General features: G+C 70.5%; 47 protein-coding genes and 1 pseudogene. 11 read left to right on the top strand and 37 right to left on the bottom strand.

Annotated features, from left to right (window positions below; all coding sequences use genetic code 11):
* Positions 1–3,284 (bottom strand): DUF7507 domain-containing protein (locus ACO1X9_RS14550; RefSeq protein ID WP_486351567.1); only part of this gene is annotated, 3,284 nt, incomplete at its 3' end.
* 72 nt (positions 3,285–3,356) lie between these two features.
* Complete coding sequence (locus ACO1X9_RS14555) at positions 3,357–5,894, bottom strand: helix-turn-helix transcriptional regulator (RefSeq protein ID WP_486351568.1); 2,538 nt, start codon at positions 5,892–5,894, stop codon at positions 3,357–3,359.
* A gap of 98 nt (positions 5,895–5,992) precedes the next feature.
* Here ACO1X9_RS14555 and ACO1X9_RS14560 point away from each other — a divergent pair, with 98 nt between their 5' ends.
* Positions 5,993–7,228: an MFS transporter gene (locus tag ACO1X9_RS14560; RefSeq protein WP_486351569.1), complete on the top strand. Its 1,236-nt coding sequence runs from the start codon at positions 5,993–5,995 to the stop codon at positions 7,226–7,228.
* Between the two features lie 132 nt (positions 7,229–7,360).
* Positions 7,361–7,696, top strand: a complete 336-nt coding sequence (locus tag ACO1X9_RS14565) for a hypothetical protein (RefSeq protein WP_486351570.1) — start codon at positions 7,361–7,363, stop codon at positions 7,694–7,696.
* A 48-nt stretch (positions 7,697–7,744) separates the two neighbouring features.
* On the opposite strand, the gene ACO1X9_RS14570 is transcribed toward ACO1X9_RS14565, so the two are convergent.
* Positions 7,745–8,500, bottom strand: a complete 756-nt coding sequence (locus ACO1X9_RS14570) for a hypothetical protein (protein ID WP_486351571.1) — start codon at positions 8,498–8,500, stop codon at positions 7,745–7,747.
* Positions 8,501–8,564: 64 nt separating this feature from the next.
* Complete coding sequence (locus tag ACO1X9_RS14575; RefSeq protein WP_486351572.1) at positions 8,565–8,930, bottom strand: MmcQ/YjbR family DNA-binding protein; 366 nt, start codon at positions 8,928–8,930, stop codon at positions 8,565–8,567.
* Between the two features lie 160 nt (positions 8,931–9,090).
* Between ACO1X9_RS14575 and ACO1X9_RS14580 the strand changes: the two genes are divergently transcribed.
* Positions 9,091–10,290, top strand: a complete 1,200-nt coding sequence (locus tag ACO1X9_RS14580) for a leucine-rich repeat domain-containing protein (protein ID WP_486351573.1) — start codon at positions 9,091–9,093, stop codon at positions 10,288–10,290.
* Between the two features lie 16 nt (positions 10,291–10,306).
* On the opposite strand, the gene ACO1X9_RS14585 is transcribed toward ACO1X9_RS14580, so the two are convergent.
* From ACO1X9_RS14585 to fabG (ACO1X9_RS14730), 30 genes are all read right to left on the bottom strand, one after another.
* A complete protein-coding gene (locus ACO1X9_RS14585) occupies positions 10,307–10,747 on the bottom strand; it encodes an SRPBCC family protein (RefSeq protein WP_486351574.1) in 441 nt (146 codons plus the stop codon).
* A gap of 3 nt (positions 10,748–10,750) precedes the next feature.
* Positions 10,751–12,205, bottom strand: a complete 1,455-nt coding sequence (locus ACO1X9_RS14590) for a phytoene desaturase family protein (protein WP_486351575.1) — start codon at positions 12,203–12,205, stop codon at positions 10,751–10,753.
* Positions 12,206–12,209: 4 nt separating this feature from the next.
* Entirely contained in the window at positions 12,210–13,403 is a 1,194-nt protein-coding gene (locus ACO1X9_RS14595; protein ID WP_486351576.1) for an NAD(P)/FAD-dependent oxidoreductase, read from the bottom strand.
* A 120-nt stretch (positions 13,404–13,523) separates the two neighbouring features.
* Positions 13,524–14,435 carry an NADP-dependent oxidoreductase gene (locus tag ACO1X9_RS14600; RefSeq protein ID WP_486351577.1) on the bottom strand — a complete coding sequence of 304 codons (912 nt, stop codon included), beginning with the start codon at positions 14,433–14,435 and terminating at the stop codon, positions 13,524–13,526.
* The gene (fabG, locus tag ACO1X9_RS14605; RefSeq protein WP_486351578.1) at positions 14,435–15,190 is read right to left on the bottom strand and encodes a 3-oxoacyl-ACP reductase FabG; all 756 of its coding nucleotides are present in this window, start codon (positions 15,188–15,190) and stop codon (positions 14,435–14,437) included. Before fabG (ACO1X9_RS14605) ends, ACO1X9_RS14600 begins: the two co-directional genes overlap by 1 nt.
* Positions 15,187–15,642: a MaoC/PaaZ C-terminal domain-containing protein gene (locus ACO1X9_RS14610; RefSeq protein ID WP_486351579.1), complete on the bottom strand. Its 456-nt coding sequence runs from the start codon at positions 15,640–15,642 to the stop codon at positions 15,187–15,189. Before ACO1X9_RS14610 ends, fabG (ACO1X9_RS14605) begins: the two co-directional genes overlap by 4 nt.
* Positions 15,639–16,670: an MBL fold metallo-hydrolase gene (locus ACO1X9_RS14615; RefSeq protein WP_486351580.1), complete on the bottom strand. Its 1,032-nt coding sequence runs from the start codon at positions 16,668–16,670 to the stop codon at positions 15,639–15,641. The genes ACO1X9_RS14610 and ACO1X9_RS14615 overlap by 4 nt, the downstream gene beginning before the upstream one ends.
* Complete coding sequence (locus ACO1X9_RS14620; protein ID WP_486351581.1) at positions 16,667–17,551, bottom strand: LysR substrate-binding domain-containing protein; 885 nt, start codon at positions 17,549–17,551, stop codon at positions 16,667–16,669. The genes ACO1X9_RS14615 and ACO1X9_RS14620 overlap by 4 nt, the downstream gene beginning before the upstream one ends.
* A 28-nt stretch (positions 17,552–17,579) precedes the next feature.
* On the bottom strand, positions 17,580–18,623 hold the full coding sequence (gene leuB / locus ACO1X9_RS14625; RefSeq protein WP_486351582.1) for a 3-isopropylmalate dehydrogenase: 1,044 nt from the start codon (positions 18,621–18,623) through the stop codon (positions 17,580–17,582).
* Positions 18,623–19,405 carry an enoyl-CoA hydratase/isomerase family protein gene (locus ACO1X9_RS14630; RefSeq protein WP_486351583.1) on the bottom strand — a complete coding sequence of 261 codons (783 nt, stop codon included), beginning with the start codon at positions 19,403–19,405 and terminating at the stop codon, positions 18,623–18,625. The genes leuB and ACO1X9_RS14630 overlap by 1 nt, the downstream gene beginning before the upstream one ends.
* A 1-nt stretch (position 19,406) precedes the next feature.
* Positions 19,407–19,874, bottom strand: a complete 468-nt coding sequence (locus ACO1X9_RS14635) for a MaoC family dehydratase (protein WP_486351584.1) — start codon at positions 19,872–19,874, stop codon at positions 19,407–19,409.
* Positions 19,871–20,320, bottom strand: a complete 450-nt coding sequence (locus ACO1X9_RS14640; protein WP_486351585.1) for a hypothetical protein — start codon at positions 20,318–20,320, stop codon at positions 19,871–19,873. Before ACO1X9_RS14640 ends, ACO1X9_RS14635 begins: the two co-directional genes overlap by 4 nt.
* A 25-nt stretch (positions 20,321–20,345) precedes the next feature.
* Positions 20,346–21,326 (bottom strand): NAD-dependent epimerase/dehydratase family protein, encoded by a 981-nt coding sequence (locus tag ACO1X9_RS14645; RefSeq protein ID WP_486351586.1) that lies wholly within the window; start codon positions 21,324–21,326, stop codon positions 20,346–20,348.
* A gap of 39 nt (positions 21,327–21,365) precedes the next feature.
* Positions 21,366–22,622 carry a CaiB/BaiF CoA transferase family protein gene (locus tag ACO1X9_RS14650; RefSeq protein ID WP_486351587.1) on the bottom strand — a complete coding sequence of 419 codons (1,257 nt, stop codon included), beginning with the start codon at positions 22,620–22,622 and terminating at the stop codon, positions 21,366–21,368.
* A 31-nt stretch (positions 22,623–22,653) separates the two neighbouring features.
* The gene (locus ACO1X9_RS14655) at positions 22,654–24,369 is read right to left on the bottom strand and encodes an ABC transporter permease (protein ID WP_486351588.1); all 1,716 of its coding nucleotides are present in this window, start codon (positions 24,367–24,369) and stop codon (positions 22,654–22,656) included.
* A 26-nt stretch (positions 24,370–24,395) separates the two neighbouring features.
* Positions 24,396–25,571 (bottom strand): ABC transporter ATP-binding protein, encoded by a 1,176-nt coding sequence (locus tag ACO1X9_RS14660; protein ID WP_486351589.1) that lies wholly within the window; start codon positions 25,569–25,571, stop codon positions 24,396–24,398.
* A gap of 70 nt (positions 25,572–25,641) precedes the next feature.
* Positions 25,642–26,682: an ABC transporter substrate-binding protein gene (locus ACO1X9_RS14665; RefSeq protein ID WP_486351590.1), complete on the bottom strand. Its 1,041-nt coding sequence runs from the start codon at positions 26,680–26,682 to the stop codon at positions 25,642–25,644.
* A 149-nt stretch (positions 26,683–26,831) separates the two neighbouring features.
* The gene (locus ACO1X9_RS14670) at positions 26,832–27,020 is read right to left on the bottom strand and encodes a tautomerase family protein (RefSeq protein ID WP_486351591.1); all 189 of its coding nucleotides are present in this window, start codon (positions 27,018–27,020) and stop codon (positions 26,832–26,834) included.
* 46 nt (positions 27,021–27,066) lie between these two features.
* Complete coding sequence (locus ACO1X9_RS14675) at positions 27,067–28,347, bottom strand: MFS transporter (RefSeq protein ID WP_486351592.1); 1,281 nt, start codon at positions 28,345–28,347, stop codon at positions 27,067–27,069.
* On the bottom strand, positions 28,344–28,760 hold the full coding sequence (locus ACO1X9_RS14680) for a MarR family winged helix-turn-helix transcriptional regulator (protein WP_486351593.1): 417 nt from the start codon (positions 28,758–28,760) through the stop codon (positions 28,344–28,346). The genes ACO1X9_RS14675 and ACO1X9_RS14680 overlap by 4 nt, the downstream gene beginning before the upstream one ends.
* A gap of 100 nt (positions 28,761–28,860) precedes the next feature.
* Entirely contained in the window at positions 28,861–29,400 is a 540-nt protein-coding gene (locus ACO1X9_RS14685) for a hypothetical protein (RefSeq protein WP_486351594.1), read from the bottom strand.
* Positions 29,397–30,314, bottom strand: coding sequence for an SRPBCC family protein (locus tag ACO1X9_RS14690; RefSeq protein WP_486351595.1), 918 nt, complete (start codon positions 30,312–30,314; stop codon positions 29,397–29,399). The genes ACO1X9_RS14685 and ACO1X9_RS14690 overlap by 4 nt, the downstream gene beginning before the upstream one ends.
* Positions 30,311–30,859 carry a dihydrofolate reductase family protein gene (locus ACO1X9_RS14695; protein WP_486351596.1) on the bottom strand — a complete coding sequence of 183 codons (549 nt, stop codon included), beginning with the start codon at positions 30,857–30,859 and terminating at the stop codon, positions 30,311–30,313. Before ACO1X9_RS14695 ends, ACO1X9_RS14690 begins: the two co-directional genes overlap by 4 nt.
* A gap of 16 nt (positions 30,860–30,875) precedes the next feature.
* Entirely contained in the window at positions 30,876–31,559 is a 684-nt protein-coding gene (locus ACO1X9_RS14700; protein WP_486351597.1) for a DUF998 domain-containing protein, read from the bottom strand.
* A gap of 79 nt (positions 31,560–31,638) precedes the next feature.
* Entirely contained in the window at positions 31,639–32,367 is a 729-nt protein-coding gene (locus ACO1X9_RS14705) for a helix-turn-helix domain-containing protein (RefSeq protein WP_486351598.1), read from the bottom strand.
* Between the two features lie 15 nt (positions 32,368–32,382).
* Positions 32,383–32,898: a peptide-methionine (S)-S-oxide reductase MsrA gene (gene msrA / locus ACO1X9_RS14710; RefSeq protein ID WP_486351599.1), complete on the bottom strand. Its 516-nt coding sequence runs from the start codon at positions 32,896–32,898 to the stop codon at positions 32,383–32,385.
* A gap of 1 nt (position 32,899) precedes the next feature.
* A complete protein-coding gene (gene msrB / locus ACO1X9_RS14715; RefSeq protein ID WP_486351600.1) occupies positions 32,900–33,358 on the bottom strand; it encodes a peptide-methionine (R)-S-oxide reductase MsrB in 459 nt (152 codons plus the stop codon).
* 97 nt (positions 33,359–33,455) lie between these two features.
* Positions 33,456–34,286, bottom strand: coding sequence for a 3-hydroxybutyryl-CoA dehydrogenase (locus ACO1X9_RS14720; protein WP_486351601.1), 831 nt, complete (start codon positions 34,284–34,286; stop codon positions 33,456–33,458).
* Complete coding sequence (locus ACO1X9_RS14725) at positions 34,283–35,443, bottom strand: acetyl-CoA C-acyltransferase (protein WP_486351602.1); 1,161 nt, start codon at positions 35,441–35,443, stop codon at positions 34,283–34,285. The genes ACO1X9_RS14720 and ACO1X9_RS14725 overlap by 4 nt, the downstream gene beginning before the upstream one ends.
* Positions 35,440–36,207, bottom strand: a complete 768-nt coding sequence (gene fabG / locus ACO1X9_RS14730; protein ID WP_486351603.1) for a 3-oxoacyl-ACP reductase FabG — start codon at positions 36,205–36,207, stop codon at positions 35,440–35,442. The genes ACO1X9_RS14725 and fabG (ACO1X9_RS14730) overlap by 4 nt, the downstream gene beginning before the upstream one ends.
* 158 nt (positions 36,208–36,365) lie before the next feature.
* Between fabG (ACO1X9_RS14730) and ACO1X9_RS14735 the strand changes: the two genes are divergently transcribed.
* From ACO1X9_RS14735 to ACO1X9_RS14770, 8 genes are all read left to right on the top strand, one after another.
* Positions 36,366–36,878, top strand: a complete 513-nt coding sequence (locus ACO1X9_RS14735; protein WP_486351604.1) for a cupin domain-containing protein — start codon at positions 36,366–36,368, stop codon at positions 36,876–36,878.
* Position 36,879: 1 nt separating this feature from the next.
* The gene (locus ACO1X9_RS14740) at positions 36,880–37,710 is read left to right on the top strand and encodes an SMP-30/gluconolactonase/LRE family protein (protein ID WP_486351605.1); all 831 of its coding nucleotides are present in this window, start codon (positions 36,880–36,882) and stop codon (positions 37,708–37,710) included.
* Positions 37,711–37,893: 183 nt separating this feature from the next.
* Entirely contained in the window at positions 37,894–39,132 is a 1,239-nt protein-coding gene (locus tag ACO1X9_RS14745; RefSeq protein WP_486351606.1) for a PucR family transcriptional regulator, read from the top strand.
* Positions 39,129–40,745 (top strand): long-chain fatty acid--CoA ligase, encoded by a 1,617-nt coding sequence (locus ACO1X9_RS14750; protein ID WP_486351607.1) that lies wholly within the window; start codon positions 39,129–39,131, stop codon positions 40,743–40,745. Before ACO1X9_RS14745 ends, ACO1X9_RS14750 begins: the two co-directional genes overlap by 4 nt.
* A 50-nt stretch (positions 40,746–40,795) precedes the next feature.
* A complete protein-coding gene (locus ACO1X9_RS14755) occupies positions 40,796–41,809 on the top strand; it encodes a sugar ABC transporter substrate-binding protein (protein WP_486351608.1) in 1,014 nt (337 codons plus the stop codon).
* A gap of 20 nt (positions 41,810–41,829) precedes the next feature.
* Entirely contained in the window at positions 41,830–43,332 is a 1,503-nt protein-coding gene (locus ACO1X9_RS14760) for a sugar ABC transporter ATP-binding protein (RefSeq protein WP_486351609.1), read from the top strand.
* A complete protein-coding gene (locus ACO1X9_RS14765) occupies positions 43,329–44,255 on the top strand; it encodes an ABC transporter permease (protein WP_486351610.1) in 927 nt (308 codons plus the stop codon). The genes ACO1X9_RS14760 and ACO1X9_RS14765 overlap by 4 nt, the downstream gene beginning before the upstream one ends.
* The gene (locus tag ACO1X9_RS14770; protein ID WP_486351611.1) at positions 44,252–45,253 is read left to right on the top strand and encodes an ABC transporter permease; all 1,002 of its coding nucleotides are present in this window, start codon (positions 44,252–44,254) and stop codon (positions 45,251–45,253) included. Before ACO1X9_RS14765 ends, ACO1X9_RS14770 begins: the two co-directional genes overlap by 4 nt.
* Here ACO1X9_RS14770 and ACO1X9_RS14775 read toward each other — a convergent pair.
* The 3 genes and pseudogenes from ACO1X9_RS14775 to ACO1X9_RS14785 form a co-directional block, all read right to left on the bottom strand.
* Positions 45,235–47,769 (bottom strand): family 78 glycoside hydrolase catalytic domain, encoded by a 2,535-nt coding sequence (locus ACO1X9_RS14775; protein WP_486351612.1) that lies wholly within the window; start codon positions 47,767–47,769, stop codon positions 45,235–45,237. The genes ACO1X9_RS14770 and ACO1X9_RS14775 overlap by 19 nt on opposite strands.
* On the bottom strand, positions 47,766–50,150 hold the full coding sequence (locus ACO1X9_RS14780) for a glycoside hydrolase family 3 N-terminal domain-containing protein (protein WP_486351613.1): 2,385 nt from the start codon (positions 50,148–50,150) through the stop codon (positions 47,766–47,768). The genes ACO1X9_RS14775 and ACO1X9_RS14780 overlap by 4 nt, the downstream gene beginning before the upstream one ends.
* Positions 50,147–50,380 (bottom strand): annotated as a pseudogene (locus ACO1X9_RS14785) (MFS transporter); the annotation flags it as partial. The pseudogene ACO1X9_RS14785 and the gene ACO1X9_RS14780, both read right to left, overlap by 4 nt.

The raw sequence follows: 50,380 nt of genomic DNA on the forward strand, positions 1-50,380 counted from the left end.
GAGATCGTCGGCAGCACCGTGCTCCCGGTGAACGACTGTTCGACGATCTCGAGCGAGCCGAGCGTCACGTTGCCCGTGTTCTCGACGGCGAAGCGGAACTCCACGACGTCGCTCGTCGCGTCGACCGTCGTCGGGTCGACGGTCTTGTCGAGCGTGATCGCGGGGTTCTGCACCGCCGTGACGGTGACCTCGTTCGACTCGCTCGTGAGCGCCGCGCCCGTGGCCGGCTGGGCGCTCACGGTCGCGATGTCGGCGAGGAGGCCGTGATCGACGTCCTCCTGACGGGTCGTGTACGTCGCCGTGAAGACCGCGACCTGACCCGCGGCGAGGGATGTCGACGACGCCGCGGTGCACGGGCCGCTCGGGCTCTCGAGCCGGTCGCACGTGACGACGGGCGGGGTCGAGCCCGACGCGGCATCGGTGAGGCGATCGGAGACCGCGACGCCCGTGAGCGGCACCGCGGTGTTGTTCGTCACCGTGTACGTGAAGTCGATCGTTTCGCCGTCGGCGTCGTAGGTCGCCACCGACGCCGACTTCGCGATCTCCGGCATGGCGTGACCCGCGGTGATCCCGACGTTGACCGACTCGACGGGTGCCTGCAGCACGCCCCCCGCGCTCGCGGTGGTCGCAGCACTGTTGAGGGCGACGTTGCCGGCGGCCACGCTCGGCGTCGAGACCGTGAAGGTCACCGCGAACGTGGCGCCGACCGCGACGCTCCCGGTGTAGACGAAGCGCAGCGCGGTCACGGTCGAGAGCGTGGCAGGTGCCGCGGAGTCCCACGTCGCGTCGCAGCCGGAGTTGGCGGCGAGCACCTCCGGTCGGCACGGGTTCGATGCCGTCGAGTACGCCACGGAGACGCTCGGCGGGAGGGAGCCGACGCCCGTCAGCGCGACCGTGAAGTCGGACCCGCGGGGGTTCGTCGATGTCGCCGCCGTGTCGCCGACACGGGGGAGGATGTCGTAGATGACCGGGTCGGTGAGGGTCGACTCCCCCGAATTCACGAACGTCAGCCGGTACGTCGCCACGCCTCCCGCGGGGCTCACGCTGCCGTCGGTGCCCGGTGGGACGGGCCCGGCGTCGAGATTGCCCTGCACGGTCTTGTCGACGGTGAATCCCGGGTTGATCGCCGCGACGTTGAGCGGCCTCGAGTAGCCGCAGAAGTTCGTCGTGCCCACGCCGTTGGCCTGCAGGTCCGTGTTGTCGGCGGGCAGGAGCGGGGGCACGCTCGCGACCCCGTTGACGGCGCAGAACGCGGCCGGCGATCCGTAGCCGATCGTCATGTCGTTCTCGAACTTGCCCTGGCATCCGGCCGGAAGGTCGACGGAGAGACTCGACGTGGCGACGACGCTGTACAGGCCGGCGGCCGTCGCCGTGTTGGCCGGAATCGTCCATCGGTAGAGCGTTCGCCCGCTGCCGTTGTAGTCGGCGATCACCGTCGCCGTGCGCGCTCCCGCGTTGTAGGTGCGACCGTTGCCGACCCCGTTGAGGTTGAACGTCAGCGTCGAGCTGGCGACTGACGCGTCCTCGGGCGCGAGGTAGTCGAGGTAGATCGGTGCGGTCTGGGCGGTCGTGAGCTCGACGCGCGGGAACCGGCCGGCGACGTACGGGTCGCTGAAACGCACCGTCTCCCGGCACGCGCCCGCGTACCCGGACCAGAGGAACGACGTGAGGATCGTGCCGCTCGCCCCGACCGGGTCGGCCACGAGGATGCTCGCAACCGACGTCTGCGCGGTGCGCAGCGGGTCACCCGACGACACGAGATGCGGAGTCGAGTACCCGGTGTTGCGCATGATGTACCCAGGCTGGGCCGTCGCGGCGGCATGGCCGGTGATGCGGAACAGGATGGCGGCCGTGTTCGACCCCTCCGCCGCGAACGGGGGGATATCGATCTGGGCCACGGTGGCGCCGACAGGCACCGTCCAGGCACCCGCGACGAGGGGCACGGACGTGCTCGTGCCATCCGTGAGTCGAAGCGTGATCGCATCGGATGCCGCAGGAGTGAACCCGGAGGCGACGATGCGCCGCGCGATGAAGGCGGGGTTGGCGCAGAGGACGTCGACGGCGTTGCTCACGTAGGTCGTGCCCGAGGGGTTGTCGAGGCACGGCAGCGGATCTTGGATGAGGTAGCTCACGCCGGCGTTCGTCGCGGCCGGCGAGGTGTTCGCTCCGATCTGGTAGTACACCGAACCGTTCGAGCCGTCCCAGTCGCCCGGGTAGGTGTAGACGTTCGGCTGGGAGGCGTCGGCGGCCGTGTGCTGGCCCGAGTTCCCCTGCGCGAGCGTCTGGGGTGTCTTGCTCACGATCGTCTGCAGGTTGACGACCGTCGGGCACGGGGTTGTCGTCGCCGTCTGCGTCTCCGGAGTCGCGCGGTCGATGTAGGTGAACGTCGCGGTCGCCGTGCTGCAGGCCTGCGTGCCGGGAGGCGCGGTGACGGTGCCGCGGATGACGATGCCGAACGAGTTGTTGACGTTGAGGGGCGGGTTGCCGCACGTCGCGCCCGTGGGGTCGTCGTAGACGAAGAGTCCGCCCGTGGAGCCGACCGGCGGCGGCGTCATCGTGCCCGGGTAGCTCGTGCCGACGACGAAGCTGGAGTAGACGAAGTTCGCGGGGAGCTGCGCCTCGAGACGGAGCGCACTGATGCCGATGTCGCCGTCGTACTGACGGTTGAGCCCGCAGTGGTAGGTGACGTTGTAGCTGTACTCGCCGCCCGAGATGATCTGGGCCGACGCGCTGTAGAACAGCTGGTTGTTGTGGCCCGCGGTGAGCGTGAGCACGGCGGGGGTGCCCGTGGTCGAGGGGAAGTTCGATCCGCTGACGGTCGGTGTGAGGGTCGCTTGGGCGCCGTCGAGGGTCGTGTATTCCGGGGCCCGCACCGTGAACGTGCAGACCTGGGTGACGTTGCCGAGGTTGCCGTAGGTGAAGACGACATCTGTCGCCGTGACGGCGCGCGAGACGAAGCCGCACGACGATCCGCTGACCCAGGTGCTCAGGTCGGTGCGGGTGCCGTTGCCTGCGACGGCGTTGCGGGGGAACGACACCTGCGTGGTGTCGCACGTGCCCGGGCCGTTGCAAGTAATCGAGAGCTGGAACGTCGTGGCGACGTTGCTCTCCGCGGTCGGGGATGCCGGGGTGAGGGTCACGACGGCGGTCGCGGCTTGGGCGGGGGCGGCGACGACCACGACCGGGACGATGGCGATCGCGAACGCCGCGAGCGCGCCGAGGAGCTTCCTCCCCCTCGATCGCGCAGAGCGCTGGGACCGTGCTTCGGGCGCGCGGTGGTTCATGCCGAGCTCTCCTCCCCCGTCGAGACGACATCGATCAGTCGACGCTGGCAGCGGAGGCGCCGTCGGAACGGACTATCCCTCGGATTTCACCCTGGATTTCATCGTGAGCAGCCCCTGGCGATGCGCGACGCGGAGCGCCTCCTCCCGCGACGAGACCCCGAGCTTGCGATAGAGCGTGCGGACCTGCGACTTGACCGTGTTCGCCGACACGTTCAGGGTCGCCGCGATCTCGCCGAAGCTCGCCGTCTCACCCAGGCGGAACAGCACCTCTGTCTCGCGGCGGGTGAGGGATGCGCGGGCGGGGACGAGGCGGAAGGGTGCCGGGATCGCCCGCAGCCGGTCGACGACGTCCGGGGTCGCGCCGACCCGTGCCGCGAGGTCCCAGAGAGCGAGACGCTGCTCCGCCGGCACGAGGAGGACGGGGCTGACCACGCCGTTCACGGCGCGCGCGGCGAGGAATCGCCGCATCGCGGCGTCGGCGAGGTCGTCGTCACCCGCCTGGACCGCGGCGCTCGCCAGGACCAGATCGGCGGCCGCCTGCAGCCGCGGCCCGACGTCCGGCATCGCCGCGGTGAGCCGCTCGATCGCGAGGTCGGGGCGCTGCTCGAGCAGCAGCACCGTGGCGTGCAGCACGATCGCGGTCAGGTCCGACCTCTCGAGTTCGCGGAGCGCGGTGTGCGCCTGCCCGAGCTGACCGCCCGCGGCGTTGAGCAGCACCCGCGCGATCGCGACGAGCCGGCCGTCCTGCGGGGAGAGGCGAGCCCGCAGCCGATCGAATCCCTCGCGCGCGTCGAGCAGCCGCAGGCCGACCTCCGGCTGCTCCCGCCAGAGCCCGAGGAGGGCCCGCAGCACCACGATGAGCATCCCGTGCTCGAGGTTGGGCATGTCGCGCAGCACGTCGAGCCCGCGCTCCGCCTCGTCGGGTGCGCCTGCTTCGAGAGCGAGCACGGCACGCGCGAGGTGAGCGAGCGCCCCGAGGTAGCCGTCGCGCTGCTCGGCGGGGTAGCCGCTCGCGTCGATCACGGCGAGCGTCTCGGCAGCGGCGGTGACGTCGCCGCGCGCGGCATCGATCACGGCGACGAGGGATGCCGCCCCGAGCGAGTGCAGAGCCCCGAGCTCGAGGGCGTGCGCCGAGGTCCCCGCTCGCTCCGCTGCACGGCGCGCTTCGGCCAGGTGTCCCGCCCGGAACAGGCTCAGCGCTCCCTGGAGGCGGTAGGAGCCCTCCTGCTCGGCGATCTCCTCGAGCTCCCCGGGCGGGGCGTCATCGAGCAGTGCCGCCATCCGCCGGGCCGACACGACCGCGTCGTCGGCACGACCCGTGATGCGCAGCACGCTCGTCTCTACGAGCGCGAGCCCGACCCGCTCCGCGACGCGCTGCCGACCGCGGAGGGCCCGGCTCGCACCGAGCGCGAGGGTGAGCAGCTCGAGCGCCTTGAGCCGCTCACCGCGGGCGTTCGCCGCGAGCCCGAGCACGACGGCGAGGAATGGCAACCTCGCGACGTGACGGAACGGGACCCGCTGGATGATCGCCGCCGCACCGCGCGCACGCAACAGGGGGAATCCGCCGTGGAGGCAGACGTCGGAGGCCCGGGTGTAATCCTCGGCGTCGACGGCGTGACGCAAGGCGGGGAGGTACTGCCGACGCGACTCCGCCTCGGCGCTCGCGAGGAGGCTCGCCCGTCGGTACTCCTCGGGATGCGCACGGCGCAGCTCGCTGCGCAGCGCGTCGCGTACGAGGGGGTGGTACCGGTAGCGCGGGAGGCCGGCCGCATCCCGTCGCATCACGAGCCCCTCGGTCTCGAGACGCGCGAGCAGCGGAGCGACTCGCTCGACCGGATGACCGCTGAGTCGGGCGGCGGCGTCGACATCGAGGTCGTCGGGCACCGCCGTGACCGATGCGAACCGGGGAGCCTCGGCCCCGAGGGTCGTCAGTAGATGGCCGAGGTGGTCCCGCAGGGTCGCTTCGGGTGAAGCCCGTACCCCGCCTCCGCCTCCGCCTCCGCCGGCGACGATCGCGCGCAGCAGGAGCGGGTTGCCCCCGGACGCCGCGAGAAGCTCCGCCGCCGCGCCCTCGACGCCCGCGAGCTGCGCGACCTCGTCGAGGCTCAGCACGAGCTCCTCGGGCTCGACGACGGCGATGTCGAGGGTCAGGGCGTGACGTGGCGCCTCGAGCTCGTCGCGGGTGCGAGTGCCGACGAGCGCGGTCACGCCCGGGCAGGCGTGGAGCAGCGCGAGCAGGTCGTCATGCACGAGCGGTTCGCTCAGCTCGTGGGCGTCGTCGATGACGAGCACGAACGCGTCGAGCCGGCGGAAGGCCGCGACGAGGTCGCGGCGCAGCACCTCGCGATCGGGGCTGTCGTCGAGCACCACCCGGAGGCCGGGCTCGACCAGGGATGTCGCGTCGAGCACGGCGTTCCAGAACGAGACGCGACCGCCGATATCGGGCTCGACCGTCACCCACGCGCCCGGAAGTTCCTGCGCGGAGGCCCACTGCGCGAGCAGCACGGTCTTGCCGCTGCCGCCGGGAGCGCGCACGACCGTGAGCGGCGCCTGCCCGAGCCGCGCGAGCAGCGCGGAGCGCGACAGCATCCCGTCCGGAAGCCTCGGCACCCCCACGATGCCCCGCATTGTCGTCCCCACCGCTCGTCACACTACAAGCGCAGCGCGTCGACCGTGAGACGGGCGCCTCTCCTGCCACGCTGAGGCGGGTGACCCTCGTCTCCGCCCCACCGGCGGCGCGCCGCCTCCGCGTGCTCGCCGGCCAGGTGACCGTCAAGTTCGCCCTGTTCATGACCTTCACCGCGGTGAACTCCGTGCTGCTACCGGCGGTCGTCGCCGACCTCGACCCGGTCGGCAAAGTCACGTCGCTCGCCACAATCCTCGCGATCGGCGCCGTCGTGAACGCCGTGTCGCAGCCGCTCGTCGGCATCCTCAGCGACCGTTCGGCGACGCGCCTCGGGCGCCGACTGCCGTGGATGCTCGCGGGCGCGATCGTTGGCGGCCTCGCGGTCGGCGGGCTCGGCGACGCCTCCACCCTCGTGCTCCTCGCGGTGCTGTGGCCGCTCGCCCAGCTCGGCATCAACGGCATCGAAGCCCCGATGGATGCCTACCTCGTCGACGAGTTCCCCGCGGAGCGGCGCGGCAACGCGGCCGGGATCGTCGGCCTGGCGCTCGTGCTCGGCACCGCCGCAGGTGCCGTCCTCGCGGGCGCCCTCGTGACCCGCCCGGGCACCACGTCGTGGATCCTCGCCGGCGTGATCGCCGTCTCGGTGGTCGTGTTCGCCGTGCTCGTGCGCGACGCGCCGTCGGTGCGGGACCCGCGCCCACGTCGCACGCTCGGCGACCTCGCGCGGGCTGTCGTCGCGACGGCGGCTGCGTACCCCGATTTCACGAAGATCCTGATCTGGCGCGCCGGCTACTCGATCGCCTACGGCGCGGTGTTCGCCTACCTGCTCTACATCCTCACCGACCACATCGGCGTGCCGACCGTCGAGGCGGGGCGCACCATCGCCCTCGCGACGATCCTGGGGAGCGTCGCCTCGGCCCTCACGGTGGTCGTGAGCGGCTGGCTGAGCGACCGGCTCGGGCGACGCCGCGTGTTCATCCTGGTCGGCAACGCCGTGCTCGTCGTCGGCAATGGGCTGCTGCTCGTCTCACCCACCGTTCCCGTCGCCCTCGTGACCGCCGTGCTGTTCGGGGTCGGCCTCGGCCTCTCCATCTCGTGCGGACGCGCACTCGCGAGCCAGGTGCTGCCCGACCAGGCGCGTGGCGCGGCGACCGGCCTCGGCATCCTCAACACCGCCGCTGCGATCGGCCAGGCTGCCGCGCCCGTGGCCGCGGGCCTCGCGATCGGGATCGGCGGCTACCCGGCCGCGTTCCTCACGAGCATCGTCGGGGCGGTCGGATGCTCGATCGCCGTCGCGCTCATCCGCACGGTGCGCTGAGCTCCGCCCCCGCCCTATCCGGCCTGCCCGGCATCCGCAAGGCCTGACCTCTCGGGTCGAGTAGCGCGTAAACCTGCTTCTGGGGCTTCTCATCCGGGTGCCCTGCTCCACCGGCGAGAGGTTGACCGACGCATGATGCAGATCGAGTACGCGGGCGGGTCGATCTTCACGAGCGAGGAGGTCGCGGATGCCGTGCTGCGGTACGCCGCCGCCCTCGCCGTCGCGGGTGGGGCGGTCGCCGTCGACGTTCCCGGCATCACGGTCGACGGGCTGCCCGGCACGTTCAAGGTGCTGTTGGGGCCGTCGAGTCAGATCCTCGCCGAACCCACCGAGCGGGCCGGCGACATCGACAGCCGTGCGTTCATCGACGAGGTCGACGACGAGATCGCGAAACTCGAGCGTCCGAACCGCGCCTTGCCGTTCCAGGGTGAGCCGCCCGTGAGCGGCGGCGGCTTCTACCTCGAGTGAGGGCTCGCTGATCGAGGACGCGAGCCCTCCACTCGCGCACGAGGTGTGTCAGCGCCCGAGGCCGGCGCGATCCACGCGACGGTGGTATCGCATCCCGGCCAGCCCGCCCAGGAGGGCGCCGATGAGGCTGACCACGACGACGACGATCACGGTCACGAGCCCCAGCGTGGTGAGAGCGCCCTCGTTGAGCGGGATGCGCGGGAAGCTGTCGAGATTCGCGAGGATGTCGAACCGGCTGCCGGCGAGCGCCGTGATGATCGCGACGATGATCGCGATGACGACCGCCCACAGCCACACGGCGAGTCCCTGCTTGGCGCCGCTGAAGCGCGCCATGCGACCGGCGACGTAGCCACCCGCGAAGTACGCGACGAAGAGCACGATCCCCAACGCGACCACGCCGATGATGCCGACGGTGCCCGGGTTCTCGGCGACGGCATCCGCGGCTTCTTCGGCGTTCGCGTCGGTGCCCAGCCCCACGGCGGCCCCGGCCGCGCTCACGAGTGCGGTGAGCAGAACGGCGGTTCCGGTGGCGGTGAGCCATCCGAAGAACGCGGAGCCGAACTTGAAACCGCCGAACTCCTCCTTCTCCCGACCGACGACGTCTTCGCGGAGCGTGCGCTCGCGGTCGTGGTCGACGGGGTCGACGGGCTCGCGATGGGCGGGAGCGTCGTCGACGGAGGCGACGGGCTCGCGGTGGGCAGGCGCCTCCTCGACGGGGTTCGGGTCGACGGGCTCGCGGTATGCAGGATCCGCGACGCGCGGGTCGTCGGAACGGGCGGGGCGGCGGGTCTCTGCGTCGGTCATACCCCCAGTAGAGAGCGCCGACGCGCCAGGAGCCACAGGGTTGCGCCAGGAAGAGCGATGTGATTCACCTCGAGCCCGGTCCCTCCGGGTGGGCCTCGTCATACGCTCGCGCCACCTTCTGCGGCACCACCATGCGCCACGCGTCGACCACGAGTTCCCGAGCCTCCGCGGCCTCGAGCGCCGCGAGGGTGGCGTGCACCCAGTTGAACCGCAGGTCGGACTCGTCCGGCAGCTGGAACTTCACCGGATCGCCGCCGACGAGCGCGCCGCGTTCCTCTTTCGGATAGGCGAACCCCATCACGGTCTCGTCGAGCGAGAACGCGACATAGACCATCTGGCCGACGCGGAACTTGAGTCGGCCGCGCACGACCACCGGGTACGAGCGTTCCAGCTCGGTGCCGAGCATCCGGATGTCGGCGAGCTCAGCCATCTCGCGCCCCGTCGGTCGGCAGGTCTCGGAATCCGTTCTGCTCTCGTGCGCGGGCCACGCCGCAACCCTACGCATCGCACCGTCCGCGGGCGTCGACACGGCCTGTCACGACCTCCGGCGGCGCTCCAGGGGAGGTGGCCCCCGGGTGCGATGATCGACCATGCCCGCCCCCCGATCCCGGCGAGGTGCGCTCGCGCTCGCGCTCGCCTCCGCGATCATCGCCGCGCCGCTCGCCGTCGCCGCACCCGCCTCCGCCGCGCCGGTGTCGACCGTCATCGACGGCGTCACCTACACGGCGGATGACGCGGCGCCGCTCGCGGGCGCGACCGCGACCTCGTACACCCCGGGTCCGACGGCTCTCGTCATCCCGTCCGCGGTCACGATCGGCGCCACGTCCTACGCCGTGACGGCGATCGGGCCCAACGCCTTCCAGGGCTCGGCGCTCACGTCGGTCGTGCTGCCCGACTCTCTCGTCACGATCGGGCAGTACGCCTTCACCAACTCGAATCAGGTGACGTCGATCGTCATCCCCGACTCGGTCACCTCCATCGGGCAGTGGGCGTTCGACTCGATGGACCTCCGCTCGCTCACGATCGGCAGCGGGCTCACCTCGATCGGCGTGCAGGTGTTCTCGAACAACAACCGTCTCGAGTCGGTCGTCATCCCGCCGGGCATCACGTCGATCGGGTTCGCCGCCTTCGCTGCCGATGACCTCCGCACCCTCGTGATCGGCTCGGGCGTCACGACGATCGGCACCTCTGCGTTCGCGTACAACGACCGGCTCACGTCGGTCGTCATCCCGGCGTCGGTGACGTCGATGGGCAACTCGGTCTTCCAGAACAACTCGACGGGTTCGCTTCTGGCCACCTTCGAGGGGGCCGAACCCGCGGTGTTCGGCACGGACGTCTTCGCGGTCTCGAACCCGCAGTTGCGCTACCGCTGGCGGTTCGGCGACCCGCAGACGCTGGGCGGCTTCACGTCGCCGACGTGGAACGGCTACCCCGCGGCCGCGATCGCGACCATCACCTTCGACACCGCCGGGCACGGCACAGCGCCGGCCGATCAGGATGTCGTGGTCGGGTCGGCCGCGACGGAACCGACCGTGCCGACGGCGTCGGGTCTCACCTTCACCGGGTGGTCGGTGGCGGGCGGCGGCGCCTTCGACTTCGCGACCCTCATCACGGGCGACCTCGACCTCGTCGCGGGGTGGACCACCGCGCCGGCCGGCGGGGGTGCCCGGTCGGGCCTCCCGCCCACCGGGCGCTCGACCGACAGCGTGCTGCCGCTCGGGCTGGCGCTGCTCCTCCTCGGCGGGGCGCTCGTGCTCGCGTCCCGACGACTCTCCCCGCGCGCGACCTGAGCCGGCCGGGGAAGGGTCAGCCCCCGGAGCGGCCTTCGGCGATGAACGCGAGCCGCCGCAGGGTCTCGGCATTGCGCACGGAGAGCGGCACGTCGAGCAGCGGCTGCGGGATCCACGACCCCGGGCCTTTCACCGCGCGCTCGGTCATCCGCACGACGCACCCGTCGCCGCGCGGCTTCACCTCGAGGACGACCTCGGCCTCGCCGACCGGCCACCCCGCGGGCCGCATGACCATGCGTCGCGGCGGGTCCCACTCCCGCGACGTCGTCCGATCGTCGATCACGGCGGGCCACACGCCGAACGAATGGTGCAGGTGCGTGCCGACCGTCGGCCACCCCTCGTCGACGGCGCGCATGCGGGAGGCGCCGACGACCCAGGTGGGAAAGACCCACCCGTCGGCGAGCACCGCGAAGACATCCTCGGGGCTGCACTTCATCACGCGCACGTTGACGGCCATGGTCTACCTCTCGGGGGTGAGCGACGGTGGGGTGAGGATGCCGAACTCGTGGCGCAGGGCGCTGCGGGCTGCGTAGTAGCCCGAGAGTCCGTGCACTCCCGGACCGGGCACCGTCGACGACGAGCAGAGGTAGACGCCGTCGGCGGGGGTGCGCCACGGGTCGGTCGAGAGCACGGGTCGGGCGAGCAGCTGCCAGAACCCCGACGCCCCGGCCGCGATGTCGCCGCCGATGTAGTTCGGGTTCTCGGCCTCCATGTCGACGGCGGTCTTCGCGCTGGAGGCGAGGATGACATCCCGGAATCCCGGAGCGAAGCGCTCGATCTGCCGCACGACCGTCTCGGTGGGGTCGAGCGTCGACCCGCTCGGCACGTGCGTGTAGGCCCACAGCACGTGTTCGCCTTCGGGCGCGCGGCTCGGGTCGACGACGGAGGGCTGGGCGACGAGCACGTAGGGGCTGTCGGGATGCCGTCCTGCGGCGACCTCCGCTTCGCCGCGGGCGATCTCGGCCCGGGTGCCGCCGACGTGCACGGTGCCGGCACGCGCGAGTTCGCCGTTCGTCCACGGGACCGGTGCGGAGAGGGCGAAGTCGACCTTCGCCGCGCCCCCGCCGTAGCGGAAACTCCGAAGACGTCGTCGGTAGCTGTCGGGCAGCCGGTTCCCGGCGAGCACCGTCAGGGCGCGCGGCGTCACGTCGGCGAGGATGGCCCGCGCCGTCGGCAGCTCGTCGAGCGACTCGACCTCGGCGTCGGTGACGATCTCGCCGCCGTGGGCGCGCAGGTCGTCGGCGAGGACATCCACGATGCGCTGGCTCCCGCCGATCGGCACCGGCCAGCCCCGCGCGTGCGCGTAGGTCGTGAGCGACAGGGCCGTTCCCGCGGTCGAGAGGCTCGGCATCGGCTGCATCGTGTGCGCCCCGACCCCGGCGAGCAGGGCCGGCGCCTCGTCGTCGAGGAAGCGCACGGTCGCGGCGGCGCTGCCCTGCTCGAGCGCGCGCAGCCCGAAGCGCGCGGCGGTGACCGGATGCCGCGGCACCTGCAGCAGCGACGACAAGACGAACTGCGCGACCCGGTCGGCGCGGTCGACGAGAGGCCTCATGAGCCGGCGGTAGGCCACGCCGTCACGTCCGAGCCCGTCGACCGTGCGGTCGAGGTCGCGCCACGCGAGCCCGGCGCGTCCGCCGTCGAGCGGATGCCCGAACGAGAGCTCGGGAACCGCGAACTCGAGTCGCTTCTCGAGACCGAAGCGGCGGAAGAACCCGCTCGCGAGCGCCAGCGGGTGCACCGCCGAGCAGACGTCGTGGTGGAACCCGGGAAGCGTGAGCTCGGCGGTGCGCGACCCGCCGCCGATCGTCGACGCCCGCTCGTACACCCGCACCGCGAGGCCCGCGCGGGCGAGGGTCACCGCGGCGGCGAGACCGTTCGGCCCCGATCCGACGACGATCGCATCGAGCTCGGCCATGCGCTCAGGCCCGACCCTTCGTGATGAGGTGCCAGTAGACCCACGGCAGGATGTGCCGGTCGAACACCCACGACAGCCGCCGCTCCCGGGCGAGGCCGATCCATCCCGGCACGGTCGGCTGCGGGCGATCGCGGTCGTCGAACTCGGCGAAGACGACGGTGTGCCGCGACACGGTGTACGGCACGACCGTGTACCCGTCGTAGCGCGATGTCGGCTTCCGCCCCGCGAGCGCGGCGACGAGGTTCTCGGCGAGCGCCTTCGTCTGCTTGCGCAGCGCCCCGCCCGACTTCGCGTTGCGGGTGGCGGCGGCATCCCCGAGCGCCCAGATGTCGGGATGCCGACGGTGGCGCAGCAGCTCGGGATCGACCTCGACGAAGCCGGAGTCGTCGGCGAGGCCCGACTCGGCGATCCACGCCGGGGCGATCTGCGGGGGCACGACGTTGAGCACGTGGTAGTCGAGCGTCTGCTCGCCGGCGGCGTTGCGCACCGTGAGGGTGCGGGCCGCGCCGTCGACGGCGACGAGCTCCGACGAGAAGTGCACCTCGATCCCGTACTCGACGACCTTGCGCTCGAGCTCGGCGTCGGCGGGGTCGACGGAGGCGAGGGTCGGGCCGGGCACGACGAGCACGACGCGGATGTTCTCGAGAACGCCCTTCGCCCGCCAGTAGTCGCACGCGAGGTACATCGGCTTCTGGGCCGCACCGCCGCAGCTCGCCGGCTCGGGCGGCTGCGTGAACACGACGGTGCCGCCGGTCACGTTCTTCAGCAGCCGGGAGGTCTTGCGGGCGAGAGCGAGCTCGTAGTGCGACGACACCTCGGGGGTCGTCAGCGCATCCTCGAGCCCGGCGACGGCGGCCCAGTCGCGGCGGATGCCCGGACACACGATCAGGTGCTCGTACTCGAGTTCGGCTCCGCTGCCCAGGGTGACCGCGTGGGCGACCGGGTCGACGCGGGTGGCGGTGTCGCGCATCCAGTCGACGCCCTTCGGCAGCACCTCCTGCTGCGGGCGTCGCGCCTGACTCGCCCGCGCCGTGCCGCCCGCGACGTGCGAGAACAGCGGCTGGTAGAGGTGGTGGCGGCGCGGTTCGACGATCACGATGTCGTCGACGCCGGCGCGGGCGAGGCGCCCGGCGACCGACATCCCGGCGTTGCCACCACCGAGCACGACGACGCGATGGGCGTTCTGCGCGGGAGTCATACCCTCACGCTAGGCACCACGCGACGCGGGTGCGCCGGGTTCCCAGACCCCGTCGCGCGTGCTACCGCCCGCCGTCAGCCGAGTGACGTCAGCAGATCGACCTTTTCGCCAGCTCGGTCGCTAGCCGAAGTCGAGGACGTACTTTCCGAGATGCGGCCCCGCAGCGAGGCTGCGATAGGCGTCGACGACCCGTTCGACCGGGTAGGTCGCTGCGAGCGGAACCACGAGCTCACCGGCGGCGATCAACTCCGCGAGCGGCCGGATCGCGTCCGTCGCGGTATCGGCGCGTCCCTTCGCCTGCGCCCCGATCCGGGCCGCACCGGCGCGGTCCGCGATGGTGTTGATACGAGCCGGGTCGACGTGAAGTCGCTGGGCGAGCTCCAGGTACTCGGTGCCGTGTCCGTCGAACACAGCGGTGATCCGGCCGGTGCCGCGCACCGCGTCCTCGAGCGTCGGCCCATACGCGAGGGGCTCCGCGCCGAGGACCGCGAGGGCGGCGTGGTTCGCCGGGCTCGCGACCGCGATCACGCGGGCGCCGACTCGCCGGGCGAGCTGGACGGCTACCACCCCGACGCCTCCCGCAGCTGCCGAGATCAAGACCGTATCCGACTCCGAGAGTCCGAGCGCAGCGATCCCCGCGAGGGCTGTGCGCCCGGCGATATCCAGGACGGCCGCGACGTCATCGCCGAGCCCGACCGGCGTCGGATTGAGCGAGCTCGGGTCGTCGACGATCACGAGGTCCGCCTGGGCGGAGAATCGACATCCGCCGTAGACGCGATCGCCCACCACCCACTCCGCACCCTCGCCGACCTGGTCGATCGTGCCGGCGAAGTCGTTGCCGTTGCCGAACGGCGGCGTCACGCCGAAGCGCCGTGCGGTCGCGCCGCCTTCGGCGATCTTCGCGTCCACCGGGTTGAGTCCGGCTGCAGCGACCCGCACGCGCACCTGACCGGGCCCGACCTCAGGCTCGGGGTGCTCCTGAACCTCGAGCACCTCCGGTCCACCGAACGCCGTGACGACGACCCGGCGCATCACATGTGCCTCCCGCCGGCGACTTCGAGCACGTTACCGGTCAGGTACGACGACTGATCTGAGGCGAGGAACAGCGCCACATCGGCGACGTCGTCGATCGTGCCGATACGACCGAGCGGAACGTCGCGCAGTCGCGCCGCGAGGGTGTCGGCATCCATGTCTGCGGTCATCGCGGTGTCGATGAGGCCGGGCTGGAGCACATTCACTCGGACCCCGAATCGCGCGCACTCCTTGGCGGCAGCCTTCGTCAGTCCGACGATGCCGGCCTTCGCGGCGCTGTAGTTGGTCTGGCCCGCGTTGCCGACCTTGCCCGAGATCGACGACATGTTGATGATCGACCCGCCTCGGCCACCGGCTCGCATCGCATCGGCCGCCGCGCGGGTGCCGAGCCACGTGCCGACGACGTGCACGTCGACCACAGCACGGAAATCGCTGAGTGACATGCGGTGCATGCTCGCATCGCGGGTGAAGCCGGCGTTGTTGACGTGGATGTCGAGCCGGCCGAAGGCACGAACGGCGGCATCGACGAAAGCCGCGACGGATTCCTCGTCGGTGACATCGCACGCGACACCGAGCCCGCGATGGCCCGCGTCGAGAAGCTCCGCGGCTGCGATGCTCGCCGCGGACGCGTTGATGTCGCCTATGACGACGGCCGCTCCGGACTCGGCCAAACGTTGCGCGATCCGGCGCCCGATCCCTGAGGCGCCGCCGGTGACCGTCGCGACGGTGCCCGCTAGTGTGCCGCCTGCGGTCACGCCGCGACCGGCCTCGTCAGCACGAGCACGGTGATGAATCCGTCCTGCACGACCTCGCCGGTCTGCTTCAGCAGCCTGAGGCGACGCCTGACGACTCCCGCGTCGCCTTTTGAGCTCAGTCGCACGGACTCGATCGACAGCTCGAGGTGGAGCGTATCGCCGATGAACATCGGAGCGAGGAACTTCCACTCGTCGATGCCCAGCATGGCGCCCATCGATCCCTTGAAGATCCCGAGGCTGTCGAGGAAGCCGGTCGCCATCGAGATGCCGAGCACACCCTGCGCGACACGTTGACCGAACATGCCGTGCCGTGTGGCCTCGACATCGAGATGTATCGGGTTGAAGTCGCCGCTCAGGCCTGCGAACGCGACGACGTCCGACTCGGTCACCGTGCGGCCGACGCTCGTCCATCGCATCCCGGGTTCGAGGTCCTCGAAGTAGAGCGTGGTCATGAAGTGTCCGATTCCTTTCGCAGGCGCCATCGTTGGGGCGCGGTGTCGACCGACTCGAGTCGGCCGTCGTGTTCGAGCTCGATCAGGTAGGCGAGCGCTTCGCCGCAGGCCGCGAGCCGCGAGTTACCATCGAGCTCACCCCACGACGCGCGACGCCTCACTCGGGGCGCGAGCTCGAACGCAGTCACCGCGTCCGATGCCTCCGCCACCAGGGCGAGCAACTCGTGCGACTTGCGGTCCCGCACCGCGGCGAGCTCCGCCAGTCGTGCGTCCAGGTGCTCGAAAGGGTGTTCGTGCCCGGGCATCACCCGCACGGGCTCGCAGGCGACGAGACGCTGCATGCCCGCCCAGTACTCGGCGAGAGGCCTCTCTGCGCCGAGTGGACGGTGCACCGCGTTGGATCGGCGCCGGGGAAACACGTGGTCGCCTACGAACATGGTGCGGGTCGTCGATTCGAAGAAGCTGACCGAGCCGGGCGTGTGTCCTGGAGTGTGCACCACGAGCAACTGCCAAGGCCCACTCGAGATGAGCTGCCCGTCCGCGAGATCGATGTCGACCGCGGGCAACTCGAAGCGCGCGCTGAAGCGCTCCTGTTGATCGACGGCGTAGTCGACGAGCTCGGCGTCGGCACCCACCCTCGCCAGCCAGCCGGTCAACCGTCGCCCGAAGGCAGGGTCGGCGAACCGGGCGCACATCGTCTCGACATCAGCCGGATGCAGTGCGACCACAGCCCCCGCGCGCTGGAGGTGCGCCGCGCATCCTGAATGATCGTCGTGGTAGTGGGTCAGCAGCACCGTGCGGATGTCGGAGAGGTCGGTGCCGGTCGCCTCGATGGCAGCGAAGAACTCCTCGCGCACGTCGTCTCTGCCCCACGGTGTGTCGATGAGCACCGCCCCGTTGGGCGACGTGAGCAGATACGAGTTGAGCCAGCCGAGGCGATGCCCAGGAAGCGCCGTCTGGAGGCGCCACATACCCGGGAGCACTTCCGTGACATGCTCGGCGATCTGCGTCGCCTCCGCGCCGGTCATCGGCGCGCTCCGCCCGCGTGCTCACGCAGCACCGCGATGAACGACTCGAGCACGGGGTTACCCGACTCCACGTACGACGCCCGGACGTCGGCTTCGGGGCCCCCCTCGATCGTGAGGTACTTCACGCCGACGAAGTGCAGCATCGTCGCCGACTCGGGAACGATGGCGATGCCGAGTCCGGAGGAGACGAGGCTGATGACCGCGTGCAGAGCCCTCGCCACCTGCACGATCCGCGGCGAGAATCCGGCCTCGCGGCAGACGTCGTCGACGACATCTCGGAGCGTGCGGCCCGTACGTTTCGGGAAGGCGACGAAGTCCTCGTCCATCAGTTGGTGAACCGCGACGGAGTCGAGCTTCGCGAGCGGATTCGCTGTGTGCACGGCGACGACGAGGCGTGAACGCGAGACGACGAACGACTCGATGTTGTCGCGCTGGTCGGCGCGAGAGATGCCGACGTCGATGCGGCCGACGCCGAGTGCCGCCATCTGATCGTCGCTGTTCATCTCGAGGAGCCGTAGCTCGACATCGGGCACCCGTCGGCGGTACTCCGGGATGACATAGGGGAATACCTCGAGCGAGGCCGACCCGACGAAACCGACCGTCAGCATCCCGATCCTGCCGTCGGCGATGAGGCGGGCGGCCTCGGCGGCCTGAGACGTAGCCTCGACAGCACGCCGCGCGTACCTGAGAAACGCCTCGCCGCCCGGCGTGAGTTTCACCGATCGTGTGGAGCGGTCGAAAAGGTCGAATCCCACCTCAGCCTCCAGTGCGCGGATTTGGCGCGTGAGCGGAGGCTGCGACATGAAGAGTTTCTCGGCCGCGCGAGTGAAGTGGAGTTGCTCGGCGAGCGTGACGAACGAGACGAGATCCCGGTACTCCATCGTTGCGCCTCCGTGTCTTCGGTGCTGATCAGACCGACGCTAGCCCGCGGAGTACGGCATCCGTGGCTCCGCCGGTGGTCGCAGTCCCGCCGAGGTCCGGGGTGCGCACTCCCGCAGCGATCGCGTCATCGACGGCACGCTCCACCTTCGTCGCGGCCTGCGGGTCTCCCAACCCGTAGCGGAGCAGCAGCGCGGCACTCAAGATCGTGGCGAACGGGTTGGCGATGCCGCGGCCGGCGATGTCCGGCGCCGAGCCGTGCACGGGCTCGAACAGCCCGGGGCCGGTCGATCCGAGGGATGCGGACGGCATCATGCCGAGGCCGCCCACGATGGCGGCGGTGGAGTCGCTCAGGATGTCGCCGAAGAGGTTCTCGGTGACGACGACGTCGAACGCCCGCGGCCGGAGCATCAGCTGCAGCGATGCGTTGTCGACGAGAAGATGCTCGATACTCGACTCGGGGAACTCGGCCGCGACCTCGCCTGCGACCTTCCGCCACAGCTGGGACGTCCGCAAGATGTTGGCCTTGTCGACCGAGGTCACGGAAGACCTCCGCTCGCGGGCGAGCTCGAAGGCGACTCGTACGACGCGCTCGATACTCGCAGCCGAGTATTCGAACGTGTCGTAGGCGGTGCCGTCCTCGCGCATCCCCTTCTCCCCGAAGTACGCGCCACCGACGAGCTCGCGCACGATGAGGATGTCGACCCCCTCGGCCAGGTCCGCGCGCACCGCGCTCCGATCCACGAGTGCTGGGATGGCCCGGATCGGGCGCAGGTTGGCGAACAGGTCGAGCCCCTGACGGAGCGCGAACAGCGCGGCCTCCGGCCGAAGGTCCCACTCGGTGTCGAGATCCTGTTCACCGCCCACGGCGCCGAGCAGCACTGCGTCGGCGGCGCGAGCGCGATCGATCAGGTCGTCGGGATACGGGCGACCGATTGCCGAGAGCGACGCCAGACCGACAGCGCACGTCGAGAACTCGATTCCCGGCCGAACCGCCTCGAGCACACGTCGTGCCGAGTCGACGACATCCGGGCCGATCCCGTCGCCGGGCAGCAGGAGCACCTGATCGGCCATCAGCCGCTGCTCTGCTTGCGCTGGAAGAAGCCGCTCGCCGCGTCGGACGCGTCCTTCGACTCCCGATATTGCGCAGTCAGCTCGGTCTCGATGCGGTAAGCCTCGTCGAGATCGAGCGTGCGTTCGCCGATGATCATCTGCTGCTTGGCGAGCCGGAGACCGACGGGGCTGTTGCGCGCGATCCGTGCCGCGACCTCGCGCGCTCGCTCGAGCGCGCCGCCGGCCGGCACGAGGTGCTGGGCGAGTCCGAGGCGGTAGGCCTCGGCGGCGTCGAACTCGTCGCCCGTGTAGATGAGCTCGCGGGCCTTCCCGATGCCGACGTGCCGCATGAGCATCTTTCCCCCGCCGAGCGCTCCGACCTTGATCTCGGGCATGGCGAAGCGCGCGGTCTCGGACACGACGCGGATGTCGGCGCGCATGGCCCATCCGAGGCCCGAGCCCATCGCGAGCTGTTCGATCGCGGCGATCGTCGGCAACGGGAAGGCGTTCATTCCCGCCATGTAGTCGCGCAGGTGCGCGGCGCGCTCGAGGCTGCTTTCCGGAGTCAACCCGACGAACTCCTTGATGTCCGATCCGGCGCCGAACGGGCGCCCCTCCTGCCACCCCGCGGCCTGCAGGATGACACACCGCACGTCGGTCTCCGCGAAAGCAGTGAACGCCTCGTGAAGCTCCCGGTGCGTCTGCAGGTTGTAGGCGTTGACGGGGGCGCGATCGACCGTGACGAGTCCGACGAGACCGTCAGCGACACCGAAGACGAACTCCCCCGTGAAGACGTCCGGCATGTCAGGCGACACCGATGACGCTGGCGGAACCTACGGTGACCTTCTGACCGGTCTCGTCCTCGCACCACACGTCGAGCTCGATTCCGACGCCGTCGGCACCGTGCTCGATCGAGCGGACGACGGCGCGAGCCGTGATCACCTGATCCTCGAAGATCGGCCGGATGAACTTGGTCTGCAGGCTTCCGCGCTCGAGGTATGCGCGGCCGAATGCCGAGATGAGGACGCTCGAGATCCAGTTGGTGGAGATCATCCCGTCCGAGATGATGCCCGTCAGCCCCTGCCCCCGCGCGAACTCGTCGTCGGTGTGCACGTTCGCCTCCGCGATCATCGCCGCGGGCTCCGGCTCGGACGTCCCGAGCAATGCATCGGCGTACCACCGCATGCGCTCGCGGGTCATCCGCCGAGTGATCGCGGGCAACTCGTCGTCGACGCCCCAGGTCGCGGCGGGCGTGTGTTCGGTCAGCGTCATGCGCGGCCGTCCTTCGGTGTGAAGCTCAGCACGGCGGTGTCCGTGTAGCTGGTGAACAGTCGCCCGTCGTCGGCGCTGCGGAGTTCGATCTCGATGCGCAGGTACTCGCGACCGCGCTTCTCGAAGCGCTCGGCGACGTGACCCGATGCGACCAGTCGCTCGCCGACGGGCACCACCTCGTGATGGCGCGCGTGATACTCGTAGTGGATCCGGGCGTGCGGGCCTCGGCCCCCGGGGCAATTGCGTTTCAGGAGTCGGATCTTGTCGATGTGCACGAGCGTCGGCACCGCGAGCTGCTCCTCCGCCGCGACATCTCCCGCGAGCTGCGGATCCAGCTCCTCCACGCTGTGCGCGTATTCACGCGCGATGAACGGCGACATCACGTACTCGACCGGCTCGAGCACATCGCCCGTCTCGAGGTCGCTCACGTATCTTCCTACGGCCATGACTGGTCTCCTTCGTTTCCGCGGATCAGGCGTAGGCCGGCATCGGACGGTCCGCCTCGGGCAGTCCCGCGCGCCAGTCGACGAAGGCTCGCATGCCGTCCTGCAGGCTCGTGTCGGGCACGTACCCGATCACGTCGCGCGTGCGGGTCATGTCCTGGAAGCGACCGTGCGCCTGCACGGTCGCTTGCTCCGGATGCCAGTCGATCTGCGCGGCGCTGCCGGCGGCTTCCATCAGCGCCCCGAAGAGCTCTCGGTTGCCCGTGAGGAAGCCCGTCCCTACGTTGAGCGAGACGTTCGCCTGAGCCGAGGTCAGGCCGCGCACGAGGCACTCGGCGGCGTCGGCGATGTAGACCAGGTCGCGCGAGTCGTCGGGGTCGAGCGGCACCCTGATCGTCGGCTGGTCCTGCTCGGCGAGCGCGGCATGCAGATAGCTGGCGACGTTGCCGTTGGGGCCGAGGCGAGGTCCGTACATGGTGCCCAGCCGGAAGGCGACGTACTCGAGTCCGCGCTCGTGCGCGTAGACCTCGGAGTAGAGCTCGGAGGCGATCTTGCTGGCGGCGTAGAAGGAGCGGCCGAGCAAGGGCGCCGACTCCTTGAGACCTCCCCCGTCGGGAGCCGCCCGGCCGTACGTCGCTCCGGACGACGCGAGCACGAAGCGCTCCATCCCCTCGTTCGCCGCGGCCTCGAGGAGGTGGTGCGTTCCGCCGACGTTGACCTCGAAGCCCCGCAGCGGATACTGCTTCACGACGCGCGTGAGCATCGCCGCGATGTGGACGATGCCACTGCAGCCCACCACGAGGTCAGCGAGTGCCGCCTGATCGAGGATGTCGACGTTCACGTCGCGCACCGCGTCGTGGGCGCGGTGCCCGAATCCGTTGCGCGGCTGGGCGATGTCGAGGGCGATCACCCCGGCGCCCAGATCCGCGAGCCGGTCGACGACGAACGAGCCGAGCATGCCCGCCGCTCCGGTGACGAGATAGGTCTTCCCTGCTACTGATCCACTCACGGTGGTTCCTTCCTAGGTGGCGTGCGGGTGTCGGTGGGTTCAGCCGATGGTCTCGGCGATGGTCTCGCGTTCGAGCGGGGCCGATCCGCCGAGCAGTTCGGTGAGCTCGTCGGCCGAGTACCCGGCATCGAGCAGCACGGATTCGGTGTGCTCGCCGAGCCGGGGCGGCGCCGCGACCTCACGCGCGGCCGAGCGGGAGAACCGGATGGGATTGCCGACCGCCGTCGTCGATCGGCCCTCGATCGTCTGCGCGGGCGACAGGATGCCCATTGCGGCGACGTGCTCGTCTTCGGCAGCGGCTCGGATGTCGTTGATCGGCCCCGAAGAGACGCCGTGCGCCGTCAGCGCGTCGAGGCACTCCCGGGTCGTGAAGCGGCGCGTGAGTGCGCTCACCGAGTCGACGAGCGCATCGCGATTGCGGTAGCGCTGCGGCAGGGAGTTGAAACGCTCGTCCTCCGCGAGTTCGGGCTGGCCGAGCGCGGCACAGCACCGACGCCACATCGCATCGCTGGTGGCCGCGATGACGACCCAGCCGTCGCCCGTCGGGAAGGCCTGGTTGGGCAGCCCGAGTCGGTTGGCGGTGCCGAGTGGCTTCGCGACGATGCCGTTGACCCAGTAGTCGGCGAAGACGAAGTTCATCATGCTCATCTGCGACCCCAGCAGTGTCGTCTCGACGAGCTGGCCGCGTCCCGAGACGCTGCGCTCGTGCAACGCGGACACGATGCCCAGCGCCGCGAACACGCCGGTCGAGAGGTCGGCGATGGCGGTGCCGGCTCGCACGGGCGCCCCACCCGGTTCACCCGTCACACTGAGCAGCCCGCTGTAGGCCTGGATGATCAGGTCGTTCGCCGCCTTGTCGCGCAACGGCCCGCGAGCTCCGAATCCGGAGATGCTGCAGTACACGAGCCTCTCGTTCGCCGCCGACAGCGTCGTGTAATCGAGCCCGAGGCGCCCCATGACCGCGGGACGGAAGTTCTCGATCACAACGTCCGCGGTCGACGCCAACCGCACGGCCGCGTCGCGTCCGCCGTCGGTCTTGAGGTCGAGGCCGACACTCCGCTTACCGCGGTTGAGGGCGACGAAGGACGAGCTCTCCGCGGTCTCGCCGTCGCCGACGCCATAGGCGCGCGCCACGTCGCCGTGCTTGGGGTGCTCGACCTTGATGACGTCGGCGCCCATCTCGGCGAGGAGCTGCCCCGCGAACGGCCCCGCGAACAGTCGGGAGAAGTCCACCACCCGGATGCCGTCCAGCGGAGGAGTGCCCCGCTGTGTCTTCGTCTCGTCGTTGCCGGTCACCGTGTGTGCACTCCTTGTCGCGTCCTGCTGGTCATGTGAACTTCCGGAACCGCTGTCGCGCGGCGAAGATGAGGGCGATGACGACCAGCCCCTTGAGGATGGTCACCACCCCGACGAAGGCGGCCATGGCACCATAGGTGCCGTACTCCCAGACGTCGACGATCACGAAGCCGATCACGGGCGTCTTCGTCGACGCGAGCAGAACCGCGGCCTCGAGGTCGCCCGAGATGAGCACGAAAGAGAGCGCCCATCCGCTCACGAGCCCCGGCCACATGAGCGGGAGGATCACGCGACGGAAGGTGCGGCCCTCGCCGGCGCCGCTCACGGACGACGCCTCGACGACATCCTGACCGACCTGGCTCAGCGCGCTCCCCGCAGCGATCGAGGCATGCGGGATGTACAGGACGAAGTAGCAGAGCACGAGGATGAGGATGGTGCCGCTCAGGTTGAACGGCGGGCCGCTGAATGCCACGACGAAGCCGAGCGCGATGACGATGTTCGAGAACGCGACCGGCAGTTTGGTGACGCCGTCGATGAATCGCCCGAGCACGCCGCCGCGCACCCCGGACTGTACCAATCGGCGCGAGACGAGCGTCATGAGCACCGCGATGGCCATCGTCGCCGCACCGACGGCCAGGCCGAGACCGAGGCTCGTGCGCAGCGCCGCTCCCGCGACGGGACTCTGCACGAGCACGCGGGTGATGTGTTCGAGCGTGAACCCGTCGGGGGTCAGATTCGGTGTCCAGAACTTCTGGAAAGCGACGAGGAACAGGGCGCTCAGGGGAAGGAGCGATGTGAAGAGCAGGTAGGCGATCATGAGCACGCGGGCCGGGACGCGCCAGCCGCCGAGCTCGATGCGCTGGGGGCGGCTGCGTCCGCTGATCGTGGCGAACCGGTTGGCGCCGAGCACACGCTGCTGCAGGATCCACGCGACCAAGATCGGCAGCGACATGATGATGCCGACGACGAGGGCCGACTCCAGCCGCGGCGGATACTCGAACGTCATCAGTCGCACGAGGCGCACCGAGAGGATGTCGATCCCCGCCCGGCCGCCGATGATGAGCGGGATCGAGTACAGGCCGAACCCCATGACCACGACGAGGAACGCCGAGCCCGCGATCGCGGGAGCCACCGAGGGCAGCGAGACCTTGACGAGCGTACGGAGGATGCTCGCGCCGCTGATGCGCGATGCCTCCTCGAGGGCGGGGTCGACATTGCGGAACGCCGCCGCGAGGAGCACGTAGGCGAAGGGGACGAGCGAGAGCGTGTATGTGAAGATCAGGCCCGGCCAGGTGAGGATATCCATCGTCAGGTCGAAGGGCAGCCAGCTCAGGACACCGTTCAGGAACCCGACCCGCGGACTCGCGAGGAAGACCCAGCCGACCGACATCGCGACCGCGGGCACGACGAGCGGCACGATCGGGATGAACGACCCGATCCAGCCCAGGCTCGCGTCGGTGCGCTCGTTGAGCCATGCGAAGATCGCGGCGACGACGATCGCCAGCGTGCCGCTCACGCCGACGACGAGCACGGTGTTGCCGACCGCGGGCCCGAACCACGGGGTCGAGACGACGTCGGCCACGAGGGCGAAAACGTCTGGGGCTTCGACGGTCGGGAACAGCGCCCGCACGAGCATCCGGCCGAGCGGATAGACGATGAGGCCGAGCACGAGCACGGCGGCGACGATCGCGATGAGCCGCACTCCGCGGTCGGCAAGCCACGCCCGCAGGCCGGGGCCCGTCGTCACCGGGGGAGGGGGAATGACCGGTGCCGTCATGACCGGCCCGGCGCTGCCGCGTCGGGGAGCACGACGACTCCGGCCGGATCGACGGCGACGATGACGCGGTCGCCCTCGACGAACGGGGCACGATCGTGCGACCACACCTGCAGGAGCCGGTCGGCCACCTCGACGTGGTACTGCCAGTGCGCGCCGAGGAACTTCGCGGTGTGGACGGTCCCGGGCCAGCGCTGCGGGCCGGCCGCGGCATCCGCTTCGAGCCGCGCGGCCTGGGGCCGGAACATCACCGTCACGCCGTCGCCGGCGGCGAACGCGCCTGCCTCGACGAGCAGCTCACCTACGGGCGTCGAGATGCGGGCGCGCGCGCCGTCGAGCGAGGCGACGGTGCCCCCGACGAAGTTCCCCGAGCCGATGAACTCGGCCACGTAGCGGGTCTTGGGGGCGCGATAGATCTCGTCCGGGGTGCCGAGCTGTTCGACGCGACCGTTGTGGAGCACGGCGATCCGATGCGCCAGATCCATCGCCTCGGTCTGGTCGTGCGTCACGTAGACGCCGGTGAAGCCGAGCCGCCGCTGCAGCTCGGTGAGCTCTAGCCGCAACTGCTCCCTCACCTTCGCGTCGACGTTCGAGAGAGGCTCGTCGAACAGCACGACATCGACGTCGCTCACGACGGCGCGGGCGAGCGCCACGCGCTGCTGCTGCCCGCCGCTTATCTGGCCCGGGTACTGCTTCTCGAGGTTGGCGAGTCCCACCATGTCGAGGGCATCCATGACCTTCGCGCGGATACCGGCTTTCGGCGAGCGGCGCGATCTGAGGGGATAGGCGATGTTCTCGAAGATGGTCATGTGCGGCCAGAGTGCGTAGGACTGGAAGATCATGCTGAGCGAGCGCTGGCTCGGCGGCGTGAAGATGCGCCGCTCGGAGGAGTAGACGTCACGGCCACCGATCATGATCTCCCCGCTGTCGGGGCGTTCGAGCCCCGCGATGCACCGCAGCAGGGTCGTCTTGCCACAACCGCTCGGACCGAGCAGCACCAGGAACTCGCCTTTGCGCACGTCGAGCGAGACATCGTCGACCGGCACGACGGTAGATCCGCCGGAGCGGCGCTGGAATCGCTTCGTGAGGTGGCGGATCGAGATCAGCGCGTCGTCGCTGGGCGGGGCGCCGGTGGTCTGCCGCGGGGCGGTCGTGGTCGAGGGGTCTGCGGTCATCGTCAGCTGCCTTCGGGGTCGAGAAGGGATCGGGGCCGCGCGGGCACGCGGCCCCGATCTGAGGAGGTGCTTACTGGAGGCCGAGCAGCGAGTAGATCTCGGCGCGATCCCCGTCGGAGATGCCCCACACCGCCGGCGTGAAGAACTCCGGGAGCGGCGGGCAGCCCGGTAGATCGCCGGCTACCGGGGAGTACACGCCCGCGCAGGTGACCTCCTGCGCGGCCCGGGTCAGGTACCAGTTGATGTAGAGAGCGGCGGCGTTCGGATGCGGCGCATCGGCCGAGATGCCTGCCGCGTGCACGAGACCCTGGGTGGGGTTGAGGTCGTCGACGAGCGCGACCGGTGCCCCCTGAGCGATGAGGTCCTTGCTGTGGGCGGCGTAGTTGCCGATCGCGAGCATGTACGCGCCAGCTGCCACCTCCTGGGCCGCCGTCGAACCGCTGTCCGTCAGCGTGAAGCCCTGAGCGCCGAGAGCCTCAAGGTACTCGTCGCCGAACTCGGTGCGCAGCACCTCGTACAGCGACAGGTACCCGTCGGACGAACGCGGGTCCATCATCATCGCCTGTCCCGCCCACTTCGGGTCGAGAAGGTCCTCCCACGACTGCGGCACGTCCTCCTCCGCGACCGTGTCGGTGTTATAGGTCAGCACCGTCGAGGTCACGGCGACCTCGACGTGACGCGGGAACACATACTCCTGCGGCCACGCGCTCAGGTTGGGGATGAGCTCGGGCGTGAGTTCGAGGAAGTACCCGCTGTCTTCGAGGAAGTCGGGGTTCACGCTCGGCGCGAGGATGTCGGCCGCCACCGCGCCGGCTTCGGCCTCGCTCGCGTAACGGTTGAACAGCTCGCCGCCCGTCGCCCGGAAGGTCGAGACGGCGATGCCTGGGTACTCCGCGTTGAAGGCGTCCACCTGGGCTTTGACGACATCCTCGGATGCCGACGAGTAGATGGTCAGCTCGCCCTCTTCGAGCGCCGCGGCCTCGAGAGCGGCGAGCGCGCCGTCGCCCGTGTCGGTGCCGGCAGGCTCGGTAGCGGTGAGGCCACCGCATCCGGAGAGAACGAGAACTCCGGCGCCGACGAGCGCAGCGGATGCGAAAAGCTTGGATCTCATGTCGAAACCCTCCATTGGGTTCGGGCACCCTGCCCCTTGGGTCCACCGCGCCATCGCGGCGACTCAGTCACCATATGTCGGAGCCAGTCGGGATGATCCCGTGCACTCATACCGCCTCCGACGGCATTCATGCGAAGTGCTCCGGCGATCTAGGCGCGGTCGATGCGCAGCACGCCACCGCGGGCGACCTGGTCGTCACCGACCTCGTGGATGGTGATCTTGACGATGTCCTGCGAGACGCTGAGGGCGCCCACGATCGCATCGGTCATCCCTCTGACGAGTTCCCGTTTCTCGTCGAGAGTGCGGCCGGTCACGAGCTGGATGTCGACGGTGGGCATGGGGTTCTCCTTCTCTCAGTGGGGACGGGCGGCGGGGCGCCGTCCGTCAGAGGGTGCGCGCATCGAGCTCACCCAGTTCGAGGTCCTCGCGCAGGTCGCCGGCGGTCCGCGCCCGGAGCCGCACCGTACGGCGCGTCGTGAGGATCCACACGAGCGCGACGGCGACAGCGACGAGCGCGCCAGCCGCCCCCACAAGGATCGCGATCCGGGGGCCGAAGGTGTTGGCGACCCACCCGACCGCTGGAGCGCCGACAGGGGTGCCCGCCATGAAGATCGCCATGTAGATCGCCATCACTCGGCCGCGCAGCCCCGGGTCGGTGGACAGTTGTACCGTCGCGTTGCCGGTCACCATCACCGTCTGCACGCTGATGCCGGCAAGTACGAAAGCGACCGCGAATGCCCAGAAGGTCGGCATGAAGGCCGCGAGGGTGAGCGCGACGGTCAATGCGGCGGCCCCGATCGCGACGATGTGCACGCTCGGCCTCTCGCGGCGCGCTCCGAGCAGTGCGCCGATCACCGCGCCGATCGCCACGGACGACAGCAGCAGGCTGTACGCGTCGACGCCGAGGTCGAACTCCACGACGGTCATCGTCGAGGCGAAGATCGGGAAGTTCATGGCGAGCGCGCCGATGAGGAACACCATCACGAGCAGCACGATGAGATCGCCGCGGCTCCCGACGTATCGGAACCCCGCCGTGATCGCGCCGCGTCCCTTCCCGAGTCGGGGCAGCGGGTGAAGCTTGTCGTCGTGTAGCGCCAGTATCGCCGCGATGAGTGCCGCGAAGGTGAGGGCGTTGACGTAGAACACCCAGCCCGCGCCCGTGACGAGCATGAGCACTGCGGCAATCGCTGGCCCCGCGGTGCGCGCGAGGTTGAACGACGCCGAATTGAGCGACACTGCGTTGGCCAGGCGATCCTGGCTGACAAGTTCCGACAGGAACCCTTGCTTCGACGGCAACTCGAGGGCTGCGACCACACCGCCCCCCAGCGCGAAGGCGTACACGTGCCACAGCTCTACGGTGTCGGTCACCACGAGCGTACCGAGCCCGACGGCGAGGGCGGCCATGATCGCGTTCAGCGTGATCAGAATGCGGCGGCGGTCGAGGCGGTCCGAGATGAACCCCGACACCGGAACCAGGAAGAGCTGCGGCAGCAGCTGCAATCCCATCGTGATGCCGACGGCCGCGGCGTCGTGGTCGGTCAGCCGGGTGAGCACGATCCAGTCTTGGGCGGTGCGTTGCATCCAGAACCCGAGGTTGGAGACGAACGCGCCGATGAACCATCGCCGATAGTTCACCAGGCCGAGCGATCGGAAGATCGCCTTCACGAGTCGGCGAGGCGTTGCAGGAGGCCGACAGCGTCCGACAGCGTACGGCGTTCGTCCTCGTCGAGTCCCTGGAGCGCGGCCGAGAACCACTCCGCCCTCCGGTTGCGGATCTCAGTGGCGGCGCGCCGACCCGACTCGGTCATGTTGACGACCACGCGACGCGCGTCGTCCGGTTCCGCAGATCGAGCCAGGTGCCCCGCCGCAACCATGGCATCCACGGTGCGTGTCATCGCGGGGGCAGAGACGCGTTCGATCTCACCCAACTTTCCGATCGACATCGGGCCTTGACGGAGGAGAGTGAAGAGGACCGAGAGATGGTGGTCGCGAAGGTCGTCGGACCCTCGCTCGAGCCTGATGCGGCGAGCGAGTCGCATCACAGTGAGACGGAGTTCGTCATCTGCGCCCTCGACCATGGTGCTTACCGTAGTCAATTACCTATGTTAAGTGTCAAGGGGCAGAGCCCACACTGCCTCAGAGCGGGCGAGAGATATCCCCGCCGGACGACGCGCGTCGTCAGCCGAGTGACGTCAGCAGAGCACTCACGGCCACCGCCGCCGCGAGTGCGAGGTCGAGCACGGCGCAGAACTCGGTGTAGCGCCGCGAGACCACGACGTCACGTCGGTGGTGCCAGATGTCCCACACCCCGTGACCGACCAGCCCGACGACGGCGAGCGCAGCGAACGCCCACGGGTCGGACACCGCCGCGGCGGCGATCGCGAGGGCCGCGAAGGCGCCGACGGCATACAGCTGACGGCGCGCATCCGCCTGCACCCACCGCCGTCGCACCGTGCCGACGACGATGAGCACGATGCTCGCCGCGCCGAGGAGGGCGAGCGACAGCCACGGCATCCCGAGCAGAATGCCGACGCCGATCGCGGGGAACGATGCGGCGAACCCGATCCACGCCGATCCTCGGCTGCCGACCACCGCGGCCAGGAGGTAGATCGCCGCGCAGACGAGGATGACCGACGGCACGTCGCCGACGAACGCGATGCCAACCGCCGCTGCGAGCCCGAGGAGACTCGGCCACCAGCTGATCGTCGGAGCCGTCACGGAATCTCGAGGTTCGAGAAGTGGGGGTCGGAGAACGGGAAGTCGTTCGCGACCCAGTGCCGCAGCGCCTCGAACGCGGTGCGGTAGAGCCCCCGGTCGTAGGCCGCGGGGGTGACCCACCAGCTGACGTCGACGTCGTGGTGGAGCAGCTCCTCGCTCAGCGGCGTGCGTGCGCCGACGGGGTAGAGGTAGGCGCAGCCGAGGTAGGTGTGCGCGTCGTCGTAGAGCGCGTAGCTGTACGACGTGTCGTCGCGGAACTCGCACTCGTGCCAGACCAGATCGACGTAGTTGCCCTCGGACGTGACGGGCTCCGTCGGCCACGTGCCGCCGCGGGTGCGGCGGATCAGGTCGAGGCTCGCGTTGATCCCCGCGACGTCGTCGGCGAGGTGGGCTCGCGTGAGCGCGTGCGCGCGCAGCTCCCCGAAGGCGAGCTCGGTCGGCGCGACGAAGTCGTCGGGCACTCGGAGTCGCTTCACCAGCCCGGCGAACCCCGTGTCGATCGGCTCGCGCGGCGGGATCGAGGCGGCGAGGGCATCCAGCATCGACTGCGCGCCGCGAACCTGCCCGGGGTCTCCGAACGGCCGGTGATAGCTCACCTGGGTGCGCCCGCCCGGGAGGGCGTGGAGGGCGACGGTCACCGTCTCGTCGGGGGCGTCGAACACGAACTGCACGAGCCCCGGCGCCTCGAGGCGGCCGTAGCGCAGCGAGAAGGGGATGGTCGTCGCTCCGTCGTCGCTCCCCATCACGCCGCTGACGGCTCCGCCGGGAATCGGGTCGAGCCGGATGCTCTCGGCGGGCGTCGCGTAGCCGTCGACGACGAACCACACGGCGAAGAGCTCCGGATCGACGAAGTAGGCGAACGCCTCCTCGGGCTCCGCGGGGACGACGACGCTCGCGGTGAAGCCTGCGGTCATGCGACGTCGTTCTGGAAGGTCAGGATGACGATGCCCGAGTCGAGCGGGCGCGCGCCGTCGAACCGCAGCACGCGGTTCAGGCCCGGCTGCAGCAGCAGGTCGTCGCCCTCCCCCACTCCGGCGAGCACGGGGTGCACCCAGAGGTGCAGCTCGTCGAGCAGACCCTCGGCGAGGAGCTGCTTCGCGAGCGGGCCGTAGCCGTGCATGAGGATCGGCGCACCGTCCTGCTCTTTGAGCTCGCGGATCGCGGCGATCGGGTCGGCGCTGATGACCGTCGTGTTGTTCCAGGCCGCCTCGCCGAGGGTGCTCGACACGACGTACTTGGGGACGCGGTTGATGAGTTCGGGGTAGGCGCCGTCGCGACCGGGCCAGGCGCCCGCGTACACCTCGTAGGTGTTCCGACCCATGAGCAGGGCGTCGCTCGTGCGCAGCTGCTCGAGCGCGATCGCATCCGCCTGGTCGTCGGTGTAGCCGAAGTGCCAGCGCTCCATGTGGTTGATGACGCCGTCGAGGCTCACGAAGGATTGGCAGACGATTCGTCGCATGGGGGTTCCTCGCTCGTCAGGCGGCGCGTCGGGCGATCACGGGATGCCCGACGGCCTGGTAGGTCAGCACGGATGCGGCGAGCAGCCAGGCGAAGCCGGCGAGCACCGAGATCCACAGGAAGAGGACGCCGAGCGGCCCCTGCGAGAGCGCGCCGCCCGCGACGAAGCCCGCGATGACGACGATTCCCGCGACGAGGGACAGCACCCCGGCCGTGCGTCGCCCCGTCGCGCGGCACCAGCCGGCGAACACGATCGCGGCGACGCCCAGTGCGATGAAGCCGATCGCTCCGAAGACCAGGTGCAGCAGCCCGCTCGACGTCACCGTCTCGTCCATCCCCGCCGGGAAGCCGCGCATCGGGTCGGGCGCGAAGATCGCGCTGCCGAGCAGGGCGATCCCGTAGATCAGCAGCAGCACGAAGATCGCGACACCGCGTCGACCCTCGATCGCACGACGGAACCCGTTGCCGGCGGCGACGACCATGACACCCACGAGGATCAGATTGAGGCGCTGGATCCACCCGGTGTCACCGAGCATGAGCAGGCTGAGAGCATGCTGGCTGACGTCGAATCCCGGCCTGACAGCCGCGTGGATGACGGCGACCAGGAGATAGAACGGTCCCGCGACGGCGCCCCATCCGAGAAGGGATCGGGTGGCGGCGGCGCGACCGTCGAACGAGTCGGTGGTCTTCCAGATGGGCATGAATGGGCTCCTCGTCCGTGGTGGCTGCGGAGCGAGCCTAGGAAGGGCGGCCGGTCGCTGTCTTGAACGGAAACGACACTCAACGCGCTCGCGCGCGCAGGCTGCCGAGAGGGGTGGAGGCCGTCCAATGCGCTCCTGCGTTGCAGAGCTGCGCGGGGGTGAGACCGATGAAACGTCGGAGCGATCGGGTGAGATGCGGCTGGTCGGAGAACCCGAGCGCCTGGGTGACGTCGGCGATCGTGTCGCCACGACCGAGCGCGTCCGCGGCCTCGTAGGCGCGCTCGATCTGTCGCAGGAGCGAGTGGGTCAAGCCGGTCGCTCTGCGCACCCGCCGCTGCTGCGTGCGCAGCGAGACGTCAGCATCCTGGTCGCCGAGAGCGCGGGCGATGCCGCGGTCTTCGGCGACCAGGCCACGCCGCCGCATCCGTTCGACCATGACGTCGGCGTTCTCGGCCGTGGGGATTTCCCAGCGGTCGCCCTCGAACCAGAAGGCGCCCCCCGACTCGACGGGCAGCGGGCGCACTCCGAGGTGCGAGGGCGGGGCCGTGGGCAGGAAGCTGCCGAGACGCATCACCACGCCGAAGAACTCGGCGTCCTGGGGTGTCGGGGTCACCCGGGCGTGGCTGGTCGGACCCTGAAGGAAGACGCTCGTGGTGCCACGTTGCGCGATGACGACGAACTGCCAGTGCGTCTCGGCGACCGACTGGAACTGCGACTCGGTCGCGCCGCGGGCGCTCCACACCTTCTCGACGAGGGTCGAGTCGGTGCCGCTCTCGTCGACGTCGAATGCCTGGGCGGCACGCTTCATGCTCGGAGGGTAGCGCTAGCTGCCGACGGCCTCGCGGCGCGGCAGCGTCCACCCCGGACGCACGAAGTGGCAGGTGTACCCGTTCGGATACTTCTCCAGGTAGTCCTGGTGCTCCTCCTCGGCCTGCCAGAAGTCGCCCGCCGGCTCGACCTCGGTGACGACCTTGCCCGGCCAGAGACCCGAGGCGTCGACATCCGCGATGGTGTCGAGCGCGACGCGCTTCTGCTCCTCGTTCTCGTAGAAGATCGCCGAGCGGTACGAGCGGCCGACGTCGTTGCCCTGACGGTCACGCGTCGACGGGTCGTGGATCTGGAAGAAGAACTCCAGCAGCTCGCGGTAGGAGATCTCCGACGGGTCGAACTCGATCTCCACGGCCTCGGCGTGGTCGCCGTGGTGGCGGTAGGTCGCGTTCGGGGTGTCGTCGTCACCCGAGTAGCCGACACGGGTCGAGATCACTCCGGGCTGCCGGCGCAGCAGCTGCTGCGCTCCCCAGAAACATCCGCCGGCGAGGATCGCCATCTCGGTCGCCATGTCAGCTCTCCTTCGTCGTGAACAGGGTGAGGTAGTCGCCGTAGCCCTCGGCCTCGAGCCGGTCGACCGGCACGAACCGCAGAGCCGCGGAGTTGATGCAGTAGCGCAGGCCGCCGTCCGCGACGGGGCCGTCGTCGAACAGGTGGCCCAGGTGGCTGTCGCCGTTGGCCGACCGCACCTCGGTGCGCGTCATCCAGAACGTGCGGTCCTCCTTCTCGACCACGTGCGCCTTCTCGAGCGGACGCGTGAAGCTCGGCCAGCCCGACCCGCTGTCGAACTTGTCCGTCGACGAGAACAGCGGCTCGCCCGAGACGACGTCGACGTAGATGCCGTCGTCGTGGTTGTCCCAGAACTCATTGCGGAACGCGGGCTCGGTCGCATCCTTCTGCGTCACCGCGAACTGGTTCGGGGTGAGAGCGGCGATCGCCGCCGCATCCTTCGTATAGGTGGTGGTGCTCATGTGATGCTCCTCCGGTCGGGCCGCTGGCTGCGGCCCTCAGTGGAGTCAACAGCGGACCGCACGGGAAAGTTCCCCGTTCCGCACTCCGGACGGCGCGTCAGTGCCGGTAGAAACCCTGCCCGGACTTGCGCCCGAGGTCACCGGCCGCGACGAGTCGCCTGAGCATGGCGGGGGGTTCGAGACCGAGCGATGACGCCGCGGCGGCGACGGTGTCGAGGCCGGCGAAGTCGGCGAGCTCGAGGGGCCCCATCGGATGCCCGCAGCCGAGGCGCATCGCCGTGTCGATGTCGTCGGCCGTCGCGTCGCCGCGTTCGAGCATCCGGATCCCGTCGAGCAGGTAGGGGATGAGCAGGGCGTTCACGATGAAGCCCGCCTTGTCGGGGGCGCGCACCGGCGTCTTGCCGAGACGGACGGCGAACGCTCGGGCGCGCTCGAGCACGTCGTCCGTCGTCGTCGACGCGGCGATGACCTCGACCAGCTGCATCACCGGCGCGGGGTTGAAGAAGTGGAGCCCGACGACCCGATCCGGCCACGCCGTCGCCGCGGCGAGACGACCGATCGGGATCGCCGAGGTGTTCGAGGCCAGGATCGCGGACCGGTCGGCGATCGCGTCGAGGCGCGCGAACAGGTCAAGTTTGAGCGCCTCGTCCTCCGAGGCGGCTTCGATGATCAACTCGCGATCGGCGAGCGCCTCGACGTCGGTGACGCCGGTGACACGCGCCATCGCGTCGTCGGCGGCGGCCGCGTCGAGCTTCGCGCGCTCGACGGCGCGGGCGAGAGAGACGCGAACCCGTTCGAGCCCGGCGTCGAGGCGCTCCTCGTCGGTCTCGACGACCCGCACGTCGAGACCCGCCCGCGCGCACAGTTCGGCGATGCCGCTGCCCATCAGCCCGAGGCCGATCACCCCGACCCGGGTGATCTCGCTCACGCGATCACCTCGAACAGCCCGGCCGCGCCCATCCCGCTGCCGACGCACATGGTCACCACGACGAACCGCACGCCGCGCCGCCGGCCCTCGAGCAGCGCGTGAGCGACCATGCGCGCGCCGGACATGCCGTACGGATGCCCGATCGAGATGCCGCCGCCGTCGACGTTGTAGATCGCCGGGTCGATGCCGAGCCGGTCGCGGCAGTACACCGCCTGCGACGCGAAGGCCTCGTTGAGCTCCCACAACCCGATGTCGTCGACCGTCAGGCCGGCGGTGCGCAGCAGCTTCGGCACCGCGATCACGGGGCCGATGCCCATCTCGTCCGGATCGACGCCGGCCACCGCCATCCCGCGGTAGACCCCGAGCGGTGAGCCCGGCAGGCCGGCCGCGACCTCGCGGGACGCGAGCACGACCGCCGCGGCGCCGTCCGAGAGCTGGGACGCGTTCCCCGCGGTGACCGTGGAGCGCCCGCTCACGGTGCCGTCCGGCAGCACGGGCGTGAGCGCCGCGAGGCCCTCGAGCGTGGTCGACGCGCGGTTCCCCTCGTCGCGCGCGAGGACGCCCGACTCCGTCTCGAACGGCACGATCTCGGCATCGAAGCGCCCGGCCTCCTGCGCGGCGGCGGTGCGGCGCTGGGACTCGAGCGCGTAGACATCCTGCTGCTCGCGCGTCACCCCATAGCGCTCGGCGACGATCTCGGCAGTGTGCAGCATCGGCAGGTAGAGATCCGGGACCTCCCGCTCGAGCCACGGGTCGCGCGCCCGGAAGCGGTTCGCGTGCTCGTTCTGCACGAGGGAGATCGACTCGACCCCTCCGGCGACGACGACCTCCATCCCGTCCTGCACGATCTGCTTCGCCCCGGTGGCGATCGCCATCAGGCCGGAGGCGCACTGGCGGTCGATCGTCATCCCGGGCGTCGACGTGGGGAGCCCGGCCCGCAACGCGGCCTGCCGGGCGACGTCGAACCCCTGCCCGCCCTCGGGCATCGCGCAGCCGAGGATCACGTCGTCGATCGCGGCACGGTCGACGCCCGCCCGGTCGATCGCGGCTCCGATCGCGGAGGCCGCGAGCGCCTGCGGGGCGACGTCGGCGAGCGAGCCCCTGTACGCCCGGCCGATCGGGGTGCGGGCCACGGCGACGACGAGCGCCTCCCTCACGCGCTCGCCAGCCCGCCCGACACGTACAGCGTCTGCCCGGTGACGAAGCCCGCGTCTTCCCGGGCGAAGAACGAGACGGCGGCGGCGATGTCCTCGGGCTGGCCCATCCGCCGCACGGGGACGCCGGCCGCGATGCGCTCGACGAACGCGTCGTAGGGCTCACCGAGGCGCTCGGCGGTCTGCCGGATCATGTCGGTCTCGATGTATCCGGGACCGATCGCGTTGGCGGTCACCCCGAAGGGCCCGAGCTCCAGGGCGATCGACCGGGTGAAGCCCTCGAGTCCCGCCTTCGCGGCGGCGTAGTTCGCCTGGCCGCGGTTGCCGTGCGCCGAGATGCTCGACATCGAGACGATGCGCCCCCACCGCGACTCGATCATGTGGCGCTGGCAGGCGCGGCTCATCAGGAAGGCTCCGCGCAGGTGCACCCCGATCACGGCATCCCAGTCGCCGCTGCTCATGCGGAACAGCAGGTCGTCGCGGATGATGCCGGCGTTGTTGACGAGCACGACGGGCGGACCGAGCTCCTCGACGCACCGCTGCACGGCTGCTTCGACACTCGCCTCGTCGGCGACGTCCGCTCCGAGCGAGATCGCCGACGCCCCGGTCGCGCGGAGCGACTCGGCGAGCGGCTCGCCGGCGGAGGCGTCGAGATCGAGGATCGCGACCTGGAAGCCGTCGGCGGCGAGACGGGTGGCGACGGCGGCGCCGATGCCTCGGGCCGCGCCGGTGACGATCGCGGTGCGGACCGCCGTTGGTCTGTTCACGAGCGCCCACGCTATTCGGCGTTGCTCGACCACGCATCGGCCCGCGGCGACCAAGGCGGCGCTCCGTTTTCGTCCCTGACGGACAAGAGCCGTGCTGGATGCCGTGGCTAGCCTGGTGCTGCCCCGCAGGGTCGCGGGGAGGAATGGAGCGCTTCGCCATGGAGATTCGTCGCATCGTCACCGGCATCCGAGACGACGGCTCGTCGGAGTTCGTCAGCGACGAGCCGGCAGCGCCGGTGGAATCCGCGGCGCTCGCCGGCTTCACCTTCTACCCGATGTGGGCCACCGAAGCCGGATCGTCGCTTCCCGACGGCGAGGTGCGTCCCTACTTCCCGGGGCCGGACGGCACCCGGCTGGTCGGCGTGACCTGGGCGCCGGGGGGCACGGCATCACACGGCGACGGCGGCGATCCCGCCGAGGCCGAGGCGCTCTTGCCGGGTCTCCTGGGCGTGTTCGAAGACGGCACGCCGTTTCACACGACCGACTCGATCGACTACGGCATCTGCCTGAGCGGCGAGCTGTGGCTCGTGCTCGACGACGGCCGCGAGGCGCGCATCACGCCCGGCACCGTCGTCGTGCAGCGCGGCACGCGGCATGCCTGGGAGAACCGCAGCGACGCCCCCGCGACGATGGTCTTCGCCCAGGTCGGCGCCGACCCGAAGCAGCTCTGACGTGGCCCGCCGCGAGGTGGTGTTCGACGGCCTGCGCTTCCCCGAGGGATGCCGCTGGCACGACGGGCGCCTGTGGTTCAGCGACATGCACACCGGCACGCTCTACTCGGCCGACCCGGAGACCGCCGACCTGCGTCAGGAGTTCACGGTCGACGCGCGGCTGTCCGGTCTCGACTGGCTCGCCGACGGCACGCTCGTGATCAGCTCGATGCTCGACCGCCTCGTGCTGCGGCGCCGGCCCGGGGGCGAGGTCGAGGTGCACGCCGACCTCTCGGCGGTCACGCCGTATCCGACGAACGACCTCGTCATCGATCCGAGCGGCCGCATCATCGTCGGCGGATTCGGCTACGACCTCTACGGAGGCGGCGAGCAGGCGCCCGGGCCGCTCATCGGCATCGAGCCCGACGGTACGGTGGCCGTGCTCGCCGACGACCTCGTCTTCCCAAACGGGATGGTCATCCTCGGAGACGGCACCCTCGTCGTCGCCGAGACCTGGGGCGCGCGACTGACGGCGTTCGACCTCGGCGACTCGGGCGCCCTCGAGAACCGCCGCATCTGGGCGACGCTCCCCGAGGGGTCGACGCCCGACGGCATCTGCCGCGCGGCCGACGACTCCATCTGGGTGTCGTCGATCGTCGACGGACGGTTCCTGCACGTGCGCGAGGGGGGCGAGGAGATCGAGCGGATCGAGCTCGACGGCCGCCTCGCGGTCGACTGCATCCTCGGCGGCGACGACGGCCGCACGCTGCTGATGTCGACCGCGAACAGCTTCCAGCCCGACGAGACCGAGAGTCGGCAGGGGCGCATCGAGCGCATCCGGCTCGGCGCCTAGCTCCGTTCGAACGACGCCCGGGGCCTTCGGGTCCCGGGCGTTGTCGCGTCTGCACCGTTGGCGCCTAGATTCGTCCCAAATGGACGGAATCAGTCCCCGAAGTTGGCGGAGGAAGCCGATGCGTGTGCAATTCGAGACAAATAGCGTGTGCAGCAATCCGATTCAGAAGGACGAGGAAGTCCGGTGAGCGACACGACGGAACCGTCACGCGCTCCCTGGGGTGAACTCCCTCCCGAGACCGCCGCGGTGCTCGCCACCGTCGCCCAGGAACTGAGAGCCGATGTCGACCAGATCGCCGATCGCATGATCGCGGCGCAGCGCGCGGAGATCCCCGGCTACTACGAGATGTTCGACAGCTCGCTCGTCGCGGATGCCCGATCCGTCTCGGTCGCGGTCGTCGGGCTCTGGCTCGATGTCATGGTCAGCGGCGAGGGACTGAGCGACGACGACATCGCGCCGGTGACGGAGGGGTCGCGCCGGCGTGCCGTGCAGGGGGTCGGACTCGAGCCGCTCCTGCGGGCGTACCGCGTCGGTATCCGCGTCATGTGGACCCAGCTCATCGCCTCGTCGGCGTGGAAGCGCAGCTCGCTCGACAGCGCCATGGGGCAGCTCGCAACGGGCGCCCTCGCCTTCGCCGATCGCATGACCACCGCGGTCGCCGCGGCGTACCTCGACGAGGTCGCGCACCTCACCCGGGAGCGCGAGCACCGCCGGTCGAGCCTGCTCAACGTCATCCTCGCCGGCCCGACGGCCGAACAGCACCGCGCACTGGCCGACCTCGCCGAGCCGCACTGCGTGATCGTCGCGCAGGTCGAAGAGGGCGCGACCCTCGCTCGCCTCGAGACCCTGGGCACGATGCTCGAGCGTCACGCCGGAGCACGCCTGTGGACGGTGCGGCACTCCAGTCTCGTCGCGGTCATCTTCGGCACGCTGCCGCGGACCGTTCTCCGGGAGCGGCTCGCGAGCCTTCCCGACGACGGCCGAGTGCTCGCGATCGGCGTCGGCAACCGGGCCACCTCGACGGCGGAGACGCGCATCAGCTACGCCGAGGCCACCGAGGCGCTCAATGCCGGACCGACCCTCGGCACCACGACCGGCCGCATCTACGACTACAGCGCGCTCGCCCCCGTGCTCGCCTTGCTGCGCGACCGGGCCGCGGCCCTGCGGTTCGCCGACACGGCGCTCGAGCCGTTCGGCGCGATCCTGTCGCGCCGGTGGGCCCTCCCCACGCTCGAGGCCTACCTGAGTCGGGGCGGTCGCGTCGGCCAGATGGCCACCGCACTCGGGCTCCACCCGAACACCGTCAAGTACCGGATGAGCGAGCTGAACCCGTATCTGCCCTCGGACGCGCTCGACGGCGACCAGGCCGCGACGCTGCTGCTCGCGATCCGGGTGCATCAGTACCTGAAGGAGCGCACGTGATCGGCCAGATGCAGCACCGGCCGCTCACGCTCGCACACGTCTTCCACCGCGCCGAGCAGATGTTCGGCGACGCCCGGATCATCACCGCCGACCGCGACGGCGACCGCGTCACGACGGTGCGCGAGTGGGCGCCGCGGGTGCGTCGGCTCGCCGCGGCGCTCGACGAGCTGGGCGCCACCGAGGATGCTCGGATCGGCACGCTCGCCATGAACAGCCAGGCGCATCTCGAGGTCTACTACGCGGCGCCGCTCACCGGCCGCGTGCTGCACACCATCAACATGCGCCTCACGCCCGACCACCTCGCCTACGTCATCGACCACGCCGGCGACGAGGTCGTGCTCGTCGATCGCGGCCTCGCCCCGCTGCTCGCCGACGTCGTCGGACGCGTGCCGACGGTGCGCCACTGGATCGTGATCGACGACGGCTCGGGCGCCGAGCTTCCGGCTGGGCCGCAGTTCCTCGACTACGAGGAGCTGCTCGCCGCGACGGCGCCGCGCCCGGGCCGTTTCGAGATCGACGACGAGAACCGCGCCTCCGGCCTGTGCTACACGTCGGGCACGACCGGCGCGCCGAAGGGCGTCGTCTACTCGCACCGCTCGACCGTGCTCCACTCGCTCGGCCAGCTCGGGGTCGACAGCCTCGGCATCCGCGAGGCCGATGTCGTGATGCCCATCGTGCCGATGTTCCATGTGAACGCCTGGGGGCTGCCGTACGCCGCGCTGCTCGCGGGCGCTGACCTGGTGCTCCCGGCTCGATCCACGGGGCCGCGCGACCTGCTCGCGCTCGTCGAGCGGCACGGCGTGACGATGGCCGCGGCCGCGACCACGGTCTGGAACTTCGCCGCGCCGCACCTGGGCGACTTCGACCTGTCGAGTCTCCGCATGGTGATGAGCGGTGGGTCGGCGACGCCGTCGGCGCTCTCCGAGATCTGGCGCGAGCGTGCCGGCGTGCCGATCACGCACTCCTGGGGGATGACCGAGATCTCCCCGGTCGCGGTGATCGGCGGTGTGCGAGCCGCCGAGGCCCAGTCGTCGGAGGATCGGCAGCGGCAGCTGCGTGCGCTGCAGGGTCGGCCCGTGCCGCTCGTGCAGCTGCGTCTCGTCGACGACGACGGCATCGAACTCGCCTGGGACGGCGAATCGGTCGGCGAGGTGCAGGTCGCCGGACCCTGGGTGGCTTCGGGCTACTACCGCCGCGAGCACGAGGGCATGACCGCCGACGGCTGGCTGCGTTCGGGCGACCTCGGCACGCTCGATCCCGTCGGCTACCTGAGGATCGTCGACCGGGCCAAGGACATCATCAAGTCGGGCGGCGAGTGGATCTCGTCGGTCGACCTCGAGAACGCCATCATGAGCCACCCCGACGTCGAAGAGGCGGCGGTGATCGGTCGGCCCGACGAGACGTGGGCCGAGCGCCCCGTCGCCTACGTCGTCGGTCGCGCCGACGCGCAGCTCACCTCCGAGGCGGTGCGCGAGCACCTGCGCCCGCTCGTCGCCAAGTGGTGGCTGCCCGAGGACATCTTCTTCCTGCCCGAGCTCCCGAAGACGGGCTCCGGCAAGTTCTCCAAGACGGAACTACGCCGTCTCTTGGAGGGGTCGGACCCGCACGCGTAAGCCGACCACCACCCCCACCCACCAGAGTCACGTTTTCAAAGGAGAGAAACATGGCACGCACCCTTCGACGGCGCGTCCTCGCGTCGTTCGCCGCCGCGACCGGGCTCGCCCTGCTCGCCGCCTGTTCCCCGGGCGGAACCGACGGCGACACCGGCGGTGACGGCAGCGCCGACGGCACCAAGATCGCCTTCATCGGCTACGGCGACGTCAACCCCTGGGGCGCCGCGTTCAACGCGGTCTACCTCCCCGCGCTCGAGGCCGAAGGCGTCAGCATCACCGACAGCTCGTCGATGGATGCCGGCGCCCAGGTGCAGGCGTTCAACCAGGCGATCTCGGAGCAGCCCGACGCGATCGTCGTCGCCCTGCTCGACACGGCCGCCATGGTCGCCCCCATCCAGAAGGCCGTGCAGGCCGGCATCCCGGTCATCGTGTACGACGGCCCGCCGGACCCGGCCGTGGCCGATGACCCGGGCGTGCGTCAGGTGCTCTCCGACAGCGAGGCCCTCGGGCGCTTCGCGGCGGAGAACATCATCGAGGGCCTCGAAGCACAGGGCAAGACCGAGGGCACGGTCATCGTGATCAAGGGCACCGCCTCGATGCTCGTGACCCAGGACCGCCTCACCGGGTTCTACGACACGCTCGAAGGCACCGGCTTCGAGGTCATCGCCGAGGAGGACGGCAACTGGGATCCGACGCTGTCGGGCACCATCGCCACGTCGCTCTTCGCCAAGTTCGGCGCCGATGGCGTGGATGCCGCCTACGGTATGGCCGACTACATGGCCATCCCGATCATCGAGGCGGCCAAGCAGGCCGGGGTCTCGGTCGGCGCCGACGGTCTGATCGTCACGGGCAGCAACTGCTTCGCGACGGGCATCGCGTCGATCCAGGCCGGCGAGCTCTACGGCTCGGCGACCGAGGACCCGATCACGCTCGCGAACGAGATGGTCGACTACACGCTGTCGTTCCTGCGCGGTGAGGACCCGGAGCGGGTCGTCACGGTCCCCTCGGACCGCATCACCTCGGAGAACGTCGGCGACTTCGCGGAGCAGTGCACCTTCAGTTGAACGACGAACACCTGAACCCGGTGGTCCGGATCGGCGACCCGCTGATCCGGATCACCGGCCTGCGCAAGAGCTTCGCCGGCATCGAGGTCGTGAAGGGCGTCAGCCTGGAGCTGCATCCCGGCGAGATCCGTGCGCTGTGCGGCCACAACGGCGCCGGCAAGAGCACGGTCATCAAGATGCTGTCGGGTCAGCTCCAGCCCGACGTGGGCGAGATCGAGATCGCGGGCGAGACGGTGCGGCTCCGCTCGCGCCGCCAGGCGCAGCGCGCCGGGATCGCGCTCGTCGACCAGGAGCTCAGTGTCGTCCCCGACCTGACGATCGCCGAGAACCTCGTGCTCGGTGATCCCGCCGCCGGGGTGCTCGTCTCCCCCGCCCGCGTGCGCCGTCGCAGCCGCGAGCTGCTCGCGAGCGTCGGCCTCGGTCATCGCGACCCCGCGGCGCTCCTGTCGTCGCTGAGCATCGGCGAGCGACAGCTCGTCGAGATCGCGCGCGCCCTCGGGCAGAGCCCGCGCCTCGTCGTGCTCGACGAGCCCACGGCCACCCTCAACGACGCCGAGAGTGAGCTGGTGTACGAGGGCGTCCGTCGCGTCGCCGCCACCGGCTGCGCCGTCGTCTTCGTCTCCCACCGCTTGCGCGAGGTGCTGAACCTCTGCGCGACCGTCACCGTGCTGCGCGACGGCGAGCTCGTCGCGAGCACCCCTGCTGCCGACCTGACGGTCGATGCGCTCATCGAGCAGATGCTCGGCGAGCAGCTCCCGTCCACGACGACGACGGTTCCCTTCGACGACTCGGCCGAACATGCGCTGACCGTCCACGACCTCGGCGTGCCCGGCCTGCTCCGCAGCTTCTCGATCGACGCTCACCCCGGCCGGATCTACGGCCTCGCCGGACAGGTCGGATCAGGCACCTCCGACGTATTGCGCGCTCTGGCCGGCCTCCATCCCTCCGCGACCGGCCGGGTGCGGCTGCACGGACGCCGCGTCCCTCTCGGCGATCCGCGGCGTGCCGCACGCGCGGGGATCGCGTTCGTGTCGAACGACCGCAAGGAGGAGGGGCTCTTCCTCGACAAGCCCGTCGGCCTCAACCTCATCGCCACCCGGCTCGCGGCCCTCGGTGTCGCGGGGTTCCGCTCGCTGACGCGGGAGCGGGTGGAAGCCGCACGGTTGCGGGAGTCGGCCGGCGTCGCCGCGCGGGTCGACGCGACCGTCCGCGCGCTGAGCGGCGGCAACCAGCAGAAGGTCTTCCTGGGGCGGACTCTGGATGCCGGCGCGCACCTGCTCCTCGTCGACGAGCCGACCCGCGGAGTGGACGTCGGCGGTCGAGCCGCGATCCACGACCTGCTGCGGGCCGCCGCCGCCGACGGGCTCATCGTCGTCTTCACCTCTACCGAGACCGAGGAGCTGCGCGAGCTCGCGGACGAACTCGTGACGATGCGCGACGGCGAGACGATCGCGCACCACGCCCCGCCGCCGGCCACGTCGGTGATCGTCCGGGAGACCACGCACGACGAGGAGCCGACGTGAGAAGCCGCTGGATCCGGATCGCCGTCGTCGCCGTGCTGGCGATCGCCGCGATCGCCCTCGCCGCGACGACCGAGCGGTACCTGACCTGGGACAACGCCCGGGCCATCCTCAGCGCCTCGACCGGCATCGGCATCGTCGCCATCGGGGCCGGCTACATCACGATCGTCGGATCGCTCGGCTCCCTCGCGACCTCGCAGTCGGTCTCGCTGCTGGCGATGGTCTTCGTCGCCACCCAGCTCTGGGGACTGCCCGCCGCCATCCTGGCCGCCGTCGTCGCCGGCGCGCTGCTCGGAGCCGCCCAGGGATTCGCGATCGGAGCGTGGCGCGCCAACCCGATCGTGCTGACCGTCGCCGTCAGCTTCGCGCTCGTCGGCCTCTCGACCTGGCTCACCGGAGGACGGATCGTCGCGCCCACCGGACAGGGCTTCGCCGCCCTCAACGCGACCCCGCTCGGCATCCCCCTCGCGGTCTTCGTGCTCGTCGCACTCGGCATCCTCAACGAGATCATCCTGAGGTTCACGACGCTGGGGCGCCAGGTGCCCCTCGTCGGCGAGAACCGGCGCGCCGCCGTCGCCGCCGGCCTTCCCGTGACACGGGTGACGGTGTTCGCCTGGACGATGTTCGGGGTCATGTCGGGCGTCGGAGCCGCCTTCCTCGGCGCCTTCAACCGGCAGGCCAACATCTCGCTGGCCGGCAACCTGACCTTCGACGTGATCGCCGCCGTGCTCGTCGGGGGCATCGCGATCGCCGGCGGACGCGGGACGGCCCTCGGTGCGATGTTCGGTGCCGTCGCGATCTCGGCGATCACCAACCTGCTGCTCCTGCGCGGGTTCGACACCGGGGCCCAGCTGCTCGTGAAAGGACTGCTCGTGGTCGTGATCGTCGTCGCCCTGCAGCTCCGCCGACGGGAGACGACCCGATGAACCTCCGCTCCCTGCGCCGCCCCGACCGGCTCGTGCCGCTGCTCGCGTTCGGTGTCGTGACGCTCGCGTTCGTGGTGCTGCCGCTGGTCTCGGGCCGAGGGCTGCGCATCTTCGACGTCTTCAACGGCTTCCAGGGCGCCGCGCAGTTCGGCTTCATCGCCCTCGCCCTCGGCCTCACCCTGATCGCGGGCGAGTTCGACCTGTCGGTGACCGGAGTGCACGTCCTCGGCGGCGTGCTCGCGGTGTCGTTCGGAGCCGAGAACGCCGTCGTCGGTCTGCTCGTCGGGGTCGGGGCGGGTCTCGGCATCGGGCTGCTCCAGGGGCTGCTGATCGCGGCGACCCGCACCCCGTCGATCGCCGTCACCCTCGGCACGCTCATCGCGACACTCGGTCTCGCCAGCACTCTCACCGGAGGACTGAGCCTCACCTACACGAACACGGCGGTCACCCTCGGCATCGACGCGACGATGCTCGCCTTCCTCTCACCGCGGAGCCTGATCCTGCTCGGCGTGTTCCTCCTCGCGGCGGGCATCCTGATCGCGACCCGTCTCGGGCGCGAGCTTCGGGCGATCGGGAGCGACCGGCGCGCGGCCCGGGTCGCCGGGGTACCGGTGGCGCGGCTCGTCGTCGGCGTCTTCGGAGCCTCGGGTGCGCTCGCGGCGCTCGGCGGCGTGCTCCTCGCCTACAGCTACTCGTCAGCCAACCCCGATCCGGGTGCGCAGCTGCTCATCCTCGGCATCGTCGCCGCCCTGCTCGGCGGGCTGTCGCTGTCGGGCGGGCGCGGGCATCCACTCGGCATCCTGCTCGGGGTGATCGCCGTCGCGTTCGTCGGGCAGCTCACGACGATGCTCGGGCTTCCGCAGTACGTGACGCAGATCACCTTCGCGGCCTTCCTCGTGGCGATCGCGATCGTCGACGCGCCCGGCCTGCACGACAGCGTGACGCGCCTGCGCGCCTGGCGGGAGGGCGGGACGCGCACTCAGGTCGAGAAGGTGTGACGGCCGCTCGCGACCTCGTGGGCCGTTCCGTCGGGCAGCACGACCGTCGCGGTCGTCGACACCGGCACCTCGACGTGCAGCGTGAAGCGCTCGCCGTCGAGGGTCCAGGACGACGACGCGCGGCCGTAGGGAGTGAGCACCGACCCGGATGCCGACGTGAGCCCGCCACCCGGCTTCGGGGCGACGCGGAAGGTGCGGTATCCGCCCGACGTCGCCTCCAGACCCGCGATGCGGCGGTACATCCAGTCGCCGACCGCCCCCGCGGCGTAGTGGTTGAACGACACCATCCCGCCGGCCTCCTCGTCGCCGGACCCGGCGAGGTCGGCGGTGTTGACGGTGCCGTCGGGGCGGAGCGCATCCCATCGCTCCCATACGGTCGTGCCGCCCGACGTGATCATGTACAGCCACGACGGGCAGTCGGTCTGCAGCAGCAGGTCGTACGCCTCGTCGAGCCGGCCGTGGTCGGAGAGGGCGAAGAGCAGGTACGGGGTGCCGGGGAAGCCGGTGGCGAGGTGTCCGCCGTTCTCGTCGATCAGGCGGGAGAGGTTGCTCGCCATCGCCGTCGACTCGTCGCCCGAGGTCATCCCGAAGTGCAGCGGCAGCACGTACGCCGTCTGGAACTCCTTCTTCAGTCGCCCCTCGCCGTCGGTGAACACCGCCCGGTAGGCGTGGATGATGCGCTGCCGCAGGTCGGCGTAGTACGCCGCATCCCGCTCCTCGCCGAGCAGGGCCGCGATGCGAGACATGAGGCCGGCGGAGTTCGCGAAGTAGGCGGTGGCGATCCACTTGCCCTTCGCGATCCAGTCTTTCGCGCCGCCCTCGGGCGCGGCCCAGTCGCCGAAGTGGAACGGGAACCGCCAGATCAGGCGCCGCGTCGGGCGGATCGAGAACAGCCCCGCCCACCGCTTCGCCGCGCGCAGGAACCGCTTCATGGTCGGGTACTGCCGCCGCAGCAGCTCGACGTCGCCGCGCGCGAGGTACTCCGCCCACGGCACGAGCACGCACGAGTCGCCCCAGCACGCGGTCGCGAGCGTGGGCCACTTGTCGCCCGCGCGCGGCACCACCATCGGGATGCCGCCGCTCCGGCTCTGCTCGGCGCTCAGGTCGCGCAGCCACTTGTCGAGGAACCGGCTCATGTCGAACTGGTACGCCGCAGTGGACGCGAACACGGCGATGTCGCCCGTCCAACCCTGGCGCTCGTCGCGCTGCGGGCAGTCGGTCGGGATGTCGACGAAGTTCGAGCGCCCGCCCCATCGGATGGCGTCATCCAGCTTGTTGAGCAACGGGTTCGAGCTCTCGAAGCGGCCGGTCTCGGGCAGGTCGGAGTGCAGCACGTAGGCCGTCAGCTCGAGGTCGGCGGGCTCGATGCCGGTGACGCCGACGTAGCGGAAGCCCATGTAGGTGAGCCGCGGCGAGTACTCCTGGTCGCCGTCGCGGCACACGTAGGTCGCCGTCGCCTTTGCGGTGCGGAGCGACTTCACGAAGAGCTCACCGTCGACGAGCACCTCGGCGTGGCGGAACACCACTTCCTGCCCGGAGACCCCCCGCAGCCGCGCCCGCACGACGCCCGCGAAGTTCTGCCCGAAGTCGTAGACGACCTCGCCGCTCGGGGCGACCGTGTGGGAGATCGGGGTGAGCTCCTGCTGCGCCCGCACGGGGGCGCCGTAGTCGGCGAGGATCTCGGGCGTGCCGCGCGGGGTCGTGAGGGCGGCGGGGCGCCAGGCGAGGGCATCCTCGTCGATCGTCGCGTCGTAGGTCTCGCCGTCGTACCACTCCGCCGCCCGGTAGCGGCCGCCGCTCGCGACCGACCAGCGCTCGTCGGTCGGGAGGAGCTCGACCGATCCGTCGTCGTACTCGACGTGCAGCTCGCAGAGGAACGCCTGCCGGTCGGCGGCGATCCGGCTCGTGCGGCGATAGGTGAACGACCCGACCGCCCAGCCGCCGCCGACGACGACCCGCAGCTCGTTGTCGCCCGCCGCCAGCAGCGAGGTCACGTCGTGCGTCTGGTACTGCAGCTGGTGCTCGTAGGAGGTGAGTCCGGGCGCGAAGTAGGCGTCGCCCACCTTCGATCCGTTGAGCTCGAGCTCGTAGATGCCGAGCGCGGTGGCTTCGAGCCAGGCCCGCGTCACGCCCTTGCTCGTCGAGAAGGAGCGACGCGCGAGCATCGGCGCGGGCGACGCGTTCTTCGGAAAGTCGATCGTCGCATCGGTGATCCACCGCGCGACCCACGGGGTGTCGAGCCGCCCGGTGCGGAACGACGCCTCCGCGGTCGCCGTCTCGCCCGAGCGTCCGGTGGCGACGACCGTGACGGGGTACTCGGTGAACGGCGCCACGGTGCCGCCGAACCGCGTCGTGATCTGATCGTCGGTCTCGACCGCCCAGTCCCCCGACGAGATGCGGGCCGACGCGAGAGCCTCCCCGGAGACGTCGGACGAGAGCGCGAACCCGATCCGCGGCGGGGCATCCGTGACGAGCCCCTCGGCGAGCCCGTCGAGAGTGAGCGCTGAGATCTTCACGCGCGCTCCTTCTTCGGGCGCGAGAGGATGCGGCGCAGGCCCCGGATCGGATGCCCGGTGGCGATGTCGGCGAGCCCTTCGGCGACCTCGTACGGGAACGCCCCGGCCGACGACATGGCGAGCGACCGCAGCGAGGCGGACGGCATCATGCGCATCACGAAGTAGCTGTTCTTCACCTTGGCGTCGCGGTCGAGCGAGGCGGGCAGTCGCAGCGCGGCGAGGTGGTCACGCCTCATGGCGCCGATGATCGCGTCACCGACGAGCCGGCCGACGAGGGTGCGGCGGGCGTCGGTGAGCCGGGTCTCGAGCGTGAGGCGACGACGCGCCGGCAGGGTCGGGATGTCGCGGCCGAGCAGCGCGGGGAAGGCGGCGGGGATGCCGACGGGCGGCGTCGCATACGCCTCCTCGACGGCCGCCGGGTACGGCGAGCGCGGGGCGGTGCCCGACGTCACGCGCAGCGGAGCAGACAGCCGGATGTCGGCCGCCGACGCCGCGACCAGCACCTCGTAGTCGCCGTTCTCGAGCACCCAGTCGTGCCGCGCGACGTTCCAGTACGCGAGGTCGTCGAGCGCGAAGTCCAGCTCGACGACGGCCTCCCCTCCCGCGGGCACGAAGACCCGCGCGAACGACCGCAGCTCCTTGTCGGCCTTGAACACGCCATCCCGGTTGTTGCGCACGTAGAGCTGCACCACCTCGGTGCCGTCGCGCGCCCCTCTGTTCGTAATGGTCGCGCGCACCCGCACCACACCGTCGTCGAGGGTTACGGCCATGTTGCAGTAAGCGAAAGTCGTGTACGAGAGCCCGTGGCCGAACGGGAACCGCAGCGCCGTGCCGGCCTTGTCGTAGTACCGGTAGCCGACGTAGATCGACTCGGCGTAGAGCGCGAGCTCGCTGCGGTTGTAGTCGGCGGCGGCGCTCGAGCTGTCGGCATCCAGCGGCCAGCTCTCGGTGAGCTTCCCCGAGGGCGTCGCGTCGCCGAACAGCAGGTCGGCGGCGGCGTCGCCCCCGCGCATGCCGGGCAGTCCGAGGTGCAGGATGGCGGCCACGTCGTCGGCGAACGGCAACTCGACCGGCGCCCCGGCGAACAGCACGACGACGACGCGGGCACCGGTCGCGATGACGGAGGACGCGAGCGCGAGCTGCGCGTCGTCGAGGCGGAGGTGCTCGCGGTCGAAGCCCTCGCTCTCTTCGAAGTCGGTGAGCCCGAGGAACAGCAGCACGGTGTCGTCCGCCGTGGCTGCGTCGACGCCGTAGCGGTACGCGATGCCGCGGCGGTCGAAGGCGTCCCGCACCGACAGGACCGAGGTGGGGTTGATGAGCCACGACCCCGCCCCCTGGAACCGCAGGTTCTCGAACAGCTCCCCCGCGACGAGCAGCTCGGCGTCGGGCGCCAGCGGCAGCGTGCCGTCGTTGGTGAGCAGCACCGCCCCCTCGGTCGCGATGCGACGGGCGAGCTCGGCGTGCGCCTCGGGATCGTGGGGCGCCACCTCCGGGGCCGCACCGACGCGATCGACGAGGCGCAGCATCCGCTCGACCGACGTGTCGAGGTCGTCGACCAGCAACTCCCCCGATGTGACGGCCGCGACGAGCGTGCGACGGTTGTGCTCGACCTGCCCCGGCATGTCGAGGTCGCATCCCGCGGCGACGCCGGCGACCCGGTCGCGCGTCGCACCCCAGTCGGTCATGACGACGCCGTCGAACAGCCACTCGTCGCGCAGGACCGTCGTGAGCAGCTCGCGGTTCTCCGACGCGAGAACGCCGTTGATCTTGTTGTAGGCGCACATCACCGTCCACGGCTCGGCCTCGGTGACGACCCGCTCGAACGCCCGCAGGTAGAGCTCACGCAGGGCGCGCTCATCCACGAGGCTGTCGCCGACGAACCGGTAGTTCTCGTTCGAGTTGGCGGCGAAGTGCTTCACCGACGCCCCGACGCCGACCGACTGCAGGCCGCGCACGAAGGCGCTTCCGAAGACGCCGGACACGAGCGGATCTTCGGAGTAGTACTCGAAGTTGCGACCGCACAGCGGGCTGCGCTTGAGGTTGATGCCGGGGGCGAGCACGACATCCACCCCCGCGTCGCGCGCCTCGCGCCCGATCGCCTCCGCCATCCGGTACGCGTTCTCGGGGTTCCACGAGGTGGCGACGCTCGCCGCCGTCGGGAACGCCGTCGAGTGCTCGTTGTCGCCGATCGCGAAGCCGCCCGCCGCCTCGCGCACCCGGCGCACCCCGTGCGGCCCGTCGGTGAGGAAGAGCGACCGGATGCCGAGCCGCGGGATCGCGTTGGTGCGCCAGGCATCCACCCCCTCGACGAGCAGCGCCTTCTCGTCGAGCGTGAGCGCTTCGACGAGCGTGGCGGTGGCGTCAGTGGTGGCGTCGGTCATCGCACTCCCTTGATGCGCGATGTCGCGACGCCGCACGCGAGCGAGACGCCCGCGCCGACGAGAAAGAGCAGCGTGTAGTTGGGCTCGCCCGCCGACGCGATCGCGAGCAGGCCCGCGCCGAACACCGGGGCGAGCGCGGTCGAGAGGGTGGCGGCGAGGTTGTACGTCGTCATCCATCGCCCCGCCTGCTCGCGCTGCGGCACGAGGTCGCTCGCCATCGCGACGTCGAC

This window comes from Pseudolysinimonas sp. (genome assembly GCF_057350545.1).

Coding starts and splice junctions, on each gene's coding strand:
- ACO1X9_RS14565 (WP_486351570.1), top strand. CDS start 7,361: ATGATGCAGATCGAGTACGCGGGCGGGTCGATCTTCACGAGCGAGGAG.
- ACO1X9_RS14570 (WP_486351571.1), bottom strand. CDS start 8,500: ATGACCGACGCAGAGACCCGCCGCCCCGCCCGTTCCGACGACCCGCGC.
- ACO1X9_RS14575 (WP_486351572.1), bottom strand. CDS start 8,930: ATGGCTGAGCTCGCCGACATCCGGATGCTCGGCACCGAGCTGGAACGC.
- ACO1X9_RS14580 (WP_486351573.1), top strand. CDS start 9,091: ATGCCCGCCCCCCGATCCCGGCGAGGTGCGCTCGCGCTCGCGCTCGCC.
- ACO1X9_RS14585 (WP_486351574.1), bottom strand. CDS start 10,747: ATGGCCGTCAACGTGCGCGTGATGAAGTGCAGCCCCGAGGATGTCTTC.
- ACO1X9_RS14590 (WP_486351575.1), bottom strand. CDS start 12,205: ATGGCCGAGCTCGATGCGATCGTCGTCGGATCGGGGCCGAACGGTCTC.
- ACO1X9_RS14595 (WP_486351576.1), bottom strand. CDS start 13,403: ATGACTCCCGCGCAGAACGCCCATCGCGTCGTCGTGCTCGGTGGTGGC.
- ACO1X9_RS14600 (WP_486351577.1), bottom strand. CDS start 14,435: ATGCGCCGGGTCGTCGTCACGGCGTTCGGTGGACCGGAGGTGCTCGAG.
- ACO1X9_RS14610 (WP_486351579.1), bottom strand. CDS start 15,642: ATGACCACGCTCTACTTCGAGGACCTCGAACCCGGGATGCGATGGACG.
- ACO1X9_RS14615 (WP_486351580.1), bottom strand. CDS start 16,670: ATGACCGGCGCGGAGGCGACGCAGATCGCCGAGCATGTCACGGAAGTG.
- ACO1X9_RS14620 (WP_486351581.1), bottom strand. CDS start 17,551: ATGGAGTACCGGGATCTCGTCTCGTTCGTCACGCTCGCCGAGCAACTC.
- leuB (WP_486351582.1), bottom strand. CDS start 18,623: ATGGCCGATCAGGTGCTCCTGCTGCCCGGCGACGGGATCGGCCCGGAT.
- ACO1X9_RS14630 (WP_486351583.1), bottom strand. CDS start 19,405: ATGCCGGACGTCTTCACGGGGGAGTTCGTCTTCGGTGTCGCTGACGGT.
- ACO1X9_RS14635 (WP_486351584.1), bottom strand. CDS start 19,874: ATGACGCTGACCGAACACACGCCCGCCGCGACCTGGGGCGTCGACGAC.
- ACO1X9_RS14640 (WP_486351585.1), bottom strand. CDS start 20,320: ATGGCCGTAGGAAGATACGTGAGCGACCTCGAGACGGGCGATGTGCTC.
- ACO1X9_RS14660 (WP_486351589.1), bottom strand. CDS start 25,571: ATGACCGCAGACCCCTCGACCACGACCGCCCCGCGGCAGACCACCGGC.
- ACO1X9_RS14665 (WP_486351590.1), bottom strand. CDS start 26,682: ATGAGATCCAAGCTTTTCGCATCCGCTGCGCTCGTCGGCGCCGGAGTT.
- ACO1X9_RS14670 (WP_486351591.1), bottom strand. CDS start 27,020: ATGCCCACCGTCGACATCCAGCTCGTGACCGGCCGCACTCTCGACGAG.
- ACO1X9_RS14680 (WP_486351593.1), bottom strand. CDS start 28,760: ATGGTCGAGGGCGCAGATGACGAACTCCGTCTCACTGTGATGCGACTC.
- ACO1X9_RS14690 (WP_486351595.1), bottom strand. CDS start 30,314: ATGACCGCAGGCTTCACCGCGAGCGTCGTCGTCCCCGCGGAGCCCGAG.
- ACO1X9_RS14695 (WP_486351596.1), bottom strand. CDS start 30,859: ATGCGACGAATCGTCTGCCAATCCTTCGTGAGCCTCGACGGCGTCATC.
- ACO1X9_RS14700 (WP_486351597.1), bottom strand. CDS start 31,559: ATGCCCATCTGGAAGACCACCGACTCGTTCGACGGTCGCGCCGCCGCC.
- ACO1X9_RS14705 (WP_486351598.1), bottom strand. CDS start 32,367: ATGAAGCGTGCCGCCCAGGCATTCGACGTCGACGAGAGCGGCACCGAC.
- msrA (WP_486351599.1), bottom strand. CDS start 32,898: ATGGCGACCGAGATGGCGATCCTCGCCGGCGGATGTTTCTGGGGAGCG.
- msrB (WP_486351600.1), bottom strand. CDS start 33,358: ATGAGCACCACCACCTATACGAAGGATGCGGCGGCGATCGCCGCTCTC.
- ACO1X9_RS14735 (WP_486351604.1), top strand. CDS start 36,366: ATGGAGATTCGTCGCATCGTCACCGGCATCCGAGACGACGGCTCGTCG.
- ACO1X9_RS14755 (WP_486351608.1), top strand. CDS start 40,796: ATGGCACGCACCCTTCGACGGCGCGTCCTCGCGTCGTTCGCCGCCGCG.
- ACO1X9_RS14770 (WP_486351611.1), top strand. CDS start 44,252: ATGAACCTCCGCTCCCTGCGCCGCCCCGACCGGCTCGTGCCGCTGCTC.
- ACO1X9_RS14780 (WP_486351613.1), bottom strand. CDS start 50,150: ATGACCGACGCCACCACTGACGCCACCGCCACGCTCGTCGAAGCGCTC.